A 54,988-nucleotide genomic window follows, 5' to 3' on the forward strand; every position below is an offset into this window, starting at 1 on the left:
CATCACCTGCATCAGATGCAGCCCGACGCGCTGGGCGTTGTCGGGCTTGCTGAACCAGGCGCCAATCATCTGTGCGGGCTCATAGCGGCGGATCAACGCCACCAGCGACTGGGTATCCAGAAACTTCTCCTGCACGAACTGGCCGAGATTGTCGCCGATCCGGTCTTTATTGCGCGGGATGATCGCCGTATGGCGGGAGATAAAGGGAATCGGCACCCGGCGGAAAAGCGCGACCACCGCAAACCAGTCCGCCAGCGCGCCGACCATCGCCGCCTCGGCAATGGCCTTGACGCCGCGCACCCAAAAGGTCTGCGGCAGGAACAGGGTGGTGATAAAGGCCGCGGCGGCAACCAGCAGCAGCGACAGCGCCAGCAGCTTGGCGCGTTTGAGTTCAGCTATTTTTTCCATGGGTTAAGGATAGAGGGATACGAGGGGAATGTGCAAAGCAGGGAACGTTATGTCATTCCAGCTTCTGGAATCTACCTTCCGGAATTAAACACCTTTTTACATATTTGGTTTAATCATTGTGCAATTTGTATATGCTTTTTTGTATATACAATCAGGGAAGGGTACACTATGCCAATGGAGTATGAGTGGGATAACAATAAGGCGAAAAGTAACCTGCAAAAACATGGCATACGCTTTGAGGATGCGGTTATGGTTTTCGACGATCCTTATCATTTGTCTGTTCAGGATCGCTATGAAAACGGGGAATTTCGCTGGCAAACCATCGGCCTTGTGCAAGGCCTTCTTGTTATTTTGGTCGCACATACGGTACGTTTTGAAAGCGGAGGAGAAATCATCCGTATCATTAGCGCACGAAAGGCGGACCGCAAAGAGAGGAGCCGTTATGAGCATCGTTAAACATAAACGCGGTAGTGCGCCTGAGGTAAGCGCTCGTCGTGTGGCTGAGCTCAAAGCATTAGCTGAAAAACCAGATGCGGAGATTGATTACAGCGATATTCCTGCCACGGACGATGAACAGTGGTCAGGGGCGGTGCGAGGGAAGTTCTATCGACCACTCAAAACTCAGGCATCTGTACGCATTGACGCCGATGTGATGGAGTGGCTTAAACGGCCTGGGAAAGGTTATCAGACGCGGCTCAATGCCATTTTGCGTGAAGCAATGCTGCGCGATCAAAACAAAAAATAAATAGCGGGCAGCGTTTGGCTGCCCGCTATCTCAGCGTATATTTTCCAGCAGCCGCCACAGCACCCACCCGCCAAACCCCATCAACACCACCCCCGCCGTGCGCTCTATCAGCCACAGCGCAAGGCTGAGCTTCTGTTGCACCGGCGATAGCCCCATCAGCGTCACCAGCGCCAGATCCCACGCCAGCACCACCGTCACCATCCAGACGCCGCACGTTGCCTGCTGAAGCAGCGTCACGTCCGGCCCCAGCAATGCCGTCATCAGCGCCAGATAGAACAGCGCGTTCTTCGGATTAAGCAGCGCCGAGCCGAGCCCCAGCAGGATCTGCTTGCGCAGCGAGGGGCAGCGCTGACGGGGTTCATTCAGCGCCAGTGCCTGCGGTTGGCTGCGCACCAGATGCGAGCCGATCCACAGCAGGTACAGCGCCCCGCAAAGCTCTATCAGCGTAAACAGCCAGCCAAACTGGCGCAGCGCGCTCCAGCCGATAATCACCAGAACAATATAAAGCGCGTTACCCGCGGCGATGCCGACGCACAATCCGGCGCTGCCGCGCAGTCGGTAGCGCGCCGCGTAGCCCACCAGCAGGAAGAAGTCCGGCCCCGGGCTTAACAGGGCGACAAAATGCGCCAGCGCCAGGGCGAGAAAAGCGGAAGGGAAGAACAGTTCCATAGCAACCTCGGTTAACAATCTGAGGTCAGGCTACGGTGATGCCAACGTTATTTATTGTCAGATATTGATCGGCCCGTCGCGTACTGGCGCGGCGTGGCGGCGGTATAGCTGACGAAGGTCTTATGAAAATGGCTCTGGTCGGCAAACCCGCTCTGGTAGCCAACGTCGGCAATGTCGTCCCCGGCTCGTAGCCGCGCTTTGGCGAACTCCACGCGGGAGATGTTGAGGAAGCTGCCCGGCGTCAGGCCGGTATCCTGCCGGAAGGTGCGGATCAGCGTCTCCTTGCGCAGCGAGAATCGTTGGGCAAGTTCGTCAAGCGAAGGCGGTGCGGCCAGGTCGGCAAGAAACGCCTGCCGCACGTGCTGGCTGGTTGAGCGAAGCGCGTCGGCGTTTTCCACGCAGCGGGGCAGGGCTGAAAGCAGCGTGTCCACGGATACAGGCGACATCGCCTCAACAATATCCAGGTAGCGCTTAAACAGCGCAGGGTCGCGAATCACCTGTAACGCCTGAGGAATATCGGTGTCGATATAGAGCATATGGTAGCTGCGCGGTTGCCCGGCGACGGGGTTGCAGCTGTGCGGCGCAGAGGCCGGGATCACAATGAGGTCCCCGGAGTTAAGGATGTATTCTTTGTCATGACAAATGCAGCAGGTCTGGCCTTCCATAATCGCGCCGATAGAGAGCTGAGGGTGACTGTGGCGTTTGTACGCCTGCGTGCTCTGCCACGTGCTGCGCAGCTCAAGGCCTGAGGCGCGGTGAAAAGTCTGCCGGATGTGTCGGGTATCGGTCATATGAACTCCTTCTGGACGTTTTTTATACCACGTCAGCGAACCGTCTTGCAGCGCTTCATTAAGAACCTTCCGGATATACCCAACTTTACGTCCACAGCCAGTCATGTTGACTACCCTTAATACCCTAAGCGGTAAAACAAGGAGATTCGACATGGCTTATCAGACAGTAAATCCTGCCACTAACCAGCTCATCAAAGAATACCCCTCGCATACCGACGCGGATATCGAAGCGGCGCTGAAGGCGGCCGATGCGCTTTACCATTCGGACTGGGCGAAAGGCGACATCAATCAGCGCCTGCCGGTGCTGCATAAGCTTGCCGATCTGATCGACGAGCGCACCGAGGAGCTGGCGAAAATTGCCAGTCAGGAGATGGGTAAGCTCATCGAACAGAGCCGTGGCGAAGTGAAGCTGTGCGCGCAGATCGCCCGCTACTACGCCGACAACGCGAAGCAGTTCCTGGCCCCGGTGAAGTATCAATCCGAACTCGGGGAAGCGTGGGTGGAGCATCACCCCATCGGCGTGCTGATGGCCGTTGAGCCGTGGAACTTCCCGTATTACCAGCTGATGCGCGTTCTGGCGCCAAACCTGGCGGCGGGTAACCCCGTTATCGCCAAGCATGCCAGCATCGTGCCGCACTGCGCCGAGACCTTTGCCCACCTGGTGCGTGAGGCGGGGGCGCCGGAAGGGGCGTGGACCAACCTGTTTATTTCGTCCGAGCAGGTGGCGAACATCATTGCTGACGATCGCGTGCAGGGTGCAGCGCTGACCGGCTCTGAAAAAGCCGGCAGCGTGGTGGCCGCGCAGGCGGCGAAGCACATCAAGAAATCCACCCTTGAACTGGGCGGTAACGACGTGTTCGTGGTGCTGGACGATGCGGACCTGGACAAAGCCGTCAGGATTGGCGTGAATGCGCGGCTCAACAACGCCGGGCAGGTCTGTACCGCGGCGAAGCGCTTTATCCTGCATGAAAAGATTGCCGACACCTTCCTGAGCAAATTCACCGAGGCATTTAAGCAGGTGAAAATTGGCGATCCGCTCGACGAAAGCACCACGCTGGGGCCGCTGTCGTCGAAAGATGCTCTGGAAACGCTGACCAAACAGGTCAACGAGGCGGTGAAAAACGGCGCGACGCTGCGCTATGGCGGCAAGCCGGTGCAGCGTGAGGGGAGCTTCTTCGAACCGACGATCCTGACGAATATCTCGCGCGACAACCCGGCGTACTTTGAAGAGTTCTTCGGCCCGGTGGCGCAGATGTACGTGGTAAAAAACGACGACGAGGCGGTCGCGCTGGCGAACGACTCACACTACGGCCTGGGTGGGGCGGTATTCAGCCAGAATATCGAGCGCGCGAAGAAGATGGCGTCCCGGATCGAGACCGGGATGGTGTATATCAACTGGCTCACCGATACCGCGCCAGAGCTGCCGTTCGGCGGCGTGAAGCGCTCCGGTTACGGACGCGAGCTGTCGGATCTGGGGATCAAAGAGTTTGTGAACCAGAAGCTGGTGGTGGTGCGTCAGTAAGAGGCCATAAAAAAAACCTGCCAACCGGCAGGTTTTTTTATGGAGTTATTGCACTTCGATCTTGTCCCAGCCGCTTTTGAACATGCAGCTGTCAACCAGCGTATCCCGGCGATATTCATTCGCGTCTTCAACCGTGTAGCTCGTGGAAATATCCTTTTTCTTTTTCGATTTGTCCGTTTTTTCCGAGCTCGAACCGGTCACCACGTTATCCGGGGGAAGATCGATCAGCGCCTGCGCTTCGCATTCCGTGAGCTTTTTATTCATTTCCGCATCGCTGACGCCCGGTTTCACCCATTTGTACTGGACGCAGCCGGTGAGCATCAGCGTGAGGCTCAGAACGCAAAGCGCGGTCATGCGGTGTTTCATCAGAAGGTGACTCCACCGCCTACATATGCGCCGTCAATCAGTGTGTGGCCAGGGCGGCCGTCCTTGCCATCAACGCTCACGTGGCGGTAACCCACTTTCAGGGTCACAGGCGTAATTGGCGTCCAGCTTACGCCGCCGTTGGCTTCCACGTAGTTTTTCACGCTGTTGTTCAGCCCTTCTGGCGCCACGTAGCCTTCACCGTACACGTGGATGCTGTCGGTCAGGGCAACGTTCACACCACCGCCGATCGGGAACGCCACGCCGTTATCGCCTTTCTTCGGGCCGATGTAAATGGCTTTGGCACCCGCATTCAGCATCACCGGGCCCACTTCCAGGTTGTAGCCTGCGCCCACGCCGCCGGTCTGGGTACCGTCATCGGTGTTTTTAAGCCAGTTGCTTTCGGCATACAGGCCGGATGAGGATTTCCCCATCTCGAGGTTGAGGTTGGTAAAGTTTTTACCCTGCTCAATGCTGCCGCCCATTGCCAGAGCGGAACCCGAGAGGGCGGTCAGAGCAGAAAGAAGAAGGATATTCAGTTTTTTCATGTTTTATGCCTCGTCATTAAATTCATCTGGGGGCACCTTAACAAGCGATGTTTATGACTGCAAATGTGATGAAGGTCGCTGTTTTATGCTGATATTGTTAACTTTTTTATTTGAAATGTTGCATTGATGTTTGATTGTCGAGGTGTCAACGCGTGATGTTTGGACGTTTAGGCACCGTTTAATTTTTTGACTAAACATAAACTGAACGAGGAAGGGATAGTGATTAGAGGTGAATTAATTGGGTTTCTAATAATTTCCAGAAGTATTTCAGATGTCACACAATACAACACAACCTTACATTTCAGGGCAATGAATATACGTTCACCCGCGCACGTCGGTTGCCTTTCTATGTCATTTTTCTGACACGTTTATTCTTTACGTTGTTGGCTTCACTCACTGGACACTAACAATATGAAAAGAAAAATTATTCCTGTGCTTATCGGTTGTGCGCTCTCTTTCTCTGGCCTGGCTGCGCAGCCTACCGCTGAGCGCTATATCGTCAGCTTCCCTGACGGCTCCCATGTGAAATACAGCGGCGCGTTTGCCGATGCGTTCCCGAACGGGCTCCCGGTGGGGATTGGCTCTGGCCTGCTGTTTACGGGCAAGCAGGGCGATGCCCTGACGTTTGCGACCGTGACCGATCGCGGTCCCAACGCCGATGCGCCAAAAATGGGTAAAAACGAAGCCAAAATCTTTGTTACGCCGGATTTCGCGCCGCTCCTGATGACCATCCGCGTCCAGAACGGCAAAGCGGAGGCGGTTGATGCCCGCCCGCTGCACGACGATAAAGGCGAGATTAACGGTCTCCCGCTGCAAAGCGGCGTGATTGGCTCCACCAATGAAGTGGCGTTCAGCGACACCCTCAAGGTCCTGAAAGGTGATAACCGCGGACTGGATACGGAAGGCATTACGCCGGACGGCAAAGGCGGCTACTGGCTGTGCGACGAGTACGGCCCGTTCCTGATTAACGTCGACAGCAAAGGGAAAATCCTCGCGATCCACGGGCCGCAGGCCGCGGAAGGGGAAAAATCTATCGCGGGCGGTCTGCCAAACATCATCAAATGGCGCCAGCCCAACCGGGGCTTTGAAGGCCTGACCCGGATGCCGGACGGGCGGATTATCGCCGCCGTGCAAAGCACGCTGGACATCGACGGGAAGAGCAAAAAGCAGGCGCTGTTCACCCGTCTGGTGAGCTTCGACCCGGCGACCGGCAAAACCGCGATGTACGGTTACCCTATCGACAGCGCGGCCTACGACAAAAACAGCGATGCCAAAATCGGCGACATCGTGGCGCTCGATAATCAGCACATCCTGCTGATTGAGCAGGGAAGCGATAAAAACGACGGGATGCGCAACCTGATTTACAAGGTGGATCTCAGCAAGGCGAGCGATCTTTCCGCCTTCGACAAGCCGGGCGAGTACCCGGAGTTTGATGATGAGAAAACCCTGGCGCAGCGCGGCATTACCCTTGCGGCAAAAACGCAGGTGGTCGATCTCCGCGCGCTGGGCTGGCAGCAGGAGAAGGCTGAAGGACTGGCGCTGATCGACAGCAAAACGCTTGCGGTGGCGAACGATAACGACTTTGGCGTGAAGGTCGCGATACAAAACCCGGTCGAGGGCAAGAAGCTTAAGGATTACCGGGTGAACGCGGAAGGCAAGCTGACGCTGGAGGATAAACCGGTGGAAACCACGCTCAGCGTGAAGCCGCTGAAGAAGCCGGAGTCCGACAGCGAGCTGTGGATTGTGACGCTGCCGGAGGCGGTGAAATAAGTTTACCGCTCACTCCTCTCCCCACAGGGGAGAGGGGATTGTTCGGATCGCATAGTTAAGCGGGGAGGCTATTTCTTCAGACCCGCAAACGCCGCCCGAATCTCCTCTTCCGGCAGCTGGATGCCTATAAACACCATCACGCTGTGCGGCGCTTCATCGCCCCACGGTCGGCCCCAGTCGGCGCTGTACAGGCGCTGCACGCCCTGGAACAGCAGGCGGTTCGGCTCGCCGTCAATCCACAGCATCCCTTTGTAGCGCAGCAGCCTGTCGGCAAACGACAGCAGCAGGTTCTCCATCACGCGGGAGACCTCGCTGATGTCCACCGGGTAATCCAGCTCCACCACAATCGACGCCACGTCGTTTTGCTTGTCGGACATAAAGTGGAAGCGCGGTTTTGCGGTGACGTTCTCCTCCAGCATAAAGCCGCTGGTGTTGAACAGCTGAGACAGGTCGATATCGCCGTGCGTCACCGTGTAAATCGGCGCGCGGGAGTTGATGCGGGTCAGGCGCTCGCGAAGTTTTTCGCTTTCGCCCGCCACGTCGGTTTTGGTCAGCAGGATGCGGTCGGCGTAGCCCACCTGAGACTGGGCGATGGTGAACTGGTTCATCTGATCGTCGGCGTGGACCGCATCGACCAGGGCAATGACGCCGTCCAGCAGGTAGCGCTGGCAAAGGATCTCGTGCGAGAAAAAGGTCTGAATGATCGGGCCGGGGTCGGCCATGCCGGTGCACTCGATCACCAGACGGTCAAAGTCGATGTCGCTGCGATCGCGGCTGTCGAGCAGGTCCAGCAGGGCATCTTCCAGCTCGTTAGAGCGGGTGCAGCAGATGCAGCCGTTGGTCAGGGTTTTGATCTGCGTGGCGCGATCGCCAATCAGCTGGTCGTCTACGGAGACTTCGCCAAATTCGTTTTCGATGACGGCGATTTTGAAGCCGTGCTGCTCGTTCAGGATGTGGCGCAGCAGGGTGGTTTTACCGGCGCCGAGGAAACCGGTCAGCAGGGTAACGGCAATCGGGGTCATGGTCTCTCCTTTAGCAGCAGCGGACGCCGCCTTCTCCACTTCCGCCGTAGCGCGCTTCCTGACGCTCGCGGAAGAATTCGGTGTAGGTCATGTACGGCTTATCCGGATGGTTGGTCTTCATGTGCTCAACGTAGTTGTCATAGTCCGGGATGCCAATCAGCATTTTCGCCGCCTGACCGAGGTATTTTTTTGCTTCGCCTAAGTTACCAAACATAACGTGTCCTGATAAGAAAAAGCCCGGTGGCGCGCAGCGATCCGGGCCTACAGCACCGTTGTAGGGCGGGTCAGCGCAGCGCCACCCGCCATTGTTTTAGTGGTGTGAAGAGGTCTTCACGCCGCCTTCCGGTACCGGCACGTACGGGGTTTCTTTATCCGTGCGGCCATTGATGTTGCGCACTTTCATCCAGGTTTTGATGCCGTAGAAGATGATGCTGTACACCACCACCAGGAACAGAATGCTCAGACCCGCGTTGGTGTAGTTGTTCACCACGATATGGTTCATGTTGGCAATCTGCTGCGCGGTTAAATCCGCGCCGCCTGCAGCAATCTTCTCTTTGTACTGGTTAGCCATGAAGAAGAAGCCTTCCAGCTGCGGGTTGGTGCTGAACAGCTTCAGACCCAGCGCCCAGGTGGTGCAGAGCAGCAGCCACAGCGCAGGCACCACGGTGACCCAGATGTATTTGGTACGTTTCATCTTCACGAGGACCACGGTACCCAGCACCAGGGCCACGGCCGCCAGCATCTGGTTAGAGATACCGAACAGCGGCCACAGGCTCTTCACGCCGCCGAGTGGGTCAACCACGCCCTGATACAGCAGGTAACCCCACAGGCCTACGCAGCCCGCGGTCCCGAGTACGCCCGCCACCAGAGAGTCGGTTTTCTTCAGGAACGGCACGAAGTTACCCAGCAGATCCTGCAGCATGAAGCGGCCCGCACGGGTACCGGCATCCAGCGCGGTGAGGATGAACAGCGCTTCGAACAGAATACCGAAGTGGTACCAGAAGCCCATGTCCGCCCACGGCAGCACTTTGTGGAACACGTGTGCGATACCTACCGCCAGCGTCGGTGCACCACCTGCGCGGTTCAGCACGGACGGTTCGCCGATGTCTTTCGCGGTCTGCATGATCTGCTCAGGCGAAATCACAAAGCCCCAGGAGCTGACGGTCGCCGCCGCGTGTGCGCTGGCCTCTTTCAGCTGCGCCATGATCAGCGCGGTATTTTCGCCGCCCATCTCATGCAGGTTAGGCATGGTGATGCCCAGACCCGCTGGTGGCGTGTTCATCGCGAAGTACAGGCCAGGCTCGATAATCGACGCCGCAACCAGCGCCATGATCGCCACGAAGGACTCCATGAGCATTGCGCCGTAACCGATGAAGCGCGCGTCGGTTTCATTGGCCATCAGCTTCGGCGTGGTGCCGGAGGAGATCAGCGCGTGGAAGCCAGACACGGCACCGCAGGCGATAGTGATAAACAGGAACGGGAACAGGGCGCCTTTCCACAGCGGACCGGTACCGTCAATGTACTGGGTTACCGCCGGCATTTTCAGCTCAGGGTTGATGATCACAATCCCGATTGCCAGCCCGACGATCACGCCGATTTTCAGGAAGGTCGCCAGGTAGTCGCGCGGAGCCAAAATCAGCCACACCGGCAGCAGGGCAGAAACGAATGCGTAACCGATCAGCGCGAAGGTGATGGTGGTGTCTTTAAAGGTCAGCGCCGGGCCCCAGTACGGGTCGTGCGCAATCACGCCGCCGAAGTAGATGGAGGCGACCAGCAGCACGATACCGATCACCGAGACCTCGCCAACGCGGCCAGGGCGCAGGAAGCGCATGTAGATGCCCATGAACAGCGCAATCGGTACGGTAGAGCAGACGGTGAAGACGCCCCACGGACTTTCGGCCAGCGCTTTCACCACGATCAGCGCCAGCACCGCGAGGATGATGATCATGATCAGGAAGCAGCCAAAGAGGGCGATGGTGCCCGGCACGCGGCCCATCTCTTCTTTGATCATCTCACCCAGCGACGAACCGTTACGGCGCGAGGAGATAAACAGCACCATAAAGTCCTGCACCGCCCCCGCCAGCACCACGCCCGCCAGCAGCCAGAGCGTACCCGGCAGGTAGCCCATCTGCGCGGCCAGTACCGGGCCGACCAGCGGGCCAGCGCCTGCGATGGCGGCAAAGTGGTGACCAAACAGCACGTAGCGGTTGGTAGGCACGTAGTTCAGGCCGTCATTGTTAATGACCGCCGGGGTGGCACGCGTCGGGTCGAGCTTCATGACCTTCTGCGCGATGTATAAGCTGTAGTAGCGATAAGCCACAAGGTAGACGGAAACCGACGCGACCACGATCCACAGGGCGCTGACGTGTTCGCCCCGGCGTAATGCGACAACCGCCAGACAGAAAGCACCGAGGATCCCGAGTAAGGCCCAGGGCACGTGCTTCAGTAGTTTTTTAGTATCCATAGTAAGACCTGGTTTTTTATGTAAAGAAAAAAGGGTCAGGGTTCGTTGTGAGGAGGTATTGATTAATGCTGGAGCGATCGTGCCAGATCCCCGCGCGCGAAAAGGACGGTAAATGAATGAGTGGTTGAAAGTGCCGGGTGAGCGGTCAAAGGCGGCGACGAGCGGTTTCGGCGCGCCGCCGGAGGGCGAAATTATGTGATTGAGATCACTTGATTATTCGGGTTGCGCTCTACGGCCAGATAGCTCTCCAGCGTCCTGATGAGTTTCTCCTTCAGCCAGCTCGGTTCCAGGATCTGAATATGGGGGAGCCAGTAGAACAGCAGCGGCAGGATCTGGTTCTCGTGGGCCGCCTGGCAGCGCAGCGTGACGCCGTCCTGCTGCTCCTCTAGCAGCTCCTGTTCCGGCAGAAGATCCCGGCGCAGGAAGTAATGTGAAATATTATCTTTGATAAATATTTTCACTGCGAAAGTATCTTCGGACACCCAGGGATCGAGGCTTTTCTCCAGCAGCTCAAGAACATTTTCTTCGGGAGTGAAGGTCGTTTTCTGAATATCAAACCAGCTAATCTGGCTCAATGAGAAGGATTTCAGCCGGCTATTTTCGGTGGCTTGTAAATACCATATATTTTTTTTGTTAATGAGTTTATAGGGATTAATCAGGCGGGTTTTACCCTTATAAACGATCTGGCAAACATTATGGTTTTTAATCGATTTCTCGATTTTCGTTAAATGACGGCGAATATCGCGTTCTACCGTATGTTCCGCTTCATTGCCAAGAATAAGAATATGGTTTTCGTCTACGCGCGTTTCAAGCTTTTGCCAGAATTCCATATTTCTTTCAGGGAAAAAGCTGTCGGCATTCAGAAAGTTAGCCAGAGTGTGATGCAATCCTTGCCCACCCGGCGATTGTGCGGAATGAATCAGCCGATATAGACCGTTACCGGTATGTTCAACAATGGGCGAGAGGGCATTTAAATCCCGGTAGACGGTGCGTTCGGTAATTTTAAATTTCTCCATTAGCGCACCGCGGTTTACCACACCGTTTAAATGTAGCTCAAGGAGAATATCGACCAGACGTTCAGCCGAGCGGCTCCGCGTCGTTTTAGCCATAAGGTCATCCTGTATATATAGGTATGCGCTGAATGATGCGGGTGCACTGACAGGCGGCGTCAGTATTCAGGCACAGAAAATTTCTCTTATGGGTATATAACGGCGTGATTTAGCGGAAACCTTAGGAGTTTTTGCAGAAAGCGGCGCTGGCCGGAAAAAAGGCCAGCGCGAGGGGGGATCACACGGCGACTTCCGTCTCCAGCATGACCGGGTGGAAGCGGCGTCTGAAGTAGATCAGGCCATGGCCCGCGTCACTCAGAATGATGTTTTTAATTTCAACCAGATAAACCAGATGCGTGCCGATGGTTTGCACCTGGCTTATTTCGCCTTCAAGGCTGGCCAGCGCGCCCTTCAACACCGGCTGCGCCAGCGGCCCTTTCTGCCAGCAGGAGAGGGCAAAGCGCTCTTCCATCGTCATACCGGTCATCCCGGCGAAATGGCGCGCCATGATCTCCTGCTCGTGGTTCAGCACGTTAACGCACAGCCTGCCGTTGCCCTGGAATACCGGGTTCATGGCGCTGTTGGCGTTGATACACACCATGACCGACGGCGGGGTGTCCGTGACCGAGCAGACGGCGGTGGCGGTGATGCCGCAGCGGCCCGCCTCGCCCTCGGTGGTGACCACGTTAACCGCCGCCGACAGGCTACTCATTGCGTCGCGAAAACGCAGGCGTTGTTCATCTGAATGCATTGCAACCTCCCGCTGCGCTATTTCAGCAGCTTGTCCAGCATGTTGATATCGCTGTTGTTGTGCAGGTGTGGCACCGTCCAGCCGTGTTGGTCGTATTCGGACATACAGCGGTCGACCATCGCCATCATCTTGTCCATATTGCCGGAGCTCTGCGCCTGGCGCAGACACTGCAGGCGAATTTCATCCTGGCTGCCGGAGTAGTTAATTTCGTACAGCTCGTGACGGCCGCCAAACTCGCTGCCGATGGCGTCCCACATCAGCTTCAAAATCTTGATGCGTTCGACGTGGTCCATGCCGTTGGAGCCGCGCACGTATTTCGCCAGATACTGGTCGATCTGCGGGTTGTTCAGGTCCCGCGCGCTGGACGGCAGGTAGATCAGCCCGGAGGTGACGTTACGCTCGATGATGTTCTTGATCTTGGCGTAGGCCATCGGGGCCATCACGCGGTAGGTCTGCAACGCCGCGTGATCCGGCAGATACGCACCGTTGACCCACGGCGTGGCTTCGGAACACATGGAGTCGCTCAGCGCCCAGAACATGTTGCGCCAGGCCACCACTTCGCCGAGATCCGCCTGCACGCCGCGGAACTCCAGGGTGCCGGTGCACTCCAGGGATTTCTTCAGCAGGGCGGTGATGAAGTCGAGCTTCACCGCCAGGCGCACGCAGGCCTGCAGCGGGTACATTCGCGCAAAGCCGCCTTCCATCGTCCACCGGCGGCAGCGGTCGAAATCGCGGTAAATCAGCACGTTTTCCCACGGGATCAGCACGTGATCCATCACCAGGATCGCGTCGTTCTCGTCAAAGCGGCTGGAGAGCGGGTAGTCGTACGGGGAGCCGGTTGCGCCTGCCACCATCTCGTAGGAGGCGCGGGAGATCAGCTTCACGCCCTCGGCGTCCATCGGCGCGACGAACATCAGCGCGAAGTCTGGGTTTTCGCCCATCACCTGCGCGGAGCCGAAGCCGATCATGTTGTAGTGGGTCAGGGCGGAGTTGGTGGCCACCACTTTCGCGCCGCTGACGATAATCCCGGCGTCGGTCTCTTTCTCCAGCTTGATGTAGACGTCTTTTACCTCGTCCGCCGGCTTGAGGCGGTCGATCGGCGGGTTAACGATGGCGTGGTTGAAGTACAGGCCGGTTTCCTGAATACGGGTGTACCAGTTGCGGGCGTTCTGCTCGAACTGGCCGTAGAAGGCCGGGTTGGCGCCCAGCGCGCAGCCGAACGCGGCTTTGTAGTCCGGCGTGCGGCCCATCCAGCCGTAGCTCAGGCGTGACCACTCGGCGATGGCGTCGCGCTGCTGGCGCAGGTCGTCGGCGCTTTTCGCCACGCGGAAGAACTTGTGGGTATAGCCGCCGCTGCCGGTGTCGGTGCCCCAGCACAGCGTGTCCTGCATGTCCGGCTTGTGCAGCGCGTCGTACATCTGCGCGATGGAGGCCGCCGCATTGCGAAACGCCGGATGGGTGGTGACGTCTTTGACGCGCTCGCCGTAGATGTAAATCTCGCGTCCGTCCTGCAGGCTTTTTAAATACTCTTCGCCGGTTAACGGGCGTTTGGCATCAGCGCGGAACTCTTCAGGCTTCATAGGGACCTCGTATCGGAATTGTGTTGTTAAATTTATGTTTTGTTTTTGTTGTTTAATTGAAGCCTGAGAGGGGCGTAACGTGAAGGGACGATTGGGACAACGACGGGTACTTTTCGGGTGGGTATGGGCTTTGTGATCGTTGTCGCCTCGCCTCGCGTTGACTTGACAGCATGTTTTATACTGTGCATATTGTTATGTTATAACATAACTTTTAGCAAAATGATGAAATTTACAATCCCCCTTATGCTCTCTGCATTGCTGACCTTTCCTCTGGTGAGCACGGCTGATACTCGTTATCCGATAACCATCGAAAACTGCGGCATTAAAGAAACCTTCACGCATGCCCCTTCACGCGTGGTGACAATTGGTCAGCACGAAACAGAACTGATGCTTGCCCTGGGGCTGGCAGATAAGATTGCGGGTACTACCGTCTGGTTTGGCGCCTTACCCGACGATGTCAGCGCGCAGGGTGCCAGACTTAAGCGACTGGCAGAGAATGCTCCTGGGTTCGAAGCCGTAGTCGCTCAACGTCCTGAGCTTGTTCTCGCCCAGTACAGCTGGCATGTCGGGCCGCAAGGTGAGGTTGCTACGCGTCAGCAATTTGAACAGTTAGGCATCAAGACCTGGATCTCGCCAGCCGACTGTACCGATAAGGCCGTCACAGCCACCTCCAATGGCGACGGCGCACGCTCTGCGCCTTACTCCATTGATATCATTCTTGAAGAGATTACGGCTCTGGCTCGCATTTTTGACGTACCGGCACGTGGCGAAGCGCTGAAACAGAAAGTTTCCGGGCGCATTGCCGCCGCGCAGCAGCATGCGCAGGCGCCGCTTAAGGTGGTTTACTGGTTTTCAAGCTCCCGCCTGAAAGGCGATCCGTGGGTAGCGGGCAATAAAGGCGCACCAGGCTGGATCAGTAAAACCCTTGGTCTGACAAATATCATCGATTCTGGCGAGGAGTGGCCTGCGGTGACGTGGGAACATATCGTTAAATCTCAGCCTGATATTATCGTCATCGCGAGTATGGACAGACGACTGCATCCCGCAGATGACGTGGTGACAAAAAAACGGTTCCTGGAAACCGATCCCGTCACGCGTGAAATGGCTGCGGTCAGGCAAGGGAATATCGTGGTGGTTCCTGCCATGTCGCTGGATCCCTCACTGCGTAACGTCGAAGCGGTTGAGCTCATCGGCCAGCATATGAAAGAGATGACTCAAGCCAGATGATGCACAAGACCGTTTATTACTGGCGAACCGGCACGATCATCTGCGCTGGGATCCTGAGTCTGCCGATCATGATTACGCTGGCTGCTGCGACTGGTGATATACCGGTGAGCTATGCCACTGCGTTTTGGGCAATAACCAATGGTCTGGGTATCACCCACGTCGATTTGCCTGCCGTTGAAGCCGGAATTGTCTGGCAATACCGTATGAGTCGTGCGCTGATGGCGGCCAGCAGCGGCGGTGGCCTGGCGTTGTGCGGTCTGGTCATGCAGTCGCTGTTGCGTAATTCGCTTGCGGACCCTTACCTGCTGGGGATCTCTGCCGGTGCCTCAACCGGTGCCGTCAGCGTAATGCTGTTGGGGATTGGCAGCGGTGTCCTTACGACAGGCGCCGGAGCGTTTATTGGTGCCTGTATGGCGTTTCTGCTGATCGTCGTCTTATCAGGCGGTATGCGCGAGAAGGCAGCACGGATTGTACTGGCCGGAATCGCCGGTACGCAGCTGTTTAACGCGCTCACGTCGTACATTGTCAGTACGTCGGCTAACGCGGAGCAGTCTCGTGGGGTCATGTTCTGGCTGCTGGGGAGTCTGAGCGGTGTGCGCTGGGCTGATGCACTCCTGTGCTTCACCGTCGTTGTGGCAGGGTTGCTGATAACGATCTGCTACGCCCGTTCACTGGATACCTTTAATTTCGGCATGGACGTTTCCGCGACGCTTGGCACACGCGTTCAGCGGGTACGCGTGATTTTACTGCTGACCACCGCGCTGATAACGGCGGTCATCGTCAGTGCTATTGGTGCGGTGGGTTTTGTTGGGCTGGTCATCCCGCATATTACCCGCATGATTGCTGGGCACCGCCATTTGCTCACTGTCCCTCTCGCCTTCCTCGGCGGGTGTCATTTCATGATCCTTGCAGACCTGATTTCGCGCATGCTGATTAGCCACCAGGTTTTGCCAGTTGGTGTGGTCACCGCCCTGGTTGGTGCGCCTGTTTTTGCCCTGATTCTGTACCGTAACCGGGAGAAATAAGCATGCATGTCGTGGTGGATAAGCTGAGCGTGACGCTCCAGGCGCGCCGGGTGTTGTCTGACATCAGTTTTATGGCACAACGGTCGCAAACGGTAGGGCTACTCGGCCCTAACGGGTCGGGAAAATCGACATTGATCCGTGCCATGGCGGGCGTCCAGCCCTGCACTTATGCCGGAATCACAATGGGCGGTAAGCAGACGAATACCCTGAGCCAGCGTCAGCTTTCCCGCAAGCTGGCTTTCGTTCCGCAACATGCGGAAGCGGAGGCGGAGATGAGCGTTCTTGATATTGTTCGCCTTGGGCGCACACCGCATCGCAGAGCGTTTACGCCCTGGCATCAGGCTGATGAGGATGCGGTACAGCAGGCGCTTTCGATGATGAAACTTAATGCCCTGGCCCACCGAACCTGGCAGAGGCTCTCTGGCGGTGAGCGTCAGCGATGCCAGATAGCGCGTGCGCTCACTCAACAGCCGGATATTCTGCTGCTGGACGAGCCGATTAACCATCTGGACATCCAGTTCCAGCTTGAGCTGATGCGTCTTGTTACCGCGTTGCCTGTTACCGTCATCGTGGCTTTACACGATCTCAATCTGGCGGCGAATTATTGTCAGCACCTTGTCGTTCTGAATGAAGGAAGAGTTGTGGCATCCGGTGAACCTGCCGCCGTGCTTACGCCGGAGCTGATTCAGTCAACCTGGCAGGTGGATGCCTCCATCTATCGAACCGATCGCGGCACGATGAATATCCAGTACGTCTGAAGGTCTCATTCTAAGAGATCGGTACTTTCTGCGCCCGATACGCGCTCGGCGAGCACCCCACCAGGCGGTTAAAAAAGCGGGCAAAATAGGCCGGATCTTTGAACCCCAGCTGCCAGGCAATTTCGCTGACGGTGCTGTCGGAGAAGAGTAGCAAGCGCCTGGCCTCCCGCAGCTGGCGGTCGAAGATCAGCCGTTTTGGCGGGCGGTTGGCGAAGCGGCGACAGATATCGGTCAGGCGGGATTCGGTCAGGTGCAGCTCGCTGGCGTATTCCGGCACCGTCCAGTGCTGGTGGTAGTGGGTGTCGATCAGCTGGGTAAACCGCTGGAACAGCTTCAGCTCGCCGCGCATGCCGCCTGACGCGTGGTCGTCGAGCTTCGCGTTGCGCAGCAGCAGGGTGAAAACCGCCTGGGCCAGCAGGACCAGCGTATGCTCGCGCCCGGGCAGCTGCTCCGTGGATTCCCGGGCAATCAGCTGCCAGTAGTGCTTTAGCGCCGCCAGCTCGTCCGGCCTGTCGGCAAGCGAAAGGCAGATCCCCGGCAGGCCAAACGCCTCCCGCGTGCCGGGGTAGAGCACCTCCAGCAGCGGCCAGATCAGATCCTCGCGCACCGTCAGCACGTGTCCGTCGCTGTCGGATTCGGTGATAAACGCGTGCGGCACCGACGGCGGCGTGAGGACGAAAAGCGGGGCCTGCACCGAATAGCGGTGATCGTCGAGCTGGAGCTCAATCTGCCCGGTATCGAGAAAGTGCATCTGAAAATACTGGTCGTGACGATGCGCCTGCATGTCGCGGCCAAAAAAGGCCGCCATGCGGGCGAACGACTGGTAGTGCACATCGTCGGTGCCCAGACTTTCGTCGTACTCCTTGCTGATATCAATGTTGGCGATAGGGTTCTGGCACACGATCGTTCCTCTGTTGATCCCGCTGCGTCATCGGGATACGCGTCAGTACCAGCGCGCCGACCACCAGCAGACCCGCCACGAACCACAGTCCCGAGCTGAAGCTGCCGGTCGCGTCGCGCAGGATCCCAATCAGCAGCGGGCTGACGGCGGAGCCGACGTTGCCGATGGCGTTGATCACCGCCAGCGCCACCGCGCGGGACTGCAGGCTAATCACCCGATCCGGCGTGGTCCAGAATATCGCCATGGCGGTAAACGATCCGGTTGAGGCCATGATGATGCCAAGCAGCTGGATCAGGCTGTGATCGGTCGCGGAGGCCAGCATCCATCCCGCCGCGGCGAACAGGTACGGCAGGATGGTGTGCTTTTTTCGCTCTTTCAGCCTGTCGGAACGGCGGCTCCACCAGATCATCCCGAGGATGGTGCAGAACTGCGGGATCGCCGCCAGCAGGCCGATGACGATGTTGCTGCTCCCCGTATTAAAGCTTTGCAGGATTTGCGGGGTCCAGATGTTGATCGCGCTCAGCGTATTGGTCAGGCAGAAGTAGGCCAGCGTGTAGAGCAGCACCGCCGGGGTCAGCACCTCGCGCAGCGTCGAACGCGGCGTGACGGATTGGGCAATCGCGACCTCCTGCTCGCGGGCGATCATCGTTTTGAGCGCCAGCTTTTCGTCCTCATCCAGCCAGGTGGCCTGATCCGGGGTGTCGTTGAGGTAAAACCAGGTCACCACGCCGAGCACCACCGACGGCAGACCCTCCAGCAGGAACAGCCACTGCCAGCCCTTGAGGTTCCACAGCCCGTCCATCGCCAGAATGTACCCGGAGAGGATTGAGCCGAGCATCATGGTGACCGGCATGGCAATCATAAACAGCGCGTTGGCGCGGGCGCGGTGATAGGCCGGGAACCACCAGGTGAGATAGACCAGAATACCCGGCAGAAAACCGGCTTCGGCAATGCCCACCAGCATGCGAAGGACGTAAAGGGTTTCGGGGCTGGTGGCGAACATGGTGCAGGTGGAGGCAATACCCCACACCACCATGATCCCGGCGATCCAGCGGCGCGCGCCGATCTTCGCCAGCATGATGTTGCTCGGGATCCCGCACAGCACGTAGGTGACGTAAAAGAGCGTCGCGGCCAGGCCAAACATGGTTGAGGTGAGGCCCAGATCTTTGCCCATCGTCAGCCCGGCGAAGCCGATGTTGATGCGATCGAGAAACGAGAAAACAAACAGGATAAAGAGAAAGACGATCAGGCGTCGGAACAGCTTGTGAATGACGCGGTGTTCAACGGCTTTATTATCATGGGCTTGCAGGGTAGAGGTCGTCATGGTGCGCTCCAGATCTTACGTTTAGTAGACGGATTTATTGTTATTAACTGACGTAACCGGTTGTTCGATAAAGCGTGCCGCCAGCGCTTCCGCGCCGCGGGCGAGCAGGGTCGTGTCGACCCCGACGGCGACAAACCGCGCGCCGAGTTCAAGATAGCGTTTTGCCAGCGGCTCGTTCGCCATCAGGATGCCGGGGGCTTTACCCGCAGCGCGTATCTGTGCGATCGCCTGTTCAATGGCGGCCTGCACCTCCGGGTGCTGCGGATTGCCGGCAAAGCCCATGTCGGCGCTGAGATCCGCCGGGCCGATAAACACGCCGTCGACGCCGTCCACGTCCAGGATCTGCGGCAGGTTTTTCAGCGCCTCACGGGTTTCGATCTGCACCAGCACGCACATGGCGTCGTTGGCCTGCTGCAGGTAATCCGGAATGCGGTTCCAGCGCGAGGCGCGCGCCAGGGCGCTGCCGACGCCGCGAATGCCCGCGGGCGGGTAGCGGGTGGCACGTACCGCCTGCCGCGCTTCGTCGGCGTTTTGTACCATCGGCACCAGCAGAGTTTGTGCGCCCACGTCCAGCAGCTGTTTGATCTGCACCGGGTCGTTCCACGACGGGCGCACCACCGGCTGGCTGGGATAAGGGGCGATGGCCTGCAGCTGGGTCAGGACGGTCTGCACGCTGTTCGGCGCGTGTTCGCCGTCGATCAGCAGCCAGTCGAAGCCTGCTCCGGCCAGCAGCTCCGCGCTGTAGCTGCTGGTCAGCCCCAGCCATAGCCCAATTTGCGGACGGCCCGCCTGCAGCGCCGCTTTGAATGCGTTTTGCATGGTTATCTCCTAGACAAAGCGGCAACTGATGGAGCCCATGTTGCCGTAGTCGACGTGGAAGGTGTCGCCTCTGCTGGCGGGCACCGGGCGGGTAAACGAGCCGCCGAGAACGATCTGGCCAGGCTCCAGCTGCACGTCATACGGGGCGAGCTTGTTGGCCAGCCACGCCACGCCGTTGGCCGGGTGGTTAAGCACGCCTGCGGCCACGCCGGTCTCTTCGATCACGCCGTTGCGGTAGAGCAGGGCGGAGATCCAGCGCAGGTCCAGCTCGTCGGGCTTAATCGGACGGCCGCCGAGGATCACGCCCGCGTTGGCGGCGTTATCGGAGATGGTGTCGAACACCTTGCGCGGGCGCTGGGTGTCCGGGTCGACGTTGTGGCAGCGGGCGTCGATCAGCTCCAGCGCGGGGATCACGTAGTCCGTGGCGTTGTAGACGTCGAAGATCGTGCAGTTCGGGCCGCGCAGCGGTTTTGCCAGCACGAACGCCAGCTCCACTTCAATGCGCGGGACGATAAAGCGATCCACGGGAATGTCGCTGCCGTCGTGGAAGAACATGTCGTCCAGCAGCGCGCCGTAGTCCGGCTCGCTAATCTGCGAGCTGGCCTGCATCGCTTTGGACGTCAGGCCGATCTTGTGGCCCTTCAGCACGCGGCCTTCGGCGATCTTCAGGCTGACCCATTCGCGCTGGACGGCGTAGGCGTCGTCGATAGTGATCGTCGGATAGTCGAGGGAGATCTGGCGGATCTGCTCCCGGGACTGCTCCGCCTGATGCAGACGATGGGCGATCAGGGTATGGGTGTGTTTATCGAGCATGGCGTATCCTTTATGCGGCTGTTGCCGGGTGGCGCTTCGCTTACCGGGCCTACGTTCGAGCCGTTGTAGGTCCGGTAAGCGAAGCGCCACCGGGCGAAAAAGATGTCTACTTAAACAACGCGTGCACGTTGTTTTGTTTGTAATTAAGCGTCGGGTGCAGCTCGTCCAGCTCAAACGACAGCGCCAGATAGCGGCTCGCCATCAGCGCCGCGAAGTGCGTTTTAATCAGCGCAAACAGCATTTCACCGACCTCTTCCCGGCTCTCCAGACTGCGCCCCGCGCCAATCTTCAGCGTCATATGGACAAAGGCGTAATCGTGCTTGCCGTCGGCCATCTGCCAGGTGTCCAGCCAGTGGGCGCGGCTGCGGATACCGCCGATAGGGAAGATGCCCGTGGCGGCGAGCGCCTCGTTCACTTTGGCGAACAGCCCCGGCAGGTCGGCCTGCTCGCGGATGTTGTCGGTACATTCAGCAATAAAGTGCGGCATGGAGGCTCCTTACGCAGGCAGGGGGAAAACGGCGTTGACCTGGCCGGTGCCGGAGCTGGCGAACAGTTCGGTGAGAAACTCCACCTTGCCGTCGTATTTGTCCCAGCCGAGCATCCCCAGCAGCATCACCGTGTCGTGCATGTTGCCCTCGCCGTAGCAGTAGTCGGCGTACTCCGGCAGCATGCTGCAGAATTCTTTGAACTGACCCTCGCGCCACAGCTTCACCACGCGCTCGTCCATCTGGCGGTCGAACTCCCGGGTGTAGCTGTTCATCCCTTCTTCCGCGCGCTGGTCGTCGATAAAGCGGTGCGACAGCGAGCCGCTGGCGAGCACCGCCACGGTGCCGTCATATTTTTCGATGGCGCTGACGATGGCCTCGCCCAGCCTGCGGCTGTCGGCGAAGTCGTGAACCGTGCAGAACGCCGAGATGGAGACCACCTTGAAGTGCTTATCCGCGTTCATGTAGCGCATTGGCACCAGCGTGCCGTACTCAAGCTTGAGGCTCGGAATGTTGTGCGCTTTGGCGCGCACGCCACGCTTCACCGCCTCGTAGGCGATCAGCTGGCCGAGTTCCGGGTTGCCGTCGTAGTCGTAGGTCATGTCGCGGATAAAGTGCGGCAGCTCGTTGCTGGTGTAGACGCCCGAAAAATGGTCCGCACAGTTAATGTGGTACGCGCTGTTCACCAGCCAGTGGGTGTCGAACACGATGATGGTGTCCACGCCCAGCTCGCGGCAGCGCTTGCTGATTTCTTTATGTCCGTCGATGGCCGACTGTCGGCAGCCGTGGTTTTTGCCCGGCAGTTCGGAGAGATACATCGACGGCACGTGGGTGATTTTTGCCGCTAACGCTAATTTACCCATGATCAGATCCCCCATTTTGGAATCGGGTGGTCGCCCATGGAGATGCAGACGTTCTTCATCTCCGCGAACACTTCGAAGCTGTACTCCCCGCCCTCGCGGCCGGTGCCGGAGGCCTTCACGCCGCCAAACGGCTGGCGCAGGTCGCGCACGTTCTGGGTGTTGACGAACACCATCCCCGCTTCGATATTGCGCGCCAGGCGCAGCACTTTGCTGACGTCCTGGGTCCAGATGTACGACGCCAGGCCGTACTCCACGTCGTTGGCCAGGCGCAGGCCCTCCGCTTCGTCCTTGAACGGCAGCAGGCAGGCCACCGGCCCGAAGATCTCCTCCTGCGCCACGCGCATGCGGTTGTCGACGTCCGCCAGCACGGTCGGGCGCAGGAAGTTGCCGCCCTTCAGGTGCGCAGGCAGATCGGTCGGTTTGTCCGGGCCGCCCGCCAGCAGGGTTGCGCCTTCCTCGATGCCGAGGCGGATATAGCCGGAGACTTTTTCCCAGTGCTGCTGGCTGATGAGCGCGCCAATCTGGGTGTTCGGATCGGTCGGGTCGCCCACGCGCAGGCGGCTGGCGCGCTCGGCAAAGCGCTTGACGAATTCCGGGTAGATGCTCTGCTGGATAAAGATGCGCGAGCCGGCGGTGCAGCGCTCGCCGTTGATGGAGAAGATGGTGAACAGGGCGGCGTCCAGCGCGCGCTCGATGTCGGCATCCTCAAATATCAGCACCGGGGATTTGCCGCCCAGCTCCATGGAGTACTTCTTCAGCCCGGCGTTTTTCATGATGTTGCGCCCGGTAGCGGTGCCGCCGGTGAAGGAGACGGCGCGCACGTCGTGATGCCGCACCAGCGCATCGCCTGCCGTCGCGCCGTAGCCCTGAACGACGTTCAGCACGCCCGCCGGAATACCCGCCTCCAGGGCGAGCTCGCCCAGACGGTCGGCGGTGAGCGGGGAGAGCTCGGACATCTTCAGCACCGCGGTATTGCCTAAGGCCAGACAGGGCGCGACCTTCCAGGTGGCGGTCATAAACGGCACGTTCCACGGCGACACCAGCGCGCAGACGCCCACCGGCTGCACCAGGGTGTAGTTGAGCATCTTGTCGTCGACCGGGTAGGTCTTGCCGTTCATCTGCTGGCACACCTCGGCGAAGAATTCGAAGTTGTGCGAGGCGCGTGGAATGAGCACGTTTTTAGTCTGGTGGATCGGCAGGCCGGTGTCGGCGGTTTCCATGGCGGCGATCTCGGGCACGTTCTGGTCGATCAGGTCGCCCAGGCGGCGCATCAGGCGCGCGCGCTCCTTCATCGGCAGGTTGGCCCACTTCGGAAACGCCTCTTTGGCGGCGGCAACGGCCTGATGGATTTCGGCTTCGCCGCCGGCGGCCACTTCTGCCAGGACCTCGCCGGAGGCCGGGTTAGTGGTGTGAAAGTAGTCGCTGCCCGCGACGTTTTTACCGTTGATCCAATGGTTAATCTTTTTCATTTTGCCGTCTCCTCACTCACAATTCGGTTCACCAGGCGTCCCACGCCTTCCACTTCCACCACCACCTCATCGCCCGGCACCACGTCGGACAGCCCCTTCGGCGTGCCGGTGGCAATCATGTCGCCCGGCTGCAGGGTCATAAAGTCGCTCAGGTAGGCGATCAGGTACGGGATGCTGAAAATGAGATCGGCGGTGGTCCCTTCCTGGCGCAGCTCGCCGTTGACGAAGGTGCGCAGGGCGAGGTTGTGCGGGTCGGGAATGGCCTCTTTTGGCACGATGTTGGGGGAAATGGGGGTCAGCCCGTCGCGGCTTTTTACCCGCAGGTTCGGGCGGTAGTAGTTTTCGAGATAGTCACGAATGGCGTAGTCGTTGCAGACCGTGTAGCCCGCAACATAGTCCATCGCCTCGGCTTCGCTCACCTTGCGGGCCGTTTTGCCGATGACCACTACCAGCTCCGCTTCATAGTGCATGTACTCGACGTTGTTCGGGCGCACCGAGGTCTGGTTGTCGCCGTTGAAGGTGTTAGGCGCTTTGATAAAGACCAGCGGCTCGGTGGGCGGCTTGAAGTCCAGCTCGCTGGCGTGATCGGCATAGTTCAGGCCGAGGGCAAACAGCGTGGCGTGCGGCGGCGTGCTGTGCGCAATAGTGACGTCGCGCTCGTCCACCACCGGGTTTTCCAGCGGTGGAAATCCTTCCGCCAGAATACGCACCCGATCGCCCGGGCGGATCTCAACGCGGCTGTGCGGGGTACCGAGCAGGATCGCATCACCGGGATTAAGGGTGGCGAACTCGCTCAGGGCGCTCAGCAGTTCGGCAGCGTTACGCTGCAGATCGGCGGTGTTCCAGTGGTCCGCTTCGCGGCCGTTGATCTCGGTGATGATGGTCAGGCTATCCACGTTATCAACGGCGACCGGTTCGCCGAGCGGGCAGAATCCGTCGCGGCATTTGGCCTTGATGGCCGGGCGGTAGAGGCTCTCTTCCGGCAGGCTCACCTCGTTGGCCAGCGCATATCCGGCGATGTACGCCGCGGCGTCCTCCACGCGCACCTTGCTGGCGGTTTTACCGACCACCAGCGCTACCGTGGCGCCGCTCAGCACCGTTTCCCCCTGCGGGAACGGAATGGGCTCGCCTGCACGGATCACGGTGTTATGCGGTTTGATAAACCACACCGCCGTTTTCGGCGGCGTGTTGTAGGGGGCTTTTTCAAACGCCTCTCGCCAGGCTTCGCGCTGGCTCTGATGGTTGAGGGCGACGGCAAAGACGGTACCTTTCATTCACATACTCCTCAGACCGGAGGTCCGGTTTGGATTTCATTAATATGTTAATGATCTGGTTTTATGCTTTTGCTGATTATTTCGCAATCAGAAGTGAAAGATTTGTGATACGAATAACAATAAATTTACATATTGGTGTTTATTGATATTAAAATCAGCGTGTTAATAAACTTAGTGGGTTTCTGTTAGACTTTTTGACGGAAAACGTGTTGTTTATAAAAGCATCTTTTATGAATTGTTTACGTGTTAATGATGTAAGGGGGAGAGGCTATGCATGATTCATTAACCATCGCGCTGCTGCAGGCGCGGGAAGCGGCGATGTCCTACTTCCGACCGATCGTGAAGCGCCATAACCTGACCGAGCAGCAGTGGCGCATTGTGCGCGTGCTGGCTGAACATCCGTCGATGGATTTTCACGATCTGGCGTTTCGCACCTGTATTTTGCGCCCGAGCCTGACCGGCATTCTGACGCGCATGGAGCGCGACGGCCTGGTGCTGCGCTTAAAGCCGCTGAACGACCAGCGCAAGCTGTACGTCTCGCTGACCAAAGAGGGCAATGCGCTGTATGAGCACGCCCAGGCGCAGGTGGAGGAGGCGTATCAGCAGATTGAGGCGGAATATACGCCGGAGAAGATGAAACAGCTGACGGCGCTGCTGGAAGAGTTTATTGAACTCGGAAACCGACATAACGCAGCGCGGGAAGAAGAGTAAAAACCACAAATTTCAGGATGAATTTCGTAAAGTTTTCCCTTCCCAGGCCGAAAATTCTGTATCTGTCTGAGGAAAGAGAAAACATGTTAAACCGTATCAAGATTGTCACCAGCTTAATGCTGGTTTTAGCGATATTTGGCCTTTTACAACTCACATCCGGTGGTCTTTTCTTTAATGCTCTGAAGAATGACAAAGAGAATTTCACCGTCCTGCAAACCATTCGCCAGCAACAGTCCACGCTGAACGGCAGCTGGGTTGCGTTGCTGCAAACCCGTAATACCCTGAACCGCGCGGGTATCCGCTACATGATGGATCAGAGCAATATCGGCAGCGGCGCGACCGTGAACGATTTGATGCAAATCGCGTCTGCGTCTCTGAAGCAGGCGGAAAAAAACTGGGCTGCCTACGAAGCCCTGCCGCGCGATCCGCGTCAAAGCGATGCGGATGCCATGGAGATCAAGCGTAACTATGATATTTACCACGGCGCGCTGGCGGAGCTGATCCAGCTGCTGGGCGCGGGCAAAATCAACGCCTTCTTCGACCAGCCAACCCAGAGTTACCAGGACGGTTTTGAGAAGCAGTACGTGAGCTACCTGCAGCAGAACGACAAGCTGTACCAGATGGCGGTCGAAGACAGCAACAGCTCCTACAGCCAGGCTATCTGGGTGCTGATCGGCGTCCTGATTGCCGTGCTGGTGGTGATTGTGGCCGTCTGGCTCAACATCAAGCAGACGCTGATCTCCCCGCTGAATCGTCTGATCGACAACATTCGCCATATCGCCAGCGGCGACCTGGTGAAGCGCATTGAGGTCCAGGGCACCAACGAGATGGGTGAACTGGCCGACTCGCTGCGCCATATGCAGGGCGAGCTGGTGCGTACCGTTGGCGACGTGCGTAACGGCGCGAATGCGATCTACAGCGGCGCGAGTGAAATCGCGATGGGCAACAACGACCTCTCCTCCCGTACTGAACAGCAGGCCGCTTCCCTAGAAGAGACCGCTGCCAGCATGGAGCAGCTGACGGCGACCGTTAAGCAGAACGCCGAAAACGCCCGTCAGGCGAGCCACCTGGCGCTGAGCGCCTCTGAAACCGCGCAGAAAGGCGGCAAAGTGGTGGACAACGTGGTGCAGACCATGCGCGATATCGCAGGCAGTTCGCAGAAAATTGCCGACATTATCAGCGTGATTGACGGCATTGCTTTCCAGACCAACATCCTGGCACTGAACGCGGCGGTAGAAGCGGCGCGTGCGGGCGAGCAGGGCCGTGGTTTTGCGGTGGTGGCAGGTGAAGTGCGTAACCTGGCCCAGCGCAGCGCCCAGGCAGCACGCGAGATCAAGAGCCTGATCGAAGACTCCGTGGGTCGCGTGGAAGTGGGCTCAACGCTGGTCGAAAGCGCCGGTGAAACCATGGGTGAGATCGTGAATGCGGTTACCCGCGTCACGGACATCATGGGTGAAATCGCCTCTGCGTCTGACGAGCAGAGCCGCGGTATCGACCAGGTCGGTCTGGCGGTGGCAGAGATGGATCGCGTGACCCAGCAGAACGCCTCGCTGGTGGAAGAGTCTGCCGCAGCGGCAGCCGCACTGGAAGAACAGGCAAGCCGTCTGACCCAGGCCGTGGCGGTGTTCCGCATTCAGCAGGAGCAGATGAAAGCGCGTGAGTTCGCTTCTGCGAAAACCGTTGCAGCACCGGCGATGGCGCGTAAAACGGTTACCGCTGATGCTGGTGATAACTGGGAAACCTTCTAACGCCGTATGTTGTGCCGGGTGGCGGCTGCGCCTTACCCGGCCTACGGTTCGTGGTTGTGCCGGGTGGCGGCTGCGCCTTACCCGGCCTAGGGTTTGTGGTTTTGCCGGGTGGCGGCTACGCCTTACCCGGCCTACTGTTCAGGGTTTTGTAGGCCCGGTAAGCGCAGCGCCACCGGGCGATATTACAGAGGCAGGCGCATGGCGCAGCGCGTTTCATACGCGAAACCGTGCGCCGTCTCTTCTTCCCTTTTCTGACGCAGTTCAGGCGTCAGGGTCGTCATTTTTTCAAACCCCAGCCGCGCATAGAACGGCGCATTCCACGGTATGTTCCTGAACGTCGTCAGCGTCAGCGCTGTCAGCCACTTTCTGCGGGCATGGTCTGCCACGCAGGCGATGAGCTGCCTGCCGATCCCTTTTCCCTGCCAGTCCAGATCAACCGAGAGTTCGACAATAAACAGTGAAGACGGATGGGCTTCGGCAAGGATAAACCCGACGGGCAGGTCGTTTGCCAGCGCCAGCCAGCTTAACCCGCGTTCGACATAGTCGAGGTGTTGCTCAGCGGAAATGACCTCGCCATCGGCAAGCCAGGCGAGTGCCGGGAAGTCACGGAAGCGCCCGGCCGCCGCGCGTTCAATGGCGGGCAGGGCGGCAATGTCGTTGAGGGTGGTGGGGCGAATGCGAAGAGTCATGGCGGCAAGTATAGCCTGACCCGTCGACATTATTCCGAGCAGATCAGCACCGGCGAATAGAAATTGCTGATCACCAGCGCGTCTTCCGGCGTGCGCTCGATCGTCAGAAGCCTTTTATTGCCCAGCGTCAGGCCGGCAACGTATTTTTCAAAGACCCCGGGCGGCATGGCGTCATGGCTAAAACGCTCCACTTTTTGAATAGCGATCTCATACAGTTCGCCCTCCACGTGACGCCATTTAAACATCTCCTGGCGGGAAACCTCCCAGCTGCGTGGGGCATTCACCACGCTGCCGTTAACCGTGATGTACCCGGTTTTGTCGGGATGAAAACGCATAATGATCTCACCGTCAAAGGTGAAATCGTGGTTGTCGCGCCGGTCGGAAAAGGTCAGGTTTCCGTCGCAGGCCACCGACAGCGGGGGCGTGTGAAAGTACCACGCCAGCACGGTGCCCAGCAGCAGCAGGTTGAGGATCAGGGTTAGCCAAACTTTTTTGTGTCTCATCATCACCACTCGTAATAGTAAAGCGTACGACAGGCGCTGGCTTTACCCTGCGTGAGGGAACATTGGGAGAGCACCAGCCGCCCTTCGTGGCCGTAGAAAAGCGTTCTCTGAATGTGCATGTAGAAAATTGAATTTTTCAGGCACGGAAGATGGCCGTCCTTCTGAAGCGTTTGCGCCAGCGTTATTGCCTTCCCGTGAAATACGTCCGCCAGCGGCGTAAAGGTGTAGACCGGGCAGGTGCCGATATGCGTCAGCAGATGGATCTCCCTTTGTGAATTTTCTGGCTTGATCAGCGCGATCCAGAGGCATAGCGCAACGACGACCAGCGTGAGCGCGCCGCAGAACAGCCATTCAGGGCGAACGCGCCATGCAGGTTTCGCCGTTTCGGCGGTCGGCGGGGCCTCCTCCAGCGGAGTGACCGTAACGTCCGCGCTGAGCATAAAGCCCGTTTTCGGTACGGTAACGATAAGCAGCGCGTCGGGAAGCAGGGCCGCCAGCATCTTGCGCAGAATGCTGATGTACTGGTTTAAGGAGTTGTTAGACCCCTGAAGCCCTCGCCGATCCCAGACTTCCTGGAGAAAGGTTTCCCGTTCAACCACGTTCCCATGATGCTGAACCAGCAGCTTCATGATGGTATTGGCCGTACAGGTGAGGAGCTGCGCATCCTCATCCGGCGCATTGATAAGAGAAACAGAACCGTCCTCGTCGTTATAGACGATGGCGTCAGCAAGCAGGTATTTCATAAGTTGTTGTAATAAAAACAGAGATAAAAAATAAAAAGAGAAGGTCTACGCCTTCCGGGCTGCATTGCTGGCTATTTTAACGCCACTGTTACCGATAACATTGATCCAGACAGGATTTTGGGTGGTTTAATAAGTCAGCGTGATAATCACGTCATCAATAAATTCCCCGGTACCGGTTAGCGGCTGTGCCGGGACCTCGCCGTAAACGGTGTAGTTCTGGGTGCCGCCAGCGGGATTGGTGACCTGCAGCGCATCGCCGCTGCTTTGATCTCCCCAGCGTTGCGTGGCCGCCTCATTCTGCCAGAGCCCGTAGCGCAGGCACTGGCCCTCGTTGTTGCAGAGCTGCCGCTGATTACCGCTGGCATGGTTGCCTTTGCCCATGGCAAGGGTGAATGCGGTTCCGGCCGGGCAGCGCGTGGTCAGGGTGGCGGTGGAACGCGTCGGACGCAGGGTCGCGGTGCTGGTCAGGGTGCCGAAGTTAAGGGGCGTCACGCGCTCGATGTAGCATCCCTGGCTGATTTCGGCCTGCGCGCTGGTGCCGCCCTGCACCTGCTCCCCCTCTGCGGAACCGTCCGAGCAGTTTTGCAGGGCATCCTGACGCAGGGCGCTGTGCCAGGCGATGCGCAGATTCATGTTGTAGTTGTAATAGTGGTAGGCCGGAAGCTGGCTTTGCCCTGCCGGAATGGTAGCGATAAGCGGAAAGGTACCGCTGACGTTGGCATTGCTTTGCGCGGCCAGAGTCTGCTGAATCAGGTTCCCGCTGCTGGCAGGCCCCAGCTCCTGAGAGCGTGCTGCGCCGTTCAGCAGGCGGAAGAGGAGGGTGTACTGTTTTCCCTCCTGGTCCCCCGGCGAGATCATCTCAAAGGGCGGGGCGTCTACGCTGCTCAGGCAGACGTTGAGATATTCCGTCCTGCCCTCGTTGTCGGCCTGGCAGCTAAACTTGACCTCGGTGTTGACGGAGGTGGTATTGCCCGCCACGACGTTGCCAAAGTTAATGGCGGGCATGGAGGTTATCCAGCAGGCTGCCGCCATCGCCTTTACGGACAGGACGAGCAGCAATAATAACGGCGCTCTTAATGACACAGTTGTTCTCCCATATTCTGTATAGATGACGCGGTACGGGGCGCCGGAAGCGCGACCCGGCACTCTCCCTCACCGGTCTTCACCACCAGTTCACCCGGCAGGGGCGGATCTTCAAGCCAGATAAAGCCATCGCGGCCCACGATGGTGGCACCCTGCGGCGCTGACACGACGCTGCCCAGCGGGAGCGGCCTGCGGCGGCTGTCGACCAGCCGGGCCTGAACCGTGACGGCGTGATGGACGTTAAACTCGACTTTGACCGCGCTGCTGTTGCCCGGCCTGGCATGCATGTCGGTGACGGGGGCGATCACATCGGCGGGCAGATCGAGCGGGTTAATGCTGACTTTGCTGTTGTGGTAGCGCGGCAGATCGGTCAGCAGGAGATAACCGTCCTCATCCGTTTCACCGGCCGGGCGGTTTTCCAGCATCACCGGTACGTGTCCAATGCCGTGCGTGGAGACCAGCGCCATGCCCTGCTGGATGTAGCGCAGCGCGTGCAGGCTGCCGTCCAGCAGCGTCAGGCTCCCTTCTGCTGAGGCGTACTGGTTGCGTTGGCTGGCACCTTGCTGCAGCCCAACGTGCCATTCGCCCGCGCGGCCCAGATAGCCTGCGTCTGCATATCTTTCACGTCGTTCGCCAAAGCCCTGGCCCAGCTCCCATGACCAGCCGCCGGCCTCATCGTCCGGCTGGTGGCGGTAATCCATGCGTGGTTTATCCCGGCTGGCCTGAACGGAGAGCGTGTCCTCGCGACCCAATGGGACGGAAAGCAGTAGCTGAACCTGACTCGACGCATCCGTAAACGAGCGGGTATAGCTCAGCGTGGTGGAGATGTGTGCCGGCAGCGACACCGACCAGGAGGCATTGAGGTAGCGCTGCGTGCTGCCCTGAATGTTCTGCTGTACCCAGCCCGCGCCCACGGTGCCGAAGTGGGGGACGGACTGGCTTACCCAAACGCTGTCGCTGCGTCTGACGGGGGCGGCACCGCTCATGCGGGCGTTGTCGGCGAAATCCGCCTCGGTGCGGACGGTGCTGGCAGAAATGCCCGTTCCTCTGCCGTTCCACTGCCAGCCGAGGCCCCACTGAACGCCCTGACCGTAAGGGCTGTCGCTCACGGCAACGTGCTGGCTAACCACCCCTACGGCGGGAGAGACCAGCCAGTCAGCGCCCGTGCCCACGTTGTGCAGCCTGCGCTGCTGCTCCGTATGCAGTGCCAGCGTCAGGTGATTATTCACCCCATAGCGCCAGCCCGCGTCCAGCAGCGGCGAGGCGGCATAGTCGTCGGAGTGCAGGGCGTAGTTTTCCCGCATCCAGCCGATGTCCAGCGAACCGCTGCTGAGCCCTTCCGCCAGCATGCCCGGCGCGCCGTAGAGATCGAGCTGTACGGTGCGACGCTGGCCGTTGATATCGGTAATGACCACCTCCGCCTGCCCGCTTCCGGTGTAGGAGGGCAGGGTATCCAGCAGAAAGTCACCCGGCGTGACGCGCTGGCTGCTCTGCTTAAGGCCGTCGATATACAAATCGACCGTGGAAGGCAGTACGGCCGTGTCGCTGTAGCGGCTGCGCGGTTCAGTATTGAGTTGCGGATTGAGCTCAAAATTACGTGCCCAGTGCAGCCCGCCAAAGCGCACCTGTCGGCTCCAGCGGGCGCCAGTGGTGATGCTGTCGCCCAGCGCCAGCGTGGTCAGCGAGTCGGTGTTGTCCCACTGCCAGCGGGTTTCGAGACGCGTGTGGGTCGGTCGACCGGCGCTGTTTTCCTCCCCGGCATGGCTTGAGAAACTGCTGCTGAACGTTCCGGGTAATCCTCCGGATGCGGTCAGCATGGTCTGGGCGTTGAGCTGGCGCTGCCCCTGCGCATCACTGGCGTAGAGCGCGTATCCGAGCGTATAGGCGCTGACGGGTTGCGCATCAGGGTAGCGATACATCGGCGCGGGCTTTGAGGCGGTGAGATGCTGCTGGCCCTCGAGTGCGTCTGCCTCTGCGGTAATCGACACCTGCTGGGACAGCACGTCGAGATTAACCTTCAGGCCCGGCAGGGACGTCAGCTCAACCCATTCGGCGCGATCGTCCGGGGCGTGAAGCCCCAGCTTTTTCATGTCGCTGCGGCTTATCCATAACGCATTATCCACCACCCGGCAGGCCCAGAGCTCGCCTCGCGGGGCGTGGTTTACGGTAATGGCCAGCCATTGTACGGTGTCGGCGGGTTCAGTCCGGGCTGACAGCATGAGCGGTAGCCAAAACAGGAGCGCGAGAAGCGAGCGGGCGCAGGGGTATCTGGCTGGCATGGTGGTCATCATTGAGATAGACGCGCAGCGTGCTGAGCGCGTGACGTGAAGCGTGTTTAAGCGGCAAAAGGGCCGTTTGTCCCGGGAGCACATAGCCCGCCAGGCCTTTAATCGACCCTACAACCTGCCCATCGGCCGTCAGGGCCTCAAGGTGGCTGAGACGGATGTGGCGGTTTCCGGCATTAAAGCAGCGAAGGGTGGCCGGTATTTCAGACTGCTCACAGCTCAGGGCATCGTGGCTGACGGGCGCGCTCTGGTTCCCGGCAATAAACACCGGAATCGAGTAGCGCAGCAGGAAGTGCACCGCGGTGGGATTGGCGGCACGGGACGTGGCGTCCGGCAGTTCGTCGATGACCAGCCGGTAACTTTGCTCCTGTGCACGGATGCCGGGCTGCATGACGATAATACGCACCAGCTGCTGCTGGCCCGGCGCCAGTGATGTCATCGCCGGGCTGCTGACCACCTCCCCGGTGGCCACCAGAACATCTTTACCGTTTTTTTGCGTCCATTCGTACACCCGAATCTGCGCATGGATGGCCGCTTTCCCACTGTTAGTGAGATAGACCGCCGCTGCCCGCTGGTCGCTCTGCAGATCGAGCGTTACCGGGGCCACCTGAAGCGTGGCGGCCAGCGCGTAGCGTGACAGCAGCGCCAGCATCATGAGCCACAGAATGAAGCAGGAAAGATAGCGACGCACGATCAGTACTCCAGTTTTAACGTGATATCGTCGCTGTAGGTACCTGCCTGGGCGGTTGTCAGCGCCCCGGCGTCAATGACGCCATACAGCGTTTCTTCCTGTTCCGCACCGTTGCCGGTATCGTCCAGGCCATTCGTGCCGGTGATTTGCGTCTGTTTGCCTTCGTCAGCAAAGAGCTTCCACGCAATCTTCTGCGCGCCCGTGTCGCCGTTTTCCGGCTTCAGCCAGAAGGTTCCATTTTCGCCGTCGTTGCTGGTGGCGGTCAGAGTGAACGGCGTGCCGTTGGTACAGACGATATCGACCTGCGTTTTGGCCTGGATTTCGCTCGACTCATCGGAGCCGTGACGCGAGAAGTTGAGGTCGTTGGCTTTGAGGGTGCACGACTTCACGACCTCAAGTGATACGTGCATCGTCGCGCTTGCGGTGCTGTCTGCGGCGATCGCAGCAGCAGGAAGCAGGAGAACGGAACAACATACAACGGTGGGAATAATTTTCATGATCTTCTTTCCTGACGTGAGTAACAGTGCAATTACAAAGCGAATGACTGAGCGTCCAGCAGGCAGCGTTTTTGATGGAATGCCGCCAGGTTGTGGCAGCAACAAGTGGGGCAAGGCCATAAGCAGGCATTGCCGCGCAGAACGATGACCTTATCGCCAGCATTCGGAATGAGAGGGGTCATTTTCTGCCCCACAGATAGCCCTGGCCGTAATCGGCCGCGCTGGCGCGGGCCAGCGCGAAATCACCCGCGGTTTCAATGCCTTCGATCAGCACCTTGCTGGCGACGCGCTTGCACTGGCGGGTGAGATGCAGAAACTTCGCCTGCTCGGTCCGTCCGTTCCAGAAGGTATGTTTGTCAATTTTGATGCCGCAGAAGCGGATCTGGCTGGTCAGAAGTTCGGGAAGAAGGTCTTCGCAAACATCGTCTGCCCACACTTCTATCCCCCACTGATGGAGCGTTGCGATGCATTTCCGCAGCGCCCGGCTTTGCGTATCGTCGAGTTGTATCATCGAATGGAGATCGGTGACCTCGATAGCAAGTCTCTCCGGGCAGGGTGTTTCTTCTTTGAGCCTGTCGAGGAAGTCCGTGTCCAGCAGTAAATCCGATGTCGCATTGAGGTAATACTTGTCGCCATCCTTGCAAAACATGGCGTGACGAAGCTGCGCAAAGAAGTGCGCTTTACGCTGGGTCGCTGTCATCGAGCCAAAGTAATCTTCAAGATTGACGTGGGGCTTTGCCGTGGACAATACCTCCCAGGCAATCACATTTTCACTGCGCAGTGCCCGGATGGATTCGAACTTATAGCCGGTTAGCATGATAAAAGTGCGTAACGCTCCGTGGTGATTTCATGAGCTGCACATTTTATAGATTTGGTTTTTGACAGGATATTTATAGATAAAAATAGCTCATATAAAGTGTTTTTATCTATTTTATAAGATTTATAAAGGATTATTTATTTTCATAAGCGCCCGGCAGAACGCCGGGCGCGACGCGCATTAACCCGCTTTGCTGATGATTTTGATTTCGACCATGCCAATTCCGATCTCGCGCGGCGAATGCCCAAGGATATTTCCCTCATTCGTGGACTGCGGGTCCGGCGGTACAATCACCAGGGTATTGCTGCGTGAAGGATTCTCAAAATGCAGCGTTTGTGTGCTCACGTCGTTTCCAAGCGTTAACGTCTGCTCCCGATCGCCCACGCGCACGGGTACGGGCTTGTTAGCATTAGGCCCATAGGCCCTGGCGGTGATCACCAGATCAAATTGTTCCGGCAGGGGATGGGTGTACTCAATTTTCACCTCATTGCCCAGCTGCGCGTTGGACCAGCGTCCCCAGGACTCCGGCCGCGAGATGCCGCTAAACTGTTTCACTTCCTCCGGCGCGCCGGCCACGTTAAAGATAAAGCTGTCCGCTTTGTAGCGAATATCGTTGTCGACGATTTTCAGCATGTCGACGTTACGCTGATAGCGCGCGGTATCTATCACCGTATCTTTAAAGGCGGTTTTGCCCTTCCACTGCGCCTTATCCACGTGCTGAACGGTTTGTTCTCCGCCAAGCTGGCCCTGCGAGACGCACCAGTCGGTCGAGAGCGCCAGCGGCTGCGACCAGAGCTGGCCCATTTTGTAGCACCGGTCGACCCAGACGAAGTTATCGCGTGGCGCAAAATCGGCCAGCTGGTAGCGCAGCGGCGCGGAATACTCGCTTTCCGGCAACGGCTCAACGCGTCCTTCCGAGACGCGCAGCAGCAGCGGCAGACGGAAGTTGCTGCCCGAGAAGGCAATGGTGTTTTTATCCCGATCGACGGTGAAGTCTTTCATCTCTTTCGGGAAGTTCCACAGGCGGATGATGTCTGGCTTCCAGGCGAGAATTTTTTCCTTCATGTTGAGGAACACTTCCGACAGGGATTGCCCCGACAGCGTGCTGCGGCCCAGGCCAATAAAGTTGTCGCCGCCCAGAATGTCCAGCACGGTGGCGCCGTTATCCATGGAGTTGCGTTTGGTGGCGATCTCCTCCTGCTGCGGCTGGTCGCCGCGCAGGACGAAGAACAGGTTGCTGCGATCCTGCTTGTTGAGCTGATCCCACGCGCTGTTTTTCATCGCCAGATGGTCAGACGAGACGACGATGACGGTATTTTTAAACCAGGGCGAGGCTTTGATTTTCTCGACCAGTGCGGCGATGTGCTCCTGACTGCAGGTGACGGCGCTGAACGATTTGTTGTTTTTGCCATCAATCTCATAGCTTTTGCGCTTGCAGGTGCGCGAGACAAACCCGTCCGGATGGTGAGTGTCCACCGTCAGCGCAAAGAGAGAGAAACGCTTGCCCGCGCGGGACAGCTCCTCGAATTTCTTCCAGGTTTCGTCGAGTACCGTATCGTCATAGAAGCCCCAGTCATTGCGGTAGCTCGGATCGGCAACCGTCGTTTTTAACTCTTCTGAGCCGTACAGGTGGTCAAAACCGTGGGATTTCAGGAACACATCTTTTCCGGCGAAACGCAGGTTTGCTCCCTGCATAAAATAGTTTTCGTAGCCGGAGTTTTTCAGGATATCGCCGAGGCAAATATTCTGCGGGAAGAAGGTCGACATGGAGGCTGAGGCGTTACCTTCAAAAGGCGCGAACAGCGGGATACCACACTGGGAGGCAACCATCCCGGCAATCGTATAATCCGTGCCGGGCAGCTGCATGGTGTGGCTGAAATCGAGACCTTCATTTTTCAGCGCGCCCAAATCTGGCGTCAGGTCCGGGAAGGCATCGTTATCAAAGTAGGTGCGCTCCAGGCTTTCACCGTAGATATAGACCAGATTGAGCGTCGGGTTGGCGATCGTTTTCGACGGCTCTTTGTAGTAAGCCGCGAAATCCGGATCGCCATCGCGCGACTGGGATTTCACCAGCTCGGTGATCTGATGGAACGCCGGGCTGGCGTCGACGGAGGCCAGCGCCAGGAATAACGCCAGCAGGCTGTAGCCATGATGGTGTGGATGATGGCGACGGCGACGCAGCACCCAGGCCAGCGCGCCAAAAATCATCACCAGCGCGACGATAAGGCCGAGCCCCGGAAGTATGTACTTACCCACACCTGCGCCCGTCAGGCTGTTCGTCAGGGTGTAGAGCACCGCATCGTTAATACCGTCACCGGTAAAGTAATCGCTGGCGTATAAGGTAATGTTTAAAATAATAAAAATGCCGAGCACCACCAGCGTGGCGATAAACCACCAGGTGTGACGGCCGGCTTTCCAGGCGTAAACGCCGACAGAAGCCAGAAAAAGGATAAGAGACAAGAATTCTGACAACAGCATATCCTCATGACGCCAGGTGCTTCGCTGGCTAACTGTTTATTTTTTGGGTGATACAATGTAATTGCGATGTCGTTAAGCTGCAATTTTAGTGTCACGAAAGTGTGCTGTTGTTAGGATTTGGTTTAGAAAATCGTTTTTATGAAGATGTGTACATCCTGACAAACGGACGCTGAGACGGTGGCAGGCAGGAAAAACGCTCATTTAGCGCCGCGCTGCAAGACTATCGCACTAAACGCGGCGTGTTGTGGCAGAAAATGGGGTGGATCAGGAGATGAAATTAACGCCTTGTTTCAGCACCAGATCGCAGGCTTTGGTTTTCACCTGTTTGGCCAGAGAAGAGTTGCCGAGGGTGCTCAGGTTAAGCTGCTGACCGTTCTGCGCGTTAAGCAGGCCCTGAATGCCGTCCATGTAGTTGGTGTCCGCTTTTTGCTCCTGAGTATCCAGACCCAGTTTACCCAGCACCTGGTTTTTTACATTTTGCGCGTCGGTCACGGAGGCCAGCTTTTGCTTCGCGCAATATTCCAGAATCCCCGCCGCGTTGTTCATCGTCCCCGCGCTCAGGCTCTGGGAACTGTTGCCCAGCAGGCTGGTGAGGGAAGAGGCGGAGAGTCCGCCCTGCGTGCTGCTGCTCTCTTTGGTCAGCTCATTTGCTGCGCTTGACAGGGACTCCTGCCAGGACGCCGCCTGCGCTGCGCCGGTTACCAGCAGCGCGCCTAAAAAGGTGCTGATTAGAATCTGTTTTTTCATCATGGCTCTCTCAAAAAGGTCCGTTTTGGGCCGAAGGGGTTCCAGTATATACCTGCGACCTGTCGGCGATTCCTGGAACTGTCTTAATACTCTTTGCCGGTAACGCGGCTGCGGTAACTGTCCCAGTCGAAGATGACATACAGGCTGTTACCCAGCTTCATGCGGTCCATGACGCGTTCCCCCAGCAGGCGGGTCATCTCGTCGATGTTGTGGTTTGTCAGCATGCCGGTGGGGCGTTTGGACGAGGAGCGGCGATCGACAATCTGGTTGATGATCACTTTTTCATAGCGGGATTCCGTCTGAACGCCAATCTCATCGATGACCAGCAGGTCGACGTTACTCAGATCGTTAAGCAGCTGTTCTTCGCTGGTTTCACGGTTGCTGAAGGTGTCTTTCATCGCGGACATGATATCGGCCACGGTGATGATGAGGACCGATTTACCGCGCAGAAGCAGCTCGTTGCAGATGGCGGCAGCAAGGTGGTTTTTGCCGGTGCCCGGCTTGCCGCTAAAGATGAAGCTGGCGATATTGCCGTCGAATTCATCCACGTACTGACGCGCGGCAGCGAGCGCGTTCATCTGCCCGGTGGTCTCAATTTTATAGTTATCGAACGAGCAGTTCTGGTGCAGGGGACGAATACCGGAACGGTTAAAGGTGCGCTGCATTTTCATCGCCCGATTTTCGCGGGCGAGCGCGGCGGCGCGGATCTTGCCTTGCTCTTTTTGCCACGCCAGCAGCTCTTCACCAGTGGTGAATGCAGGCTTCACGTTGGCAGGCATCATTTTTTGCAGACGTTTCATCAGGTCGCCGACGTTCTTCATTTCGCACCTCGGAATCCGCTGGGGATCTGTTTATCCGGTTCTGAAAAGGCATTGATATCACGTTTTGGCTGGCCGTTGTTGCCGGCGCGGGTAATCTGAAGATGACGCGCGAGCTTTTGCTGCCACTGAATATGGGTGAACACTTTACCCTCCGCCTGCCACCAGGCGGTAAACGCGGCAAGCTCTTCCGCTGTGGCGGGTTGGGTTAACGCAATGCCCCACAGCGCGGCCTGCCGCTGAAAATCTGTATCCGGCTGCCAGCCCGCATAGAGGGCAAATTTACCCATCGGAACGGTCACGGGAACGTTAACCGGTTCATCAAAGAACTGGGTATCCAGCGTGACATCGCTTGCCGGGCGTGCCAATTGCGCTTCGATCTCCAGAAGCTGTGCCAGACGTTCCGGTGTGATTGCGTAAAACGCTGGCGCGTTGTCGGCAAAAACCGCAACCGTGCCGCCTTCGGCGTGGGTCAACACACCGCGTGGGTCGCGCATAAAGGCATCAATACCAGCAATGCTGGTGGTCAGAATTCTGGAGGACATAACGCTTACTCTACTGATTACTACGGGCGTGATAGGGGCTTATGGTAGCACAGAGAGGGGGAAGGAAAGGAGGGGATTTCCCCGGTGGCGCTGCGCTTACCGGGGCTACAGTCGTAGGCCGAATAAGCGCAGCGCCATCAGGCAGTTATCACGCAATGATGTTCAGCGTGACGTCGATGTTGCCGCGGGTCGCGTTAGAGTACGGGCAAACAATGTGTGCCGCATCGACCAGCTTTTTAGCTTCCGCAGGATCCATACCTTCAACGTGGATGTTCAGTTTTGCTTCGATACCAAAACCGGTAGGCAGCGGGCCAATACCCACTTCGCCTTCAATAAAGGCATCTTTTGGCAGGGTAAATTTGTCGCGTGCCGCCACGAACTTCATCGCGCCCAGGAAGCAGGCAGAGTAGCCCGCGGCAAACAGCTGCTCAGGGTTGGTCACGTCTCCCCCCATGCCGCCCATCTCTTTTGGCACACCCAGTTTGACGTCCAGTACGCCATCGGAGGAGGTGGCACGACCGTCACGGCCACCGGTGGCTTTTGCTTTGGCGGTATAAACAACTTTTTCTAAAGACATGGCAGGTTCCTCATTTTGTTTAGATGTGTGCTATTAAATAGCGTGCGATATATATAGGTAAATAATTATGCGTAAAGTATAGCGTTACGCGCGGTGTAGCTGTTGTCGCAAAAGTTCGAGCTGCTGTTTGAGTGCCAGCAAGGTGTCTGTATCACACTGCGCTGCGCAACCCACCGCATGGGGGATACCCAATGCCTGCTGCTGGAGTTCACGTCCCGCTTCACTCAGGGTGACGGCGACCTGACGCTCGTCTTTGCGCGAACGGTGGCGGTTGATGAGCCCGGCGCTTTCCAGACGTTTCAACAGCGGCGTCAGGGTCGCAGAGTCAAGGAACAGCCGTTCACCGATGTCCGACACCGTCATATCATCCTGCTCCCACAGCACCAGCATCACCAGATATTGCGGGTAGGTCAGGTTCAGCGGTGCCAGCAGCTGCCGGTACAGCTTGTTAAGCGCCAGGTTTGCCGAATAGAGGGCAAAGCAGAGCTGGTTATCCAGCTTGAGCGCAGCGGTTGCATCGTTCGTTTTCGCGTTCATGAGATGAATATAGGTAGCGTACGATTTAATTGCAAGCAATTTTATGGGCAGGTGTAACGGAGCGCCACCTGAACGGCCATTTTACGGTAGTGCTGGCGCTGCGCCTGCTCGTCTGCGCCTTCTTCAAACAGCAGCGTAAAGGTGTAGCTGTTGGCAACGTAGTGAAAGCTGAAGCTGCTTATCAGACGATGAAGGTCGCGGGCGTCAACCGTCTCACTGAAGAGCTGTTTTTCTTTCCCCCGGCGCAGGATCTCCTCCAGCAGATCGAGCGCGCTGCGGTTGACCTGGCGGAGATAGCTCGACTGCTGCATAAAGCGGCCGCGCTGCATGTTTTCCATGCAGATAATCCGGATGTAGTCAGGGTGGTCGGCATGATAGTCAAAGGTGGCTTCAACCAGATTGACCAGCGCTTCGACCGGGGGCATTCCCGTCAGGCTTAGCGCTTTTTCACTGGCGCGAATCTGGGTGTAAACATGTTCAAGTACGAGGAGATAGAGGTTCTCTTTATTCTTGAAATGGTAAACCACCATGCGTTTGGTGGTGCCCGCTTTCTCTGCGATCTGCTCCATCCGTGCACCGTTCAATCCATACTCGGCAAAAAGCGCGATGGCGCTCTGAAAGATTTTCTCTTTCAGGCTGGATTCTTCACTGTGCTCGGGGTGTTCGCTGCCAGGGTTAGCCACATCCTTTCCTTATTTTCACCAAACGGACCAGACGGATTATCTCCACGGCAGCGAAATAATACAAATATCAAACGCGTGGGCGTTTACGGTACAGCCACAGGCCGGGGATCGACAGCCCGATGGAGAGCGCGCCGACGATGGATGACGCCTTAAGAAAGTTGCTGAGAAGAAGGATCATCTGAGGCTCGGTATAGCCGAAATGGCTGATTTTCACCGCGGAAATCATCGCGGTATAGGCCGATATCCCCGGAAACATGGGGATCACGGCCGCAACGGTGAATACTTTGGGATGCGCCAGATACCAGCGCGACCACTGGATGCCGATACTGCCGACCAGCATGGATGCCATAAATGTTGACCATTCGATGTTAAAACCCGCCGTCATCATCACCATTCGCGAGCCATGGCCAATCGCGCCCAGCAGCGCACACCACGGCAGCGCGCGTTGCGGTACGTTAAATACCATCGCGAAGCCGACGGCAGGAATGGCGGCCAGAAGCATGTCCTGCGCCAGCGCCAGCAGAAAATCGATCACGCCCATCCGCGTAACCCCCAAAGTGTCATGGCCATGACCACGCCGATGCAGGTCGCCAGCGTCAGCAGGCTGGCGATAGCCCAGCGAGCCAGGCCGGTATTGATGTGCCCTTTAAACATGTCGGCGACAGCGTTGATCAACGGAAAGCCCGGGACCAGCAGAAGCACGCTGGCGGCCATGGCAACGGTCGGCGTGTTGGCAAACTGCGGCAGGCGCAGCAGCAGACCGGAAACCGTAGTGGCGACAAACGCGGTAATGCAGAAGTTAATTTGCGGATGCAGCTGCCGATGCGTCAGCAGCTGGCGAACATACATGGCGATACTGCTGGCGAAAAAGGTGATGATTGCACCGTCCCAGCCGCCTTTGTTGAGCTTACAAAAGCAGGCGCACGAGAGCCCTACCATCACCACGACGAGCCAGCGCGGATAACGTAATGGCTTGATCTGGTTGAACCGTTTTTCAATGTCACTGAGATCGAGAAGCTTATGTTCTGCAAGGATGACAATGTGCTGCACTTCGGTCACGACGTGCATGTTGATGCCGCGGTCATGGTTTTTGCGCGTGGAGGTCAGGCACTGACCGTCCTTGATTGTGGTCAGCACAATGGCGTTGGATGAGATTGCGCTTTCGACGCTGTCCATCCCTAGCGCCAGCCCCAGCCGGGTGGAAAGCTCCTCAACCAGCGCGCTTTCCGCGCCGTGCTGGAGCAGAAAAAGACCGCACTGAATACATAGCCGCGTGATAGCACGCTGCGTTGACCGCTCTGCCTGCATGTATTGTCCTGAAAAAAGATGGATAGCTATCTGTTAACCCATAGTGGGTACTTTTAGCACAGAGTGCAGTCCCTCTTGCTGTGGGCCAGATCAAGGTTTGTGCAAACAGTTGCAGTCCGTGTCGTGGAAGGGGGAAGGGATTAATTTATCAATACCATGAATTATAAATACCAAAATATAAAATATTTATATTTAGTTATTCTAATTTTATATTGTCGTTATTTTAATGTCTCCACAATTAATTTTTGTTTCGCTTTGTGAGATATTACTGCTGTTTAGGCATTTCTTAAACTAAGCATACATCTCATCTTCTGCTTGTATTAACCAGTCTTACACTCAGGGACGAAAATACTCATACGTTGATGCGTTTTAACGTTACTCATCAAATGAAAAATGGACACGGAGGGTCTATGTTGTCATTGCATGGTAAGCATGGCGTTGTCATTAGCCGGATGCCCGTGATGCAAAACGGGTTAGGGGGCCTGATGGCACGACATTTCCCCGAATTTGAATTGAGCTATTGCCGCTCATTGCAGGAATTAACGCTGCTCCAGTTGCGTCGCGCGGACGTCATTATTGCCGATATTTCAGGCGAATACAGGATCCCTCGGGGTGCGCTTGAAGAGTATTACGGTTTATTGAATCAATACCGGGATATTCACTGGATCTTTTTAGTCTCGCGGCCGCTTTACCCTATTGCGGTTGAGTTACTTATGCGCCCGGAAAGCACGTTGCTTTCTGACATGGAGCCTATTGAAGGCGTGGTTAACGCTATTCGGGCCGGTAGCGAGCGGGCAGAGCGGATTAGCCAGACGTTATTAACTCCGGAACCACAGAGTACGGAGAATGAAAATGAACACGTTATCGCGCTCACGCACTCCGAACGTAAGGTTCTGCGTCTGTTAGGGAAAGGATGGGGGATTAACCAAATCGCCACATTGCTCAAGAAGAGCAATAAAACCATCAGTGCGCAGAAAAACAGTGCGATGCGACGGCTGTCATTACGAAGTAATGCGGATATGTATGCCTGGATCAACAGTACACAGGGAATGAGAGAGCTGAGTTTGCTATCAGCCTATGGAGAGTTCGAGGAATGGAAAAAACCGATTCAACAAGACATATCGCCATCATCGAAAATTGCGCGATGAGTGCCGTCGGGCTACAGCATCTTTTTGCGATGCCCGGCCTGAGCCATTATCAGCTTCACCTGTTTAGTGAATTTGACAGTTTTAAGAATGCACTTCATCACGTTAATTTTTTCTCACTAATCTACTCCCTTTCCGATGCGCGAGAGGAGCGCCGTAACTGTCTGGCGCACCTGCGGGATCTGGCGTTTACGCACGGTCATATCCAGCGCATCATTTTGGTTTCTGACGAGATGGAAGCACGGCTAATTAGCCATCTTTCGCCATCGCGCCTGCACGGAGTAGTCAGTAAATCGGTGACGCTTGAGCATCTGCAGAAGGAACTCGTGGAGTTGCTGAGCGAAACGCTGCGCATCAATGACAATATGCTGAATCACTGGTACCGGAGTCAGAACAGGATGCTAAGCCCCACAGAACGGGCAATATTGCGTTATATGTCCTGCGGGTATTCCATCCCTGAAATCGCGGCACAGCTTGAACGGAATATTAAGACCATTCGGGCACATAAGTTTAATGCGATGGTGAAACTGGGTGTGAATTCAGACGTAGGGTTGCTCGATGCGGCGGATATTATTACGCATCTTCCTGCAAGAGAGCCGCAATGTTTGGCTCTCCTCACGCCCACATTTTTATAACCCGTCTTTTGCGCGCCAGATATACTCTGGCGCGTCAATCAGATACAGACATCCACCCATTTTGCGGAAGTCAGTTCTGCCATTCTGTCAGGTGAAATGCGCACAGCGCTGTGAATTGCGCCTGCGGCGGGCAGCACTTCGTCGTACTGCTTCAAAGAGATATCGCAATATACCGCGAGCGGGTTTTCCAGTCCGAACGGGCATACACCGCCAACGGGATGACCGGTAATGGTCACCACTTCATCACTGCTGAGCATGCGCGCTTTCGCACCGAACGTGTCTTTGAGCTTTTTGTTATCCAGACGCGCGTCGCCTTTCGCCACCACCAGGATCACCTCATTTTTAACCTTGAGTGACAGGGTCTTGGCGATTTGTCCCGGCTCGACACGATGGGCGGCAGCAGCCAACGCAACGGTAGCAGTACTTTGACTAAGCTCAATAACGTCTATATCCGGCGCGTTGTCGGCAAAAAACTGCTGTACAGACTGCAAACTCATTGTTTCCTCCTGACAAATATCCTGCGTAATCTGTCATAAGAATTTATGCTCTGTAAATATCTCTTAAGTAACAAATACCCCAAACGGCTGATTTCTGGATCCTCTTCACAATCACAGAAACCGGTTACAGTAACCGGTTGCAGAGCGCGGAGCGTAGATTAATACTGAGTACGTAACGTCCCCTGTATCCAATAATAAGAGCCAAATATGAAACCATTTCGTCTGAGCAGTACCGCTGGTTGGCAAGCCAGCAAGGTTGTGAAGCTGATGTATGGAACAACGTGCGGCGCGTATGTGCCCGTAACAAACGTCTGACAGGAGATCTGCCATGTCTGCCAACCATGCTGCGTTTAATCTGATATTCCGTTTCGTCGAAAATTACGTCAGCCCGATAGCCGGGCGGATCTCTTCCCAGCGTCACGTTATGGCGATTCGTGACGGGTTCATCTCCGCGATGCCGTTTATGATTGTGGGTTCGTTTTTGTTAGTCTTTGCTTACCAACCTTTTTCGCCTGATACCACCTGGGGTTTCGCCCGCGCCTGGCTGGAAATGGCGAAGCAGTTTGAAGGCCAAATCCTGACGCCGTTTGATATGACGATGGGCATCATGTCCATTTATATCTGTGCCGCCATTGCCTATAACCTTGGCAAACACTACGTCAAATCTCACCAACTGGACCCCTTTATGTGCGCCATGCTGTCGCTGATGGCGTTTCTGCTGGTCGCGGCACCGAAAACCAAAGGCACGCTCCCTGTCGACAGCCTGGGGGGAACGGGCATTTTTACCGCGATTCTGGTAGCGATTTATTGCGTTGAGATGATGCGTTTCCTCAAAGCGCATAACATCGGCATTCGTCTGCCGGACCAGGTCCCGCCGATGATCAAAAACTCTTTTGATCTGCTGATCCCGGTGCTGGTGGTGGTGGTGACCCTTTATCCTCTGAGCCTGGTGATTCAGTCTCAGTTTGGCATGCTGATCCCGCAGGCCATTATGTCGGTCTTTAAACCTCTGGTTTCCGCGGCAGATTCTCTGCCTGCGATCCTGCTGGCCGTGTTGATTGGTCATCTGCTCTGGTTCGCCGGGATCCACGGCGCCGCCATCGTCTCCGGGATGCTGCAGATGTTCTGGCTGACGAACCTGGGCGCTAACCAGACCGCGCTGGCCGCCGGTCAGCCTCTGCCGCATATCTTCATGGAGGCGTTCTGGACGTTCTTTATCGTGATTGGCGGGTCGGGCGCCACGATGGGATTGGTGATTTGCTATCTGCGTAGCCGTTCAGCGCATTTACGCTCTATCGGGCGTTTGAGCGTAGTACCCAGCTTCTTTAACATCAACGAGCCGGTCATTTTCGGTACGCCAATCGTGATGAACCCGGTGTTCTTTATCCCGTTCCTGCTGGCACCGATGGTTAACGCCGTGCTGGCGTGGGCGGCGATGACCTTTGATTTGATCGGCCGCGTCATCTCCGTGGTTCCCTGGACGGCACCGGCGCCGATAGGCGCAGCGTGGGCCCTGGGCTGGGATTTCCGCGCGGCGATTCTGGTTGTGGTTTTGGCCTGCGTATCGGCGATCATCTACTTCCCGTTCTTCAAAGTGTATGAGAAGCAGCTGCTGGAGCAGGAAGCGGAAGAAGCGCAGCGTATCGCGGAAGAGGACAATCAGCAGGTGGCCTAGGTAAAAGCAAAACGGCAACTCAGGTTGCCGTTTTTTGTTGTTGTAGGCCCGGTAAGCGAAGCGCCACCGGGCAAATCACTGCTCTACTTCAGCGTGCAATCCCCACACTGCTTAACGTCCGGCAGGCGATAGCGCTGGCAGCAGGTGCGGCGAACCAGAAGCCCATCACGGAGCACGACGGTACGGAATAGCGGGTTGTCACGGCCATCGGAAAGCTGCCTGGCAAAGAAACAGGACTGACGCAGGGCCTCAACGTTCTCATCACCGAGAAGCGGCTTCATTTCCGTTAAATACCAGTGGATTAAATAGCCCGTATTGCTCCAGATAAGCTTCCCGTTAATCTCTCCCGTCGCTTCCAGCGCTTCCACCACCGGGATCAGGGCCTGCGTGATGAGCCGCCCCATACGTTCCTGAGCAGTGAGGCGTTCAGCGCTGTGGTCTTCGTGGAGATCAATCCAGAAACAGGCTGCACGTCCGGTTTCGTGAAACTCGACGTGGAAATTATCCGGCGAGAGTTCAAGCATGCTCTTCTGTGTTAACAGCGCCAGCATGAGCGGAGGCACCATCAGCCCGATATACCACTGCGCCCAGAGGGAGAGCAGGGGTTTATTTTCCCGCGTAAGGGTAGGCTGATTGCGATAAATATGGTCGGAATAGGTGGCCAGCAGTGATTGCAGCTTAGACGGTTGGCGCCACTCTGAGAGCGTCATCGCGTGGGACGGGGGCGCTTCATCAAGCCGGATAAAGTCCAGCAGGTGGGCACGCGTTTCCGCAATCTTTTCCCGTATCGCATCTGCAAGCGAAGCATTCCCGCTGGTGAGCGGCGCTCGCCAGAGGAGAGGTTCGACGATGTGTGCGGTATGCGTGGCCATAGTATAGATAGAAATCTAAATGATAATGATTGCCAATCCTAACTATTGCTCATACCAATGGCAAGACTTTTGTCCTGGTGACCTCGTCGGTAGGTTTATGCCGTCTGAATCTCTTCGCTTAAAAGAATGTTATTGCGTCCCATATGCTTTGCTTCATAGAGGGCTTTGTCCGCTTTTTCCAGCGCGCCTTCCACGTCTTCATCCTCGAAAATGGCGATGCCAATGCTGATAGTGACGTTTGTCGCGACGCTTTCGTTAAACAGATGCGGGATTTTCAAATCATACACTTTCTGACGGATCCGCTCGGCCGTCTGGCGAGCGTGTTCGAGTGAAATGTTGGTCAGCAGCACCATAAACTCTTCCCCACCAAAACGCGCCACAATATCGCGAGAACGCACGGCGTCGCGGATTGCCGCAGAGACGCGCTTCAGCGCCTGGTCGCCCATCATATGGCCGTAATGGTCGTTATAGGCTTTGAAGTGGTCGATATCCATCAGCAGGACAAAGTGTTCGCCATTTTCTACCGTGGGCAGATTCTCCAGACGGCTTTGCAGACCGCGACGATTATAGAGCCCGGTAAGCGGGTCCATCATGCTGAGGTCGGTAAGGGTTTCTCGTTCTTCCAGAAGGCGAGAGAGCAACTCCTGAGCGAAACGGTCGTTGCGTCTTTGCAAAATGTTATGAATAGCAATTGCCACCACAGGAAGTGCGAAAGAATAGGTCATTCGCAGCCATATATCGTGATCGCTTAACCACAGGCAGACAATAAAGGTGGGCAATGAATGCAGCGTAAACGCTTTGATATTACTGGCGAACGCCAGCGTGCCGATAAAAAGTACCGTTAAAAGAGCAATTAGCAAATACGTCGCATGGTCCTGAGTAATTAAGGCGAATTTGGAGACAATTTGCCAGGCCCATAAAATACCGAAGATCGCTGAAACGACAGGAATATTTATCTTCCGCGCGCGCTTTCTCCAGTGCCAGACGAACAGGCCAGTACTGATGGCGAAAATAGCAATCAGAGGGGCAGAAAACAGGCGTACAGAATTGAGCGGATTTGTTACCGAGAACACTGCCGAGGTTGCGTTCAGAAATAAAAATAAACGTAACGATAATTGATATTTTCTGTGAACCAAAGACCGCCAGGATTGTGATGTCATAGTCGCGTGTTTTTATTAAAATTTAATTAAAACAGATAAATAGGTGTTATTTCGCAATAAAATATGCAAAAAACTCAAAGAGTAATTATCAGAAAATCTTTAGACGTTGTTAACAGGTGCGCAATTTATCACCTTAGACAATTCCTGTCATTACGGGAAAGGTAAAGGTCGATGGATTTTGATTCATTCAGCTGGCAAATGATAATTTTTGTTATATGATATTGGTTATCATTATCGTTGAGAGAGGGAAAAAGCATGTTGAACAGAGCGCTGGGCAGTGGTTGGGGGGTACTGCTACCGGGAGCCATTCTTGGCGGTTTGACGTTTGCCGATCTCTCTCTCGATACCTGGAAAGTCATCATCGCGTCAGGACTGTTAGCCACGTCAGGCATGATCTGGCATAAGCAACTACGTCACTTTGTTTTACTGCCATCCTGTGTCGCGCTGGTCAGTGGAATTCTGGTGATACTGATGAGTTTGAAATAACAGGGAAAAAGAAGAAATTCAGAGGGGTTGTAAGATAATTGGTGCGAGGGGGGGGACTCGAACCCCCACATCCTAAGGACACTAACACCTGAAGCTAGCGCGTCTACCAATTCCGCCACCTTCGCACAGTCATCTTACTCTTTATTGCTATGTTGATATCGCCTCGTTGGTGCGAGGGGGGGGACTCGAACCCCCACATCCGTAAGGACACTAACACCTGAAGCTAGCGCGTCTACCAATTCCGCCACCTTCGCCCAGTGCGAGCAATATCATCGTGATTTATGGTGCGAGGGGGGGGACTCGAACCCCCACATCCGTAAGGACACTAACACCTGAAGCTAGCGCGTCTACCAATTCCGCCACCTTCGCATACCATCGATACTGTAAAAGAATCGTAACCACGGAGGCGCATTCTAGATGTTTTCAGCTTTACGTCAACAGAAAAGTGCGCGTGATGCCTTGATTGATGCAAAAATGGCCGATGGACGCGCCGTGTATAGCCGGATGGCGCTTTCGCTTATCCGGCCTACAAGGGAGGCGATTACTTTTTGGCCTGACGCGTCATCACGGTGCGGTAGACCTTAAAGCGGCCGGTCTGGGCGATAACTTCGTGGAAGCCAAAAGTTTCATCCAGCACTTTCGGGTACGCCAGGAAGGCGTTCGCGACGATACGCAGCTCACCGCCGCTGTTGAGGTGACGAACTGCGCCACGGATCAGCGCTTGTGCCGCTTCCAGGCTGGTCTCCATACCGTCGTGGAACGGCGGGTTAGAGATGATCATGTCGAAGCGACCGGTGATGTCGGAGAAGACGTTGCTGGCAATGACTTCGCCTTCAATGCCGTTTGCGGCAAGCGTTGCGCGGCTGGCTTCAACCGCCGGGGCGCTCACGTCACACAGGGTTAAGCGCACTTTTGGCGAATGGCTGGCGAGCACGGTAGAGAGCACGCCCGCGCCGCAGCCTACGTCCAGCACTTTGCCTTTGGTGTGCGGCGTCAGGGTGGAAAGCAGCAGCTTGCTGCCCGTATCCAGCGCATCGCGGCTGAACACGCCCGGCAGGGTTTTGATGGTCAGGCCGTCAAGCTGGTACTCGTCCCAGTATGCCTGCGCATCAAACGTTGTCTGTTTTTCCAGACGGCCATGGTACAGACCACAGCGGCGAGCGCTGTCGACTTTATTCAGCGGCGCGTAGCCTTCCAGCAGCTGTTCCGCGCTACGCACGCCGCTGCGGTTTTCACCGACCACGAAAATATCGCAGCCGACCGGCAGCAGGGAGAGCAGGTTCATCAGCTGGAACTGGGCTTCCGGTTTATTCTTCGGCCAGTAGTAGATCAGCGTATCGCAGTCGGCGATATCGCTCTGCTCTGCCACCAGGCTAAAGCGCGCGCGCTCGCCCATCTGGCGGCTCAGCACCTGCCAGTGATGGTAGTATTGGGTGTGGGCACGGCTTTCAGCACAGTCGAAACGCGCGGGCAGGTCATCCTGCATATCTCCGGCAAACAGAATACGGCTTTCTTCGAAATCATCACTGTGACGCAGCAAGACTTCACTTGCCGGGGTAAATGCAGACATGAATTGTTCCTCAATAAACTCAGGCGGGGATTATAGTAGGTAGATGGCGCACTTTCGACACATTTGCTATATTTGCGCGCCTGAGAGACAGGAGTTTTCCCTATGACATCCCGACGAGACTGGCAGTTGCAGCAGCTGGGCATTACCCAGTGGGCTTTGCGTCGCCCGACGGCGTTGCAGGGCGAAATCGCTATCTCCATCCCGGCGCACGTTCGCCTGGTGATGGTGGCGGAAGAACTGCCTGCCCTGAATGACCCCCTGATCGGTGATGTTCTTCGCAGCCTGAAGCTGACGGCCGACCAGGTTTTACCGCTGACGCCAGAGCGTGTCGCGATGCTGCCTCCTGATAGCCGCTGTAACAGCTGGCGTATCGGAGAGGCAAATGAGATCTCTCTTCAGGGGAGCCAGATCTGCACGCCAGCGCTGGACGAACTGAAAGCCAACCCAAAAGCGCGCAGCGCGCTATGGCAACAAATCTGCGAATATGAACACGATTTCTTCCCTCACGACGCCTGACCTGTCCACCGCGTTCGCGATTGAAACACGCGCCCACGCGTTTCCGTGGAGCGAAAAAACCTTCGCCAGCAATCAGGGCGAACGGTATCTGAACTACCGCCTGGACGTTGACGGCACCATGGCCGCTTTCGCGATCACGCAGGTTGTTCTTGATGAAGCGACGCTGTTTAATATCGCGGTTGATCCCGCGTTTCAGCGCCGCGGGCTTGGAAGAGAACTGCTTGAGCACCTCATCCGTGAGCTCGAAACCCGTGACGTTTTCACCCTGTGGCTGGAGGTGCGCGCGTCGAATGTCGCCGCCATCGCGCTCTATGAAAGCTTAGGCTTTAACGAGGCGACAATCCGCCGTAACTACTACCCCACCGCAGAGGGACGTGAAGACGCCATCATAATGGCTCTGCCGATTGGATAATAAAAAATAAGGTTGTAACGATGAAATGGGACTGGATTTTCTTTGATGCCGACGAAACGCTGTTTACGTTCGACTCGTTCGGCGGCCTGCAGCGGATGTTTCTCGACTATAGCGTAACCTTCACCGCTGAAGATTTTCAGGACTATCAGGCGGTCAACAAACCGCTGTGGGTGGATTACCAGAACGGTGCCATCACCGCGTTACAGCTTCAGCACCAGCGCTTTGACGTCTGGGCGGAACGCTTAAAGGTCAGTCCGGGAACGCTGAACGAGGCTTTTCTCAACGCCATGGCCGATATTTGTGCGCCCCTGCCGGGCGCGGTTTCCCTGCTGAATGCGTTGAAAGGTAAGGTGAAACTGGGGATCATCACCAACGGTTTTACCGCCCTGCAGCAGATCCGCCTTGAGCGCACCGGCCTGCGCGATCATTTTGACGCGCTGGTGATCTCGGAAGAGGTTGGCGTGCCGAAGCCGGATCCGCGAATTTTCGACTACGCGCTGGCGCAGGCCGGCAATCCCGACCGCGATCGTGTCCTGATGGTGGGGGATACCGCAGAGTCAGATATTCTGGGCGGCATGAAGGCTGGTCTGTCGACCGTCTGGCTCAATGCGCATGGCCGCGTGAAGCCTGAAGGCATCGAGCCGACCTGGACCGTGACGTCGTTGAACGAACTGGAGCAACTCCTGTGTAAACAATGATTGCCTGCCCCCCGTTGATGGGTAAAATAGCCGCAATTTTGTATTCCATGATGCGTGGCGTGCTGCCGCGCTTATAAAAGAAGATTTAATTATGACGTTGTCTCCTTATCTGCAAGAGGTGGCCAAGCGCCGCACTTTTGCCATTATCTCGCACCCGGATGCCGGTAAAACGACCATCACCGAGAAGGTGTTGCTGTTCGGACAGGCGATCCAGACTGCGGGTACCGTTAAAGGCCGTGGCTCCAGCCAGCATGCAAAATCCGACTGGATGGAGATGGAAAAACAGCGTGGTATTTCGATTACCACCTCCGTGATGCAGTTCCCGTATCATGACTGCCTGGTGAACCTGCTGGACACCCCGGGTCACGAAGACTTCTCCGAAGATACCTACCGTACCCTGACGGCGGTGGACTGCTGTCTGATGGTGATCGACGCCGCGAAAGGTGTAGAAGATCGTACCCGTAAGCTGATGGAAGTGACCCGTCTGCGCGATACGCCGATCCTCACCTTTATGAACAAACTCGACCGTGACATCCGCGATCCGATGGAGCTGATGGATGAAGTGGAAAACGAGCTGAAGATCGCCTGTGCGCCAATCACCTGGCCAATTGGCTGCGGTAAGCTGTTCAAAGGCGTTTACCACCTCTATAAAGACGAAACCTACCTGTATCAGACCGGTAAAGGCCACACCATTCAGGAAGTGCGCATCGTGAAAGGTCTGGACAACCCGGATCTGGACGCGGCGGTCGGCGAAGAGCTGGCCGCGCAGCTGCGCGACGAGCTGGAGCTGGTCAAGGGCGCGTCTCACGAATTCGACAAAGAGCTGTTCCTGAGCGGCGAAATTACCCCGGTCTTCTTCGGTACCGCACTGGGTAACTTCGGCGTTGACCACATGCTCGACGGTCTGGTGGAGTGGGCGCCGCAGCCGATGCCGCGCAAAACCGACACCCGTGAAGTGGAAGCGAAAGAAGAGAAGTTCACCGGCTTCGTGTTTAAGATTCAGGCCAACATGGACCCGAAACACCGTGACCGCGTGGCCTTTATGCGCGTGGTGTCCGGTAAATATGAAAAGGGCATGAAGCTGCGCCAGGTGCGTATCGGGAAAGACGTTGTCATCTCCGACGCGCTGACCTTTATGGCGGGTGACCGTTCGCACGTTGAAGAGGCCTATCCGGGCGACATCATCGGGCTGCACAACCACGGCACCATCCAGATCGGTGATACCTTCACCCAGGGCGAAATGATGAAGTTCACCGGTATTCCGAACTTCGCGCCGGAGCTGTTCCGCCGCATTCGTCTGCGCGATCCGCTTAAGCAGAAACAGCTGCTGAAAGGCCTGGTTCAGCTCTCCGAAGAGGGCGCCGTGCAGGTGTTCCGCCCGATTGCGAACAACGATCTGATCGTGGGTGCGGTCGGCGTGCTGCAGTTTGACGTGGTCGTTGCGCGCCTGAAGAGCGAATACAACGTAGAAGCGATTTACGAATCGGTGAACGTCGCGACCGCGCGCTGGGTTGAGTGTTCTGACGTGAAGAAATTCGAAGAATTCAAGCGTAAGAATGAAGTTCAGCTGGCGCTGGATGGCGGCGATAACCTGACCTATATCGCGCCAACGATGGTCAACCTGAACCTGACGCAGGAACGTTATCCGGACGTTCAGTTCCGTAAAACCCGCGAGCACTAATCCCCTCTCAGAGCACGGCATTCGCCGTGCTCTTCTTTATTTCCTGTCTTATTAATCCCTTGCGGAATGTTCTTAATTCAACGCAATTTCACGCTATTCGCCCATTTTTTACCCAATTCTGAAAGCGGCTCTGTGAGAGTGATCTATATTTAACTCAGTGTTTAACACCGGGCGTGGATAAATTAACTGTTCAATGCATGACTTTAGGTTATCCATTTTGCTCGCGTGTTTATTCGCAATATATATCACTAATAAGGAAGTACGTAGCCCGAATAACGGGTCAACACAGGAATAGATCGATGAATATGACAAGACTGAAGATTTCTAAAACTCTGCTGGCTGTAACACTGGGTAGCGTTCTGGTGAGCGGCTCCGCCCTGGCGGAAAGCAGCACCATGGATAAAGCACAATCCACGGCCGATAGCGCAGGGCAAAAAATCGATAGCTCTATGAATAAAGTCGGCAATTTCATGGATGACAGCTCTATCACAGCAAAAGTGAAGGCCGCACTGGTGGATGATGAAGCCATCAAGAGCACCGATATTTCCGTTAAGACCGACAAGAAAGTGGTCACGCTGAGCGGCTTTGTTGAAAGCCAGGCTCAGGCTGAACAGGCGGTGAAAGTGGCGAAAGGCGTCGAAGGCGTCGCCTCCGTCAGCGATAAGCTGCACGTGCGTGACGGCAAAAACGCGTCGGTGAAAGGTTATGCCGGTGATGCAGCCACCACCAGCGAAATCAAAGCTAAACTTTTAGCAGATGACATCGTGCCGTCCCGTAAGGTGAAAGTGGAAACCACCGATGGCGTGGTTCAGCTTTCCGGTACGGTAGATTCGCAGGCGCAAAGTGAACGTGCCGAGTCCATCGCGAAAGCGATTGATGGTGTGAAAAGCGTTAAAAACGATCTGAAAACGAAGTAAATCTCGACCATTCGCCCGTCTGGCTAAACCCTGCGGGCGAAATAAGAACGACTCTGGAAAAACGCCGGTGAGTGACCTGAGCGCTCACGTTTAGCGGCCGACATTAACTATGGTAAAGGAGAAGCTTATGTTTCGTTGGGGCATTATATTTCTGGTTATCGCGTTAATTGCCGCCGCATTGGGCTTTGGTGGACTGGCAGGTACAGCGGCATGGGCAGCTAAAATTGTCTTCGTTGTGGGTATTATTCTGTTCCTGGTCAGCCTGTTTACAGGGCGTCGACGTCCATAGCAAACGCAATATTCCTTCAACAAAATAAAGCCAGTCACTGTGACTGGCTTTTTCTTATTTGCGTAACAGGTCGGGTGCGTTACTGTGGTGTTATAAAATAATCAAAACAGGAAAGCAGAGGTGGGGCAACGAATTCCCGTTACGCTCGGCAATATTGCGCCGCTGACGTTAAAACCGTTTCGCGCGGGTCAACTCGCGCTGGTCTGCGAGGGTGGCGGACAGCGCGGCATTTTCACCGCTGGCGTGCTGGACGAATTTATGCGCGCGCAGTTCAACCCCTTTGACCTTTACTTCGGCACCTCTGCCGGGGCGCAGAACCTCTCTGCCTATGTCTG

General features: G+C 56.8%; 60 protein-coding genes and 3 tRNA genes (2 of these 63 only partly in view). 20 read left to right on the plus strand and 43 right to left on the minus strand.

The features are described 5' to 3' along the window. Positions 1-408, minus strand: partial view of a DUF445 domain-containing protein gene (locus ACVCAM_RS04585; RefSeq protein ID WP_126348752.1) — the beginning only. It extends 864 nt beyond the left edge of the window; the window shows 408 of its 1,272 coding nt (coding positions 1-408); it begins with the start codon at positions 406-408; its stop codon lies off the left edge, out of view. Positions 409-576: 168 nt separating this feature from the next. Here ACVCAM_RS04585 and ACVCAM_RS04590 point away from each other — a divergent pair, with 168 nt between their 5' ends. Both ACVCAM_RS04590 and ACVCAM_RS04595 read left to right on the plus strand, forming a co-directional pair. Next, positions 577-864: a BrnT family toxin gene (locus tag ACVCAM_RS04590; protein ID WP_063418479.1), complete on the plus strand. Its 288-nt coding sequence runs from the start codon at positions 577-579 to the stop codon at positions 862-864. Continuing rightward, on the plus strand, positions 851-1,153 hold the full coding sequence (locus ACVCAM_RS04595; protein ID WP_023293359.1) for a BrnA antitoxin family protein: 303 nt from the start codon (positions 851-853) through the stop codon (positions 1,151-1,153). The genes ACVCAM_RS04590 and ACVCAM_RS04595 overlap by 14 nt, the downstream gene beginning before the upstream one ends. 30 nt (positions 1,154-1,183) lie before the next feature. Here ACVCAM_RS04595 and ACVCAM_RS04600 read toward each other — a convergent pair whose 3' ends face one another. Together ACVCAM_RS04600 and ACVCAM_RS04605 are read right to left on the minus strand one after the other, a co-directional pair. Then, the gene (locus tag ACVCAM_RS04600; protein WP_070534066.1) at positions 1,184-1,822 is read right to left on the minus strand and encodes a LysE family translocator; all 639 of its coding nucleotides are present in this window, start codon (positions 1,820-1,822) and stop codon (positions 1,184-1,186) included. A 47-nt stretch (positions 1,823-1,869) separates the two neighbouring features. After that, positions 1,870-2,613 (minus strand): helix-turn-helix transcriptional regulator, encoded by a 744-nt coding sequence (locus ACVCAM_RS04605; protein ID WP_187809091.1) that lies wholly within the window; start codon positions 2,611-2,613, stop codon positions 1,870-1,872. Positions 2,614-2,764: 151 nt separating this feature from the next. Here ACVCAM_RS04605 and ACVCAM_RS04610 point away from each other — a divergent pair, with 151 nt between their 5' ends. After that, entirely contained in the window at positions 2,765-4,135 is a 1,371-nt protein-coding gene (locus tag ACVCAM_RS04610; RefSeq protein WP_070534070.1) for an NAD-dependent succinate-semialdehyde dehydrogenase, read from the plus strand. Positions 4,136-4,180: 45 nt separating this feature from the next. Here the strand turns inward: ACVCAM_RS04610 and ACVCAM_RS04615 are convergent, their stop codons facing one another. Both ACVCAM_RS04615 and ACVCAM_RS04620 read right to left on the minus strand, forming a co-directional pair. After that, positions 4,181-4,501, minus strand: coding sequence for a hypothetical protein (locus ACVCAM_RS04615; protein ID WP_008501314.1), 321 nt, complete (start codon positions 4,499-4,501; stop codon positions 4,181-4,183). Continuing rightward, complete coding sequence (locus ACVCAM_RS04620; protein WP_008501313.1) at positions 4,501-5,046, minus strand: YfaZ family outer membrane protein; 546 nt, start codon at positions 5,044-5,046, stop codon at positions 4,501-4,503. The genes ACVCAM_RS04615 and ACVCAM_RS04620 overlap by 1 nt, the downstream gene beginning before the upstream one ends. A 411-nt stretch (positions 5,047-5,457) precedes the next feature. Between ACVCAM_RS04620 and ACVCAM_RS04625 the strand changes: the two genes are divergently transcribed. Further along, on the plus strand, positions 5,458-6,816 hold the full coding sequence (locus tag ACVCAM_RS04625; protein ID WP_070534071.1) for an esterase-like activity of phytase family protein: 1,359 nt from the start codon (positions 5,458-5,460) through the stop codon (positions 6,814-6,816). Positions 6,817-6,884: 68 nt separating this feature from the next. Here ACVCAM_RS04625 and yjiA read toward each other — a convergent pair whose 3' ends face one another. The 6 genes from yjiA to hpaB form a co-directional block, all read right to left on the minus strand. Next, complete coding sequence (gene yjiA / locus ACVCAM_RS04630) at positions 6,885-7,838, minus strand: GTPase (RefSeq protein ID WP_407223036.1); 954 nt, start codon at positions 7,836-7,838, stop codon at positions 6,885-6,887. A 10-nt stretch (positions 7,839-7,848) separates the two neighbouring features. Beyond that, positions 7,849-8,052: a YbdD/YjiX family protein gene (locus tag ACVCAM_RS04635; protein WP_003856610.1), complete on the minus strand. Its 204-nt coding sequence runs from the start codon at positions 8,050-8,052 to the stop codon at positions 7,849-7,851. 96 nt (positions 8,053-8,148) lie between these two features. Next, positions 8,149-10,302, minus strand: coding sequence for a carbon starvation CstA family protein (locus tag ACVCAM_RS04640; RefSeq protein ID WP_025912112.1), 2,154 nt, complete (start codon positions 10,300-10,302; stop codon positions 8,149-8,151). Between the two features lie 191 nt (positions 10,303-10,493). Further along, positions 10,494-11,411 (minus strand): helix-turn-helix transcriptional regulator, encoded by a 918-nt coding sequence (locus ACVCAM_RS04645; protein WP_008501309.1) that lies wholly within the window; start codon positions 11,409-11,411, stop codon positions 10,494-10,496. A gap of 178 nt (positions 11,412-11,589) precedes the next feature. Further along, complete coding sequence (locus tag ACVCAM_RS04650) at positions 11,590-12,102, minus strand: 4-hydroxyphenylacetate 3-monooxygenase reductase subunit (protein ID WP_044597195.1); 513 nt, start codon at positions 12,100-12,102, stop codon at positions 11,590-11,592. Between the two features lie 17 nt (positions 12,103-12,119). After that, the gene (hpaB, locus tag ACVCAM_RS04655; RefSeq protein WP_447093542.1) at positions 12,120-13,682 is read right to left on the minus strand and encodes a 4-hydroxyphenylacetate 3-monooxygenase, oxygenase component; all 1,563 of its coding nucleotides are present in this window, start codon (positions 13,680-13,682) and stop codon (positions 12,120-12,122) included. Between the two features lie 222 nt (positions 13,683-13,904). On the opposite strand from hpaB, the gene ACVCAM_RS04660 reads away from it, so the two are divergent. Genes ACVCAM_RS04660 through ACVCAM_RS04670 form a run of 3 tightly spaced genes read left to right on the plus strand, consistent with a single transcriptional unit; the run spans position 13,905 to position 16,692 of the window. Then, positions 13,905-14,909: an ABC transporter substrate-binding protein gene (locus ACVCAM_RS04660; protein WP_049122740.1), complete on the plus strand. Its 1,005-nt coding sequence runs from the start codon at positions 13,905-13,907 to the stop codon at positions 14,907-14,909. Continuing rightward, positions 14,909-15,934 carry a FecCD family ABC transporter permease gene (locus ACVCAM_RS04665; RefSeq protein WP_370976482.1) on the plus strand — a complete coding sequence of 342 codons (1,026 nt, stop codon included), beginning with the start codon at positions 14,909-14,911 and terminating at the stop codon, positions 15,932-15,934. Before ACVCAM_RS04660 ends, ACVCAM_RS04665 begins: the two co-directional genes overlap by 1 nt. Positions 15,935-15,936: 2 nt before the next feature. Continuing rightward, complete coding sequence (locus tag ACVCAM_RS04670; RefSeq protein ID WP_045335605.1) at positions 15,937-16,692, plus strand: ABC transporter ATP-binding protein; 756 nt, start codon at positions 15,937-15,939, stop codon at positions 16,690-16,692. A 10-nt stretch (positions 16,693-16,702) separates the two neighbouring features. Here the strand turns inward: ACVCAM_RS04670 and hpaA are convergent, their stop codons facing one another. The 8 genes from hpaA to hpaG form a co-directional block, all read right to left on the minus strand. Continuing rightward, positions 16,703-17,593: a 4-hydroxyphenylacetate catabolism regulatory protein HpaA gene (gene hpaA, locus ACVCAM_RS04675; protein ID WP_046092383.1), complete on the minus strand. Its 891-nt coding sequence runs from the start codon at positions 17,591-17,593 to the stop codon at positions 16,703-16,705. Beyond that, the gene (gene hpaX / locus ACVCAM_RS04680; protein ID WP_181367867.1) at positions 17,565-18,917 is read right to left on the minus strand and encodes a 4-hydroxyphenylacetate permease; all 1,353 of its coding nucleotides are present in this window, start codon (positions 18,915-18,917) and stop codon (positions 17,565-17,567) included. The genes hpaA and hpaX overlap by 29 nt, the downstream gene beginning before the upstream one ends. A gap of 21 nt (positions 18,918-18,938) precedes the next feature. Next, positions 18,939-19,736, minus strand: coding sequence for a 4-hydroxy-2-oxoheptanedioate aldolase (hpaI, locus tag ACVCAM_RS04685; protein WP_320737312.1), 798 nt, complete (start codon positions 19,734-19,736; stop codon positions 18,939-18,941). Positions 19,737-19,745: 9 nt separating this feature from the next. After that, the gene (hpaH, locus tag ACVCAM_RS04690; RefSeq protein WP_021240607.1) at positions 19,746-20,549 is read right to left on the minus strand and encodes a 2-oxo-hept-4-ene-1,7-dioate hydratase; all 804 of its coding nucleotides are present in this window, start codon (positions 20,547-20,549) and stop codon (positions 19,746-19,748) included. Between the two features lie 106 nt (positions 20,550-20,655). Beyond that, positions 20,656-21,036: a 5-carboxymethyl-2-hydroxymuconate Delta-isomerase gene (locus ACVCAM_RS04695; protein WP_008502110.1), complete on the minus strand. Its 381-nt coding sequence runs from the start codon at positions 21,034-21,036 to the stop codon at positions 20,656-20,658. Between the two features lie 9 nt (positions 21,037-21,045). Next, positions 21,046-21,897, minus strand: coding sequence for a 3,4-dihydroxyphenylacetate 2,3-dioxygenase (gene hpaD / locus ACVCAM_RS04700; protein WP_126306530.1), 852 nt, complete (start codon positions 21,895-21,897; stop codon positions 21,046-21,048). A gap of 2 nt (positions 21,898-21,899) precedes the next feature. Continuing rightward, positions 21,900-23,366 (minus strand): 5-carboxymethyl-2-hydroxymuconate semialdehyde dehydrogenase, encoded by a 1,467-nt coding sequence (hpaE, locus tag ACVCAM_RS04705; RefSeq protein WP_069597848.1) that lies wholly within the window; start codon positions 23,364-23,366, stop codon positions 21,900-21,902. Next, entirely contained in the window at positions 23,363-24,640 is a 1,278-nt protein-coding gene (gene hpaG, locus ACVCAM_RS04710; protein WP_407223038.1) for a 4-hydroxyphenylacetate degradation bifunctional isomerase/decarboxylase, read from the minus strand. Before hpaG ends, hpaE begins: the two co-directional genes overlap by 4 nt. 270 nt (positions 24,641-24,910) lie before the next feature. Here hpaG and hpaR point away from each other — a divergent pair, with 270 nt between their 5' ends. Continuing rightward, positions 24,911-25,351: a homoprotocatechuate degradation operon regulator HpaR gene (gene hpaR, locus ACVCAM_RS04715; RefSeq protein WP_008502106.1), complete on the plus strand. Its 441-nt coding sequence runs from the start codon at positions 24,911-24,913 to the stop codon at positions 25,349-25,351. 83 nt (positions 25,352-25,434) lie between these two features. Next, positions 25,435-27,099, plus strand: a complete 1,665-nt coding sequence (tsr, locus tag ACVCAM_RS04720) for a methyl-accepting chemotaxis protein (protein ID WP_023293346.1) — start codon at positions 25,435-25,437, stop codon at positions 27,097-27,099. A 182-nt stretch (positions 27,100-27,281) separates the two neighbouring features. Here the strand turns inward: tsr and ACVCAM_RS04725 are convergent, their stop codons facing one another. The 17 genes from ACVCAM_RS04725 to ACVCAM_RS04805 all read right to left on the minus strand — a co-directional run bounded on the left by ACVCAM_RS04725 (position 27,282) and on the right by ACVCAM_RS04805 (position 42,100). Then, positions 27,282-27,788, minus strand: a complete 507-nt coding sequence (locus ACVCAM_RS04725) for a GNAT family N-acetyltransferase (RefSeq protein WP_407223039.1) — start codon at positions 27,786-27,788, stop codon at positions 27,282-27,284. A 29-nt stretch (positions 27,789-27,817) separates the two neighbouring features. After that, complete coding sequence (locus ACVCAM_RS04730) at positions 27,818-28,291, minus strand: hypothetical protein (protein WP_025912120.1); 474 nt, start codon at positions 28,289-28,291, stop codon at positions 27,818-27,820. A gap of 2 nt (positions 28,292-28,293) precedes the next feature. After that, positions 28,294-29,034, minus strand: coding sequence for a winged helix-turn-helix domain-containing protein (locus ACVCAM_RS04735; protein ID WP_039023930.1), 741 nt, complete (start codon positions 29,032-29,034; stop codon positions 28,294-28,296). Positions 29,035-29,160: 126 nt separating this feature from the next. Further along, positions 29,161-30,117, minus strand: a complete 957-nt coding sequence (locus tag ACVCAM_RS04740) for a Csu type fimbrial protein (RefSeq protein ID WP_023293343.1) — start codon at positions 30,115-30,117, stop codon at positions 29,161-29,163. Continuing rightward, positions 30,108-32,396, minus strand: coding sequence for a fimbria/pilus outer membrane usher protein (locus tag ACVCAM_RS04745; protein ID WP_447093543.1), 2,289 nt, complete (start codon positions 32,394-32,396; stop codon positions 30,108-30,110). Before ACVCAM_RS04745 ends, ACVCAM_RS04740 begins: the two co-directional genes overlap by 10 nt. Then, positions 32,317-33,093 carry a fimbrial biogenesis chaperone gene (locus ACVCAM_RS04750; protein ID WP_045371563.1) on the minus strand — a complete coding sequence of 259 codons (777 nt, stop codon included), beginning with the start codon at positions 33,091-33,093 and terminating at the stop codon, positions 32,317-32,319. The genes ACVCAM_RS04745 and ACVCAM_RS04750 overlap by 80 nt, the downstream gene beginning before the upstream one ends. A gap of 2 nt (positions 33,094-33,095) precedes the next feature. After that, complete coding sequence (locus ACVCAM_RS04755; protein WP_023293340.1) at positions 33,096-33,590, minus strand: Csu type fimbrial protein; 495 nt, start codon at positions 33,588-33,590, stop codon at positions 33,096-33,098. 178 nt (positions 33,591-33,768) lie between these two features. Then, positions 33,769-34,407: an EAL domain-containing protein gene (locus ACVCAM_RS04760; protein WP_045353170.1), complete on the minus strand. Its 639-nt coding sequence runs from the start codon at positions 34,405-34,407 to the stop codon at positions 33,769-33,771. Positions 34,408-34,587: 180 nt separating this feature from the next. After that, positions 34,588-36,879, minus strand: a complete 2,292-nt coding sequence (gene opgB / locus ACVCAM_RS04765) for a phosphatidylglycerol--membrane-oligosaccharide glycerophosphotransferase (RefSeq protein WP_023326656.1) — start codon at positions 36,877-36,879, stop codon at positions 34,588-34,590. A gap of 270 nt (positions 36,880-37,149) precedes the next feature. Continuing rightward, positions 37,150-37,632: a DUF2501 domain-containing protein gene (locus tag ACVCAM_RS04770; protein ID WP_021240596.1), complete on the minus strand. Its 483-nt coding sequence runs from the start codon at positions 37,630-37,632 to the stop codon at positions 37,150-37,152. 83 nt (positions 37,633-37,715) lie between these two features. Continuing rightward, the gene (gene dnaC, locus ACVCAM_RS04775; RefSeq protein WP_008502094.1) at positions 37,716-38,453 is read right to left on the minus strand and encodes a DNA replication protein DnaC; all 738 of its coding nucleotides are present in this window, start codon (positions 38,451-38,453) and stop codon (positions 37,716-37,718) included. Next, entirely contained in the window at positions 38,450-38,995 is a 546-nt protein-coding gene (gene dnaT, locus ACVCAM_RS04780; protein ID WP_025912125.1) for a primosomal protein DnaT, read from the minus strand. Before dnaT ends, dnaC begins: the two co-directional genes overlap by 4 nt. 148 nt (positions 38,996-39,143) lie before the next feature. Continuing rightward, the gene (locus ACVCAM_RS04785; RefSeq protein WP_008502092.1) at positions 39,144-39,572 is read right to left on the minus strand and encodes an organic hydroperoxide resistance protein; all 429 of its coding nucleotides are present in this window, start codon (positions 39,570-39,572) and stop codon (positions 39,144-39,146) included. A gap of 84 nt (positions 39,573-39,656) precedes the next feature. Next, on the minus strand, positions 39,657-40,109 hold the full coding sequence (locus ACVCAM_RS04790; protein WP_023293337.1) for a MarR family winged helix-turn-helix transcriptional regulator: 453 nt from the start codon (positions 40,107-40,109) through the stop codon (positions 39,657-39,659). A 41-nt stretch (positions 40,110-40,150) separates the two neighbouring features. Further along, positions 40,151-40,792 carry a TetR family transcriptional regulator gene (locus tag ACVCAM_RS04795; protein WP_008502090.1) on the minus strand — a complete coding sequence of 214 codons (642 nt, stop codon included), beginning with the start codon at positions 40,790-40,792 and terminating at the stop codon, positions 40,151-40,153. A gap of 67 nt (positions 40,793-40,859) precedes the next feature. Continuing rightward, positions 40,860-41,333: a threonine/serine exporter gene (locus ACVCAM_RS04800; protein WP_020885295.1), complete on the minus strand. Its 474-nt coding sequence runs from the start codon at positions 41,331-41,333 to the stop codon at positions 40,860-40,862. After that, the gene (locus ACVCAM_RS04805; RefSeq protein ID WP_021240591.1) at positions 41,324-42,100 is read right to left on the minus strand and encodes a threonine/serine exporter family protein; all 777 of its coding nucleotides are present in this window, start codon (positions 42,098-42,100) and stop codon (positions 41,324-41,326) included. Before ACVCAM_RS04805 ends, ACVCAM_RS04800 begins: the two co-directional genes overlap by 10 nt. Before the next feature lie 410 nt (positions 42,101-42,510). Between ACVCAM_RS04805 and ACVCAM_RS04810 the strand changes: the two genes are divergently transcribed. Next, on the plus strand, positions 42,511-43,248 hold the full coding sequence (locus ACVCAM_RS04810) for a helix-turn-helix transcriptional regulator (RefSeq protein ID WP_407223041.1): 738 nt from the start codon (positions 42,511-42,513) through the stop codon (positions 43,246-43,248). Further along, complete coding sequence (bglJ, locus tag ACVCAM_RS04815; RefSeq protein WP_032622978.1) at positions 43,245-43,880, plus strand: DNA-binding transcriptional activator BglJ; 636 nt, start codon at positions 43,245-43,247, stop codon at positions 43,878-43,880. Before ACVCAM_RS04810 ends, bglJ begins: the two co-directional genes overlap by 4 nt. Before the next feature lie 38 nt (positions 43,881-43,918). Here bglJ and ACVCAM_RS04820 read toward each other — a convergent pair whose 3' ends face one another. Then, entirely contained in the window at positions 43,919-44,377 is a 459-nt protein-coding gene (locus ACVCAM_RS04820) for a YbaK/EbsC family protein (protein ID WP_025912130.1), read from the minus strand. 328 nt (positions 44,378-44,705) lie between these two features. On the opposite strand from ACVCAM_RS04820, the gene ACVCAM_RS04825 reads away from it, so the two are divergent. After that, positions 44,706-46,052, plus strand: a complete 1,347-nt coding sequence (locus ACVCAM_RS04825) for a PTS sugar transporter subunit IIC (RefSeq protein WP_407223042.1) — start codon at positions 44,706-44,708, stop codon at positions 46,050-46,052. Positions 46,053-46,135: 83 nt separating this feature from the next. On the opposite strand, the gene fhuF is transcribed toward ACVCAM_RS04825, so the two are convergent. Next, the gene (gene fhuF / locus ACVCAM_RS04830; RefSeq protein WP_025912132.1) at positions 46,136-46,924 is read right to left on the minus strand and encodes a siderophore-iron reductase FhuF; all 789 of its coding nucleotides are present in this window, start codon (positions 46,922-46,924) and stop codon (positions 46,136-46,138) included. A 95-nt stretch (positions 46,925-47,019) separates the two neighbouring features. Then, the gene (locus ACVCAM_RS04835) at positions 47,020-48,084 is read right to left on the minus strand and encodes a GGDEF domain-containing protein (protein WP_023293335.1); all 1,065 of its coding nucleotides are present in this window, start codon (positions 48,082-48,084) and stop codon (positions 47,020-47,022) included. A 255-nt stretch (positions 48,085-48,339) separates the two neighbouring features. On the opposite strand from ACVCAM_RS04835, the gene ACVCAM_RS04840 reads away from it, so the two are divergent. Next, positions 48,340-48,570: a DUF1435 domain-containing protein gene (locus ACVCAM_RS04840; RefSeq protein ID WP_025912133.1), complete on the plus strand. Its 231-nt coding sequence runs from the start codon at positions 48,340-48,342 to the stop codon at positions 48,568-48,570. 39 nt (positions 48,571-48,609) lie between these two features. On the opposite strand, the gene ACVCAM_RS04845 is transcribed toward ACVCAM_RS04840, so the two are convergent. The 4 genes from ACVCAM_RS04845 to rsmC form a co-directional block, all read right to left on the minus strand. Then, positions 48,610-48,695: transfer RNA gene (locus ACVCAM_RS04845), tRNA-Leu, on the minus strand. A 42-nt stretch (positions 48,696-48,737) separates the two neighbouring features. After that, a tRNA-Leu gene (locus ACVCAM_RS04850) sits at positions 48,738-48,824 on the minus strand. Positions 48,825-48,852: 28 nt separating this feature from the next. Further along, positions 48,853-48,939 (minus strand) — tRNA-Leu (locus ACVCAM_RS04855). A 172-nt stretch (positions 48,940-49,111) separates the two neighbouring features. Then, entirely contained in the window at positions 49,112-50,140 is a 1,029-nt protein-coding gene (gene rsmC / locus ACVCAM_RS04860) for a 16S rRNA (guanine(1207)-N(2))-methyltransferase RsmC (protein WP_008502080.1), read from the minus strand. Positions 50,141-50,242: 102 nt separating this feature from the next. On the opposite strand from rsmC, the gene ACVCAM_RS04865 reads away from it, so the two are divergent. The 7 genes from ACVCAM_RS04865 to ACVCAM_RS04895 all read left to right on the plus strand — a co-directional run. Continuing rightward, complete coding sequence (locus ACVCAM_RS04865) at positions 50,243-50,656, plus strand: DNA polymerase III subunit psi (protein ID WP_021240586.1); 414 nt, start codon at positions 50,243-50,245, stop codon at positions 50,654-50,656. Beyond that, complete coding sequence (gene rimI / locus ACVCAM_RS04870) at positions 50,625-51,068, plus strand: ribosomal protein S18-alanine N-acetyltransferase (RefSeq protein WP_008502078.1); 444 nt, start codon at positions 50,625-50,627, stop codon at positions 51,066-51,068. Before ACVCAM_RS04865 ends, rimI begins: the two co-directional genes overlap by 32 nt. Positions 51,069-51,088: 20 nt before the next feature. Next, entirely contained in the window at positions 51,089-51,766 is a 678-nt protein-coding gene (yjjG, locus tag ACVCAM_RS04875) for a pyrimidine 5'-nucleotidase (RefSeq protein ID WP_008502077.1), read from the plus strand. A 91-nt stretch (positions 51,767-51,857) separates the two neighbouring features. Continuing rightward, a complete protein-coding gene (prfC, locus tag ACVCAM_RS04880) occupies positions 51,858-53,447 on the plus strand; it encodes a peptide chain release factor 3 (RefSeq protein WP_008502076.1) in 1,590 nt (529 codons plus the stop codon). 299 nt (positions 53,448-53,746) lie between these two features. Continuing rightward, positions 53,747-54,364 (plus strand): molecular chaperone OsmY, encoded by a 618-nt coding sequence (gene osmY / locus ACVCAM_RS04885; RefSeq protein WP_008502075.1) that lies wholly within the window; start codon positions 53,747-53,749, stop codon positions 54,362-54,364. Between the two features lie 127 nt (positions 54,365-54,491). Further along, the gene (locus ACVCAM_RS04890; protein WP_003856556.1) at positions 54,492-54,653 is read left to right on the plus strand and encodes a DUF1328 domain-containing protein; all 162 of its coding nucleotides are present in this window, start codon (positions 54,492-54,494) and stop codon (positions 54,651-54,653) included. 120 nt (positions 54,654-54,773) lie between these two features. Then, positions 54,774-54,988, plus strand: partial view of a patatin-like phospholipase family protein gene (locus tag ACVCAM_RS04895; protein WP_008502074.1) — the start only. It continues 838 nt past the right edge of the window; the window shows 215 of its 1,053 coding nt (coding positions 1-215); the start codon lies at positions 54,774-54,776; its stop codon lies beyond the right edge, outside the window.

Source organism: Enterobacter sp. CFEC122 (genome assembly GCF_052983755.1).

Bases quoted from the DNA above. Each gene is read 5' to 3' on its own strand.
- ACVCAM_RS04695 (WP_008502110.1), bottom strand. From the start codon at position 21,036: ATGCCGCACTTTATTGCTGAATGTACCGACAACATCCGCGAGCAGGCC.
- ACVCAM_RS04790 (WP_023293337.1), bottom strand. From the start codon at position 40,109: ATGAACGCGAAAACGAACGATGCAACCGCTGCGCTCAAGCTGGATAAC.
- fhuF (WP_025912132.1), bottom strand. From the start codon at position 46,924: ATGGCCACGCATACCGCACACATCGTCGAACCTCTCCTCTGGCGAGCG.
- hpaB (WP_447093542.1), bottom strand. From the start codon at position 13,682: ATGAAGCCTGAAGAGTTCCGCGCTGATGCCAAACGCCCGTTAACCGGC.
- ACVCAM_RS04625 (WP_070534071.1), top strand. From the start codon at position 5,458: ATGAAAAGAAAAATTATTCCTGTGCTTATCGGTTGTGCGCTCTCTTTC.
- ACVCAM_RS04660 (WP_049122740.1), top strand. From the start codon at position 13,905: ATGAAATTTACAATCCCCCTTATGCTCTCTGCATTGCTGACCTTTCCT.
- ACVCAM_RS04595 (WP_023293359.1), top strand. From the start codon at position 851: ATGAGCATCGTTAAACATAAACGCGGTAGTGCGCCTGAGGTAAGCGCT.
- hpaX (WP_181367867.1), bottom strand. From the start codon at position 18,917: ATGACGACCTCTACCCTGCAAGCCCATGATAATAAAGCCGTTGAACAC.
- yjiA (WP_407223036.1), bottom strand. From the start codon at position 7,838: ATGACCCCGATTGCCGTTACCCTGCTGACCGGTTTCCTCGGCGCCGGT.
- ACVCAM_RS04590 (WP_063418479.1), top strand. From the start codon at position 577: ATGCCAATGGAGTATGAGTGGGATAACAATAAGGCGAAAAGTAACCTG.
- tsr (WP_023293346.1), top strand. From the start codon at position 25,435: ATGTTAAACCGTATCAAGATTGTCACCAGCTTAATGCTGGTTTTAGCG.
- ACVCAM_RS04605 (WP_187809091.1), bottom strand. From the start codon at position 2,613: ATGACCGATACCCGACACATCCGGCAGACTTTTCACCGCGCCTCAGGC.
- ACVCAM_RS04725 (WP_407223039.1), bottom strand. From the start codon at position 27,788: ATGACTCTTCGCATTCGCCCCACCACCCTCAACGACATTGCCGCCCTG.
- hpaI (WP_320737312.1), bottom strand. From the start codon at position 19,736: ATGCAAAACGCATTCAAAGCGGCGCTGCAGGCGGGCCGTCCGCAAATT.
- ACVCAM_RS04645 (WP_008501309.1), bottom strand. From the start codon at position 11,411: ATGGCTAAAACGACGCGGAGCCGCTCGGCTGAACGTCTGGTCGATATT.
- prfC (WP_008502076.1), top strand. From the start codon at position 51,858: ATGACGTTGTCTCCTTATCTGCAAGAGGTGGCCAAGCGCCGCACTTTT.
- ACVCAM_RS04760 (WP_045353170.1), bottom strand. From the start codon at position 34,407: ATGCTAACCGGCTATAAGTTCGAATCCATCCGGGCACTGCGCAGTGAA.
- osmY (WP_008502075.1), top strand. From the start codon at position 53,747: ATGAATATGACAAGACTGAAGATTTCTAAAACTCTGCTGGCTGTAACA.
- ACVCAM_RS04890 (WP_003856556.1), top strand. From the start codon at position 54,492: ATGTTTCGTTGGGGCATTATATTTCTGGTTATCGCGTTAATTGCCGCC.
- ACVCAM_RS04610 (WP_070534070.1), top strand. From the start codon at position 2,765: ATGGCTTATCAGACAGTAAATCCTGCCACTAACCAGCTCATCAAAGAA.
- dnaC (WP_008502094.1), bottom strand. From the start codon at position 38,453: ATGAAGAACGTCGGCGACCTGATGAAACGTCTGCAAAAAATGATGCCT.
- ACVCAM_RS04635 (WP_003856610.1), bottom strand. From the start codon at position 8,052: ATGTTTGGTAACTTAGGCGAAGCAAAAAAATACCTCGGTCAGGCGGCG.
- ACVCAM_RS04825 (WP_407223042.1), top strand. From the start codon at position 44,706: ATGTCTGCCAACCATGCTGCGTTTAATCTGATATTCCGTTTCGTCGAA.
- ACVCAM_RS04730 (WP_025912120.1), bottom strand. From the start codon at position 28,291: ATGAGACACAAAAAAGTTTGGCTAACCCTGATCCTCAACCTGCTGCTG.
- ACVCAM_RS04755 (WP_023293340.1), bottom strand. From the start codon at position 33,590: ATGAAAATTATTCCCACCGTTGTATGTTGTTCCGTTCTCCTGCTTCCT.
- rimI (WP_008502078.1), top strand. From the start codon at position 50,625: ATGAACACGATTTCTTCCCTCACGACGCCTGACCTGTCCACCGCGTTC.
- ACVCAM_RS04840 (WP_025912133.1), top strand. From the start codon at position 48,340: ATGTTGAACAGAGCGCTGGGCAGTGGTTGGGGGGTACTGCTACCGGGA.
- ACVCAM_RS04745 (WP_447093543.1), bottom strand. From the start codon at position 32,396: ATGCCAGCCAGATACCCCTGCGCCCGCTCGCTTCTCGCGCTCCTGTTT.
- ACVCAM_RS04770 (WP_021240596.1), bottom strand. From the start codon at position 37,632: ATGAAAAAACAGATTCTAATCAGCACCTTTTTAGGCGCGCTGCTGGTA.
- bglJ (WP_032622978.1), top strand. From the start codon at position 43,245: ATGAGTGCCGTCGGGCTACAGCATCTTTTTGCGATGCCCGGCCTGAGC.
- ACVCAM_RS04785 (WP_008502092.1), bottom strand. From the start codon at position 39,572: ATGTCTTTAGAAAAAGTTGTTTATACCGCCAAAGCAAAAGCCACCGGT.
- ACVCAM_RS04820 (WP_025912130.1), bottom strand. From the start codon at position 44,377: ATGAGTTTGCAGTCTGTACAGCAGTTTTTTGCCGACAACGCGCCGGAT.
- ACVCAM_RS04835 (WP_023293335.1), bottom strand. From the start codon at position 48,084: ATGACATCACAATCCTGGCGGTCTTTGGTTCACAGAAAATATCAATTA.
- hpaH (WP_021240607.1), bottom strand. From the start codon at position 20,549: ATGCTCGATAAACACACCCATACCCTGATCGCCCATCGTCTGCATCAG.
- ACVCAM_RS04615 (WP_008501314.1), bottom strand. From the start codon at position 4,501: ATGAAACACCGCATGACCGCGCTTTGCGTTCTGAGCCTCACGCTGATG.
- hpaE (WP_069597848.1), bottom strand. From the start codon at position 23,366: ATGAAAAAGATTAACCATTGGATCAACGGTAAAAACGTCGCGGGCAGC.
- ACVCAM_RS04640 (WP_025912112.1), bottom strand. From the start codon at position 10,302: ATGGATACTAAAAAACTACTGAAGCACGTGCCCTGGGCCTTACTCGGG.
- yjjG (WP_008502077.1), top strand. From the start codon at position 51,089: ATGAAATGGGACTGGATTTTCTTTGATGCCGACGAAACGCTGTTTACG.
- hpaG (WP_407223038.1), bottom strand. From the start codon at position 24,640: ATGAAAGGTACCGTCTTTGCCGTCGCCCTCAACCATCAGAGCCAGCGC.
- ACVCAM_RS04800 (WP_020885295.1), bottom strand. From the start codon at position 41,333: ATGGGCGTGATCGATTTTCTGCTGGCGCTGGCGCAGGACATGCTTCTG.
- ACVCAM_RS04650 (WP_044597195.1), bottom strand. From the start codon at position 12,102: ATGCATTCAGATGAACAACGCCTGCGTTTTCGCGACGCAATGAGTAGC.
- ACVCAM_RS04670 (WP_045335605.1), top strand. From the start codon at position 15,937: ATGCATGTCGTGGTGGATAAGCTGAGCGTGACGCTCCAGGCGCGCCGG.
- hpaD (WP_126306530.1), bottom strand. From the start codon at position 21,897: ATGGGTAAATTAGCGTTAGCGGCAAAAATCACCCACGTGCCGTCGATG.
- ACVCAM_RS04810 (WP_407223041.1), top strand. From the start codon at position 42,511: ATGTTGTCATTGCATGGTAAGCATGGCGTTGTCATTAGCCGGATGCCC.
- ACVCAM_RS04600 (WP_070534066.1), bottom strand. From the start codon at position 1,822: ATGGAACTGTTCTTCCCTTCCGCTTTTCTCGCCCTGGCGCTGGCGCAT.
- ACVCAM_RS04805 (WP_021240591.1), bottom strand. From the start codon at position 42,100: ATGCAGGCAGAGCGGTCAACGCAGCGTGCTATCACGCGGCTATGTATT.
- dnaT (WP_025912125.1), bottom strand. From the start codon at position 38,995: ATGTCCTCCAGAATTCTGACCACCAGCATTGCTGGTATTGATGCCTTT.
- rsmC (WP_008502080.1), bottom strand. From the start codon at position 50,140: ATGTCTGCATTTACCCCGGCAAGTGAAGTCTTGCTGCGTCACAGTGAT.
- ACVCAM_RS04665 (WP_370976482.1), top strand. From the start codon at position 14,909: ATGCACAAGACCGTTTATTACTGGCGAACCGGCACGATCATCTGCGCT.
- ACVCAM_RS04620 (WP_008501313.1), bottom strand. From the start codon at position 5,046: ATGAAAAAACTGAATATCCTTCTTCTTTCTGCTCTGACCGCCCTCTCG.
- ACVCAM_RS04735 (WP_039023930.1), bottom strand. From the start codon at position 29,034: ATGAAATACCTGCTTGCTGACGCCATCGTCTATAACGACGAGGACGGT.
- ACVCAM_RS04865 (WP_021240586.1), top strand. From the start codon at position 50,243: ATGACATCCCGACGAGACTGGCAGTTGCAGCAGCTGGGCATTACCCAG.
- hpaR (WP_008502106.1), top strand. From the start codon at position 24,911: ATGCATGATTCATTAACCATCGCGCTGCTGCAGGCGCGGGAAGCGGCG.